Here is a 57,671-nt window from a genome sequence, read left to right on the forward strand (position 1 = left end):
ACCCCCCGCCCCCCCCCCCCGCCCGGCGGGCCCCCCCCCCCCGCTACCGGTGGATCCGTGCTGCCGGGCCATGCCCGGCGAACGCAGTAGAGCCACGCCATGCGTGGATGGGCCATCCCGAAGGCAAAAAAAAGCCCCGCAGTGCGGGGCTTTTCTCTTATCGCTTCATGGAACCGAAGAACTCGTCGTTGGACTTGGTGTTCTTCATCTTGTCCAGCAGGAATTCCATCGCGGCCATTTCATCCATCGGATGCAGCAGCTTGCGCAGGATCCAGATCTTCTGCAGCAGTTCCGGTTCGATCAGCAGGTCTTCGCGGCGGGTGCCGGAACGGTTGATGTCGATGGCCGGGAACACGCGCTTTTCAGCGATGCGACGGCTCAGGTGCACTTCGCTGTTGCCGGTGCCCTTGAACTCTTCGTAGATCACCTCGTCCATCTTCGAGCCGGTGTCGACCAGCGCGGTGGCGATGATGGTCAGGCTGCCGCCTTCTTCCACGTTGCGCGCGGCACCGAAGAAGCGCTTCGGGCGGTGCAGGGCGTTGGCGTCCACACCACCGGTCAGCACCTTGCCCGAGCTCGGCACCACGTTGTTGTAGGCGCGGGCCAGGCGGGTGATGGAGTCCAGCAGGATCACCACGTCCTTCTTGTGCTCGACCAGGCGCTTGGCGCGCTCGATGACCATTTCGGCCACCTGCACGTGGCGCGCGGCCGGCTCGTCGAAGGTCGAGCTGATGACCTCGCCGCGCACGGTGCGCTGCATTTCGGTCACTTCTTCCGGGCGCTCGTCGATCAGCAGCACGATCAGGTGCACGTCCGGATGGTTGGTGGTGATGGCCGTGGCCACCTGCTGCATCATCATCGTCTTGCCGGCCTTCGGCTGGGAAACGATGAGCGAGCGCTGGCCCTTGCCCTGCGGCGCCATCAGGTCGAGGATGCGGCCGGTGATGTCTTCCGACGAACCGTTGCCGCGCTCCAGGGTGAAGCGGCGACGCGGGAACAGCGGGGTCAGGTTCTCGAACAGCACCTTGTTCTTCGACGCTTCGATCGGCTCACCGTTGATGGTGTCGACGATGTTCAGTGCGAAGTAGCGCTCGCCGTCCTTCGGGAAGCGGATGCGGCCGGAGATGTGGTCGCCGGTGCGCAGGTTGAAGCGGCGGATCTGGCTGGGCGAGATGTAGGTGTCGTCCGGGCCGGCCAGGTAGCTGGCCTCGGCCGCGCGCAGGAAGCCGAAGCCGTCGGGCAGGATTTCCAGCACGCCGTCGGCGGCGACGCCGTCACCGTGGCGGGTCAGCACCTTCAGCAGGGCGAAGATGACGTCCTGCTTGCGGGCGCGGGCGACGCCTTCGGAGATCTGCAGCTGCTCGGCGATTTCCAGCAGCTTCTGCGCCGGCATGCGCTTGAGGTCGCTCAGCGAGTAGACCGGGAAGCCTTCCGGCACGTTGGCGTGCGGGCGCGGCACGAAGGGCTGCTGCTCGCCGCCGTCCTGCGGCATGCCGTCATCGCGGCCACGGCCACCACGGTCGCGGTCGCGACGGTTGCGGAAGCGGTCGCGGCGGTTGCCCTGGCCCTGCTGGCCGTTCTGGCCACCCTGGTTGTAGGGGTTGTTGTTCTGGCCCTGGCCCTGGTTCTGGCCACCGCCCTGGTGGTTCTGCTGGCGCTGGCCGGATTCGCGGCCTTCGCCACCTTCACCGCCGCCGGAGGCGGGGGCTTCAGCGGCGGGCGCGCTCGGCGCGGGGGCGGCTGCGGCCGGTGCCGGCGCTTCGGGCGCGGCTGCCAGCGGCAGGGTCGGCTGCGCGGGGGCAGCGCTGGTTTCGGCGGCGGCCGGAGCGGCTGCCTTGCTCACGCGGGGCTTGCGCACGCGCTTTTCGGCGGGCGCATCGGCGCTGCCGGTTTCGGGAGTGTTATCGGACAAGAGCGTTATTCCTCGCTTGAAGGTGCGAGCGCCCGGCTGGGGCGGCGAACGTTGGGAATGGGTCTGGAAGAAACTGCGTCCAGAGGGTGCGGCACGCGAACGCGGCCGGATATGCCGACACTATCATCGGCCAGCGGCGCCGTGCAAGGGTCACCGGGAACTGCATTCATGTGGGCGCGGGGCGCCCAGCGGCAGCCGCGGTCAGCGGCTGCCGTGGAACAGCAGGATCAGGCCAGGGCCTTGTCCAGCAGGCCGGCCAGCTGGGCCTTGCCCACCGCACCGATCTGCTCGCCGACCTTTTCGCCGTCTTTGAACACGACCAGGTACGGGATCGAACGCACGTGGTACTTGGCGGCCAGCGCACGGTTGTTGTCGACGTTGACCTTGGCGATCTTGGCGCGGCCCTGGTAGGCGTCGGCCAGTTCGTCCAGCGCGGGGGCGATCATCTTGCAGGGGCCACACCACTCGGCCCAGAAATCGACCAGCACCGGTTCCTTGGAATTCAGCACGGCGCTATCAAAGTCGGCATCGCCGACGTGTACAACCTTGTCGCTCATCTTGGTTTCTCGTCTTGGATTGCACCCGGCCAGGCCGGAGGTGGGTGAACTGGGCCATGCCCGGTGGCGCGACCCTCGTCGTTGCCTCGCGGCGGTCTGCCGCGGTGCGTTCGGCGGGATGCCTGGACGCTCACGGCCGGCAGTGTACCCCTATCGCGCGGCGGGGACAGTTGCTGGCTGGAACCCAGCGTATCGTGATCGTGTCCCAGCCCGGTATGTGTCGGATTTCACTGTCTTGGAGAACATGGGGGTGTCACCGGGGCGGGGCCAGTGGCCCTGGCGGGGCCGTTCAAGTGGCGTGCGGCTGGGTGAAGGGCGGGTAGGGGGCCGGCGTCTCCCGGGGTGGTGAGACAGGTGGTTCCGGTTTGCCGGCCCGAGTGCGTTAAACTGGGGCATTGTGCGGCGCGCGGACCGGGTGGTCCCAGCCTGCCAACCCGCCGCAGGGGACGCAGTTTGCGACGGTTCCCCTAGACGCTGAAGTGCCAGCCGCCCCGTGGGCCGGCGGCCATACCAAGACGGACACATGAGCGACAAACCGCTGACCGATTTGACCTTTTCCTCCTTCGAGCTGCATCCGGCCCTGCAGGCTGGTCTTGAAGGAGCCGGATTCACCCGCTGCACCCCGATCCAAGCGCTGACCCTGCCGGTCGCGCTGCCCGGCGGTGATGTGGCCGGCCAGGCGCAGACCGGCACCGGCAAGACGCTGGCCTTCCTGGTCGCTGTCGTGAACCGCCTGCTGACGCGTCCGGCGCTGGCCGACCGCAAGCCGGAAGATCCGCGCGCGCTGATCCTGGCCCCGACCCGCGAACTGGCCATCCAGATCCACAAGGATGCGGTGAAGTTCGGTTCTGACCTGGGCCTGCGTTTCGCCCTGGTCTACGGCGGCGTTGATTACGACAAGCAGCGCGAGCTGCTGCAGCAGGGCGTGGACGTCATCATCGCCACCCCGGGCCGCCTGATCGACTACGTGAAGCAGCACAAGGTGGTCTCGCTGCACGCCTGCGAGATCTGCGTGCTGGACGAAGCCGACCGCATGTTCGACCTGGGCTTCATCAAGGACATCCGCTTCCTGCTGCGCCGCATGCCGGAGCGCACCACCCGCCAGACCCTGCTGTTCAGCGCCACCCTCAGCCACCGCGTGCTGGAGCTGGCCTACGAGCACATGAACGAGCCGCAGAAGCTGGTGGTCGAAGCCGAGACCATCACCGCCGCGCGCGTGCGCCAGCGCATCTACTTCCCGGCCGATGACGAGAAGATCCCGCTGCTGCTGGGCCTGCTGTCGCGCAGCGAAGGCGCGCGCACCATGGTCTTCGTCAACACCAAGGTGTTCGTCGAGCGCGTGGCCCGTTCGCTGGAAAAGGCCGGCTACCGCGTCGGCGTGCTGTCCGGCGACGTGCCGCAGAAGAAGCGCGAGAGCCTGCTCAACCGCTTCCAGAAGGGCCAGCTGGAGATCCTGGTGGCCACCGACGTGGCCGCCCGCGGCCTGCACATCGACGGCATCAAGTACGTCTACAACTACGACCTGCCGTTCGACGCCGAAGACTACGTGCACCGCATCGGCCGTACCGCGCGCCTGGGCGAAGAGGGTGATGCGATCAGCTTCGCCTGCGAGCGCTACGCGATGGGCCTGCCGGACATCGAGGCGTACATCGAGCAGAAGATTCCGTCCGAGCCGGTCACCAAGGAACTGATGACCCCGCTGCCGCGCCCGGAACGCCCGGCCCCGGCCGAAGGCGAGGAAGGCGACGACAACGAAAGCGTCGGCCAGATCTTCCGCGAAGCGCGCGAAGCCCGCGCCGCCGAGGAAGAGCGTCGTGGCGGTGGCCGCAGTGGCGGCCGTTCCGGCAGCGGCGGTGGTGGCCGTGGTGGTCGCGACGGTGAGCGCAGCGGCGAACGCCGTTCGCGTGGCCCGCGCAAGCCGCGCGTGGAAGGCGAGCAGGCTGCTGCCGCGCCGGTCGCCGGTGCCGAAGGCGCCGCTGCCCAGGCCCCGCGTCCGCCGCGCCCGCCGCGTGCCGAAGGCGCGCCGGAAGGTGCCGCCGATGGCGAGCACAAGACGCGCAAGCGCCGTCGTCGTCGCCACGGCCGTCCGGTCGAAGGTGCCGAGGGCGCGCAGAACACCGCCGGCAATGGCGCCAGCCCGGTCACCCCGGTGCAGGTGGTCGCCAAGCCGGTGCGTACGGCCGCCGACACCGGTGATTCGTTCCTGACCCGTATCGGCCGCAAGATCCGCCGGATGCTGTCGGGCAGCTGATCGGCGCTGCCGATCAGCGGGTAGCACCCGACCGTTGGTCGGGTGGCTTTAACGGCGTGCCGACCAACGGTCGGCACCCACCACCAACGGTCGGCACCCACCGGACCGGAAGGTTTTCGCCGGGCATGGCCCGGCGCTACCGATCCGTCGCGCGGCTCCTGCATAATCGGGGCATGAGTGTCCTGCGCTTCGACAATGTCAGCAAACAGTACGCCGGTGGCCACGAAGCCCTGACCGATGTCAGCTTCGAAGTAGCCCCCGGCGAAATGCTGTTCGTCACCGGCCATTCCGGGGCGGGCAAAAGCACCCTGCTCAAGTTGATCCACCTCGACGAGCGGCCCAGCCGCGGCGCCGTGGTGTTCGACGAGCGCAACCTGCTGAAGGTGCGCGGCGGTGACATCCCGCGCCACCGGCGCGCGGTCGGTGCGGTCTACCAGGACCACCGCCTGCTGATGGACCGCTCCATCGCCGAGAACGTGGCCCTGCCGCTGATCCTGCGCGGCACCCGCCGCGGCGACATCGCCAAGCGCGTGCGCTCGGTGCTGGAACGCATGGGTTTGGGCCACCGCGAGAAGGCGCTGCCCTCGCAGCTGTCGGCCGGTGAGCAGCAGCGCGTGGGCATCGCCCGCGCGATCGTGGGCGAACCCAAGCTGCTGGTGGCCGATGAGCCGACCGGCAACCTCGACCCGACCCTGGCGGCGGAGATCATGGCCCTGTTCGCCGAGCTGCCCTCGCGCGGCACCAGCGTGCTGGTGGTCAGCCATGACCTGCCGCTGCTGCGCCGCATGCGCAAGCGCGTGCTGATCCTCGACCATGGCCGGCTGGTGGACGACATCTCGCCGCAGGACCTGGCGGAGTAACGCATGGGCAAGAACGAAAACAGCGAAGCCGCCGCACCGTCGCGCCTGGGCGTGTGGTTCCACCATCACGCGCACAGCGTGGTGTTCAGCCTGGGCCGCGCCTGCCGCAAGCCCTGGGCGACCCTGCTGACGGTGATGGTCATGGCGCTGGCGCTGGCCCTGCCGCTGGGCCTGTCCATCGCCCTGGACAACCTCAAGCAGTTCGCCGGCAGCGTGCAGCAGTCGCGCGACATCAATGTGTTCCTGAAGGCCGACGTCGATGGCCCGGGCGCGCTGCGCCTGGCCGGCGAGCTGCGCGACCGCCAGGACGTGGCCAACGTGACCGTGCGCACGCCCGAACAGGGTCTGCAGGAACTGCGCGATGCCGGCCTCGGCGAGGCCATCGATGCACTCAACGACAACCCGCTGCCGTCGCTGCTGGTGGTGACCCCCGGCCAGGGCCAGGATGACGCGCGCCTGGCGCGCGCGCTGGAAAGCCTGCCCGGTGCCGACCTGGTGCAGCACGATGCCCTCTGGCGGCAGCGCCTGGATGCCTGGCTGGCCTTCGGTGCGCGCCTGGTGCAGGTGCTGTCCGCGCTGCTTGGCGCCGGTGCCGCGCTGGTGGTGGGCAATACCGTGCGCCTGGACATCCAGGCCCGCCGCGAGGAAATCGGCGTGCTGCAGCTGCTGGGCGCCAGCGATGGCTTCATCCGCCGCCCGTTCCTGTACCTGGGCGCCTGGTATGGCCTGGGCGCCGGTGCGGTCGCGCTGGCCCTGATCGGCGTGGCCGGCACCGCCCTGCGTGCGCCGCTGGCCGATCTGTCGCGCAGCTACGGCAGCCCGTTCGTGCTGCATGGCCTGGACCTGCTGCACGGCAGCCTGGTGCTGCTGGGCACGCTGCTGCTGGGCTGGCTGGGTGCCTGGCTGGTGACCGGCCACTTCCTCCGCCAGACCCGCCCCACCGACACCTGAGACCGGCATGCGACCGCAAGCGTTGAAGCACCTTGAAGGGCCCGCGACGCGGGTGATGGTGGTCGATGGTTCCAAGCTGGTGCGCAAGCTGATTGCCGACGTGCTGCAGCGTGACCTGCCGGGCGTTGAAGTCATCGGCTGCGACAGCATCGAGGAAGCGCAGCAGGTGCTGGCACAGGGTCCGGTGGATCTGGTGACCACCTCGCTGACCCTGCGCGATGGCGACGGCCTGGCGCTGGCCAAGAGCGTGCGCGAAGCCGCCGGCCAGGCCTACGTGCCGGTCATCGTGGTCTCCGGCGATGCGCAGCAGCACCTGGAACAGCGCCGCTTCACCGAGTACGTCACCGATTATTTCGACAAGGCGCTGGGCCACGAGGCGCTGGCGACCTTCATCCGCGGCTACGTCCAGCCGCAGACCATTCCCGGCGCCACCATCCTGTATGTCGAGGACAGCCGGGTGGTGGCCGAAGCGACCAAGCGGATGCTCGAGCGGCAGCAGCTGAACGTGATGCACGTGGTCAGCGCCGAGGAAGCCTTTACCCTGCTCACCGCCGAATCGCTGGGCCGCAGCCGCCACCGCATCGACCTGGTGCTGACCGACGTCACCCTGAAGGGTGAGCTGAGCGGCCGCGACGTGGTGCAGCGCGTGCGCGTGGATTTCGGCTACGGCAAGCGCCGCCTGCCGGTGCTGGTGATGACCGGCGACGGCAACCCGCACAACCAGACCGGGCTGCTGCAGGCCGGTGCCAACGATCTGGTGCTCAAGCCGATCGAGGAGCGCCTGCTGGTGACCAAGGTGCTGTTCCAGCTGCGGCTGGCACGTTTGAACGATGGACCCCTGTTGCGATAGAAGTGGCGCGATGATTGATGACGTAGTGGATACCCCGACGATCCAGCTGGAACCGAGCTGGAAGCAGCACGTCGGTGATTACCTGTTGCAGCCGCAGATGCGCGAGCTGTCCGCCTTCCTGCGCCAGCGCAAGGCTGCTGGTGCGGCGGTATTTCCGCCGGGCCCGCAGATCTTCGCTGCGTTCGACGCCACGCCGTTCGAGCAGGTGAAGGTGGTGATCCTTGGCCAGGACCCGTACCACGGCCGCGGCCAGGCCCATGGCCTGAGCTTCTCGGTGGCCCCGGGCGTGCCGGTACCGCCGTCGCTGCTGAACATCTACAAGGAAATCGAGGGCGACCTCGGTATTACCCGGCCCGACCACGGCTGCCTGGTGCCCTGGGCCCAGCGCGGCGTGCTGCTGCTCAACGCCGTGCTGACCGTGGAGGAGGGCCAGGCCGGTGCCCACCAGGGGCGCGGCTGGGAAGGATTCACCGATCACGTGGTGGACGTGCTCAACCGCGAGCGCGACGGCCTGGTGTTCATGCTCTGGGGCGCGTACGCGCAGAAGAAGGGCAAGGTGATCGACACCCGTCGCCACCGCGTGCTGAAGTCGCCGCACCCCTCGCCGTTGTCGGCGCACCGGGGCTTCCTCGGCTGCCACCACTTTTCGATGGCCAACGAGTACCTGCGGCGCCAGGGCAAGGCACCGATCGACTGGTCACTGCCGCCGCGCGCTGCACTCTGACGGCACGCGGGCGAGGCGTTACTCGGTCAGCATTTCGATGATGGCGTGGGCGACCTGGCGCTTGCGCGGCGGCAACCGCCGCAGCAGGGTCAGGATCGCGTTTTCCTGCGGGCTGCGCGCCGCTTCCACCACTGCGGTCTCCGGTGGCGCCAGTTCGCCATCGTCGGGACGCCCGGGGCCACGACCGGTGGCCAGCCACTCAAAGTGGACCTGCGTCACAATCGCGAGTTTCGACAGATGTTGCACGCTGGGAACGGTGCCGCCCTCACGTTCCCACTGGGCCACGGCGCTGCGGCGGACCCCGCAATGCAACGCCAACTGTGTTTGAGAAAGGCCAGCCGTTAGTCGGGCTCGCCGGATTCTGTCGCACATCGACTGCATTTTTCACCCCCTCTCCATGTTCGGTAAGCGCTGCTTCCCTGACAGCAATACTTTTTCTGCGTGTACAGAATTGCTGTCCCTGTCTGCATTCCAAGAGGTCTGCGCGTCGTTCCTGCGCGCAAGCAAGCGCCTCTTCCCCCCGATTTCACGCCGTCTTGTTTGACGGCCTTTCGTTGCCTCGCATTAATCGCACCGAACCGGAAATGAACGCAGTCCCACGCAGGGAGCGACACCGGCGGAGCGATTACTCCAGGACGACGCGCTGATCACGTCGCCACGGCGTACCTCTGCCAAAAATCGGCGGAGAACGATGCATGGTTAATGTGAAGGGCGTGAAAGCATCGTCATTGCGCTGGCAGGCGCTGGTGATGCTGGTGGTCCTGGCAGTGCTTTCCTGCCTGGGCCGCGCACAGGCCCAGTCCGCCTGCACCGCCGGGGCCTGCGTCAGCGCCGGGCCGCGCCTGGTCTCGGTCGATTCCACCCAGAGCCCGATCCTCAACCTGCTGTTCAGCGCGCTGCTGCCGGGCACCAGCCTCAATCTCAGCGTCGCCGACTGGAACAGCCTGGCCGGCGCCAACGTCAATCTGAATGCACTGCTGACCCAGCTCAATGGCGGCGTCACCGTCAGCGACCCCAGCCAGGTGCTCAATACCAACATCAGCCTGGGCCAGCTGCGTGCGGCGATGGTGCAGGTGCTGCAGGCCGACGGCCAGACCGCCGCGGCCAACGTGCTGAACGTGCTGCCGCTGGGCGTGGCCGGAACCTCCGGCAGCATCCGCCTGGCCGATATCCTGCAGGTCGCGCTGCCGACCGGTTCGCTGGCCACGGTGCGCCTGAACGTGCTCGACCTGCTGACCGGCGGCGTGCAGCTCTACAACTTCCGCAACGTGCTGACCACGCCGACGCCGATCACGGTGAACACCGCGGCACTCGGCCTGAACGGCGTGGCCAACGTGCGCCTGTGGGCGCAGGTGATCGAACCGCCGAGCTACAACTGCGGCACGGTGGGCGCGGCATTCCACAGCGCGGCCATCCGCATCAAGCTCGACCTGGACCTGGTGCAGGGCCTGAACACCGGCACCCTCACCGCCGCGTTGAACGGGCTCAACCTGCTGGGTGTGTCGCTGTCGAACACCAGCGTCAGCGCCGACGTGCTGCACCTGCAGGTCTACGCCGATGTCGCACGCGCCGAAGGCTCGATCTCGGCGGTGAACCTGGTCGGCAACGCGGTGACCCTGCAGGCGCGCCCGGGCCTGGTGAACCTGTATGTCGGCCAGATCAGCGACGCCACCTTCTTCAACCGCAGCACCGTGCTGACCGACACCGCCCTCACCACCGCCACCCTGACCAACCTCAGCGTGAAGGTGCGGGTGGGCGTGGTCCTGCTGGGCGCCCCGGTGCCGGTGGCCGACATCACCATCCCGATCGCGGTGGGCATCCGCGGCTATGCCACCGCGACACCGGGCCTGCAGAGCGCCAGCTTCACCGGGCCCTATCCACAGACACGCACGCTCACCGCCGGCACGGTCAGTGCGGCCACGCTGGTATCCACCCTGGTCAACTCGCTCAACATCCAGCTCATCAGTGGCAATCCACAGGTGACCCTGCTGGGATCGGTGTCGCTGCCGTTGCCGGTGGCCGACCTGGTCAACGGCATCGTCAACACGCTGCTGACGCCGGTACGCACGCTGGTCAATGCGGTGGTGACGCCGGTGCTGACCGCCGTGCTGGGCGGCGTGGTCGACAACCTGCTCGGCCTGCTCGGCATCCGCGTGGGCCAGGCGGTGTTCACCGTGGAAGGCGTGACCCAGGCCTGCGCCGCCACCCTGCAGCTGGTGAAGGACCTGCAGCCGACCAGCGATACCGGCCGCTTCAACCTGTCCATCACCTACAACGGCAGCACGGTGGGCTCGGCCAGCAACGTCGGCAATAACGGTGCCACGGCGGCGATCATCACCGTGCCCGGCGGCAGCTATGCGTTGGCCGAAGCGGCGGCAGCCGGTACCACGCTGACCCGCTATGCCAGCACCTGGCAGTGCACCGACCAGAACAACACCGTGGTCTCGTCCGGCAGCGGCGGCAGTTTCACCCTGCAGGCACCGGCGATGACCGCCACCGCCACCACCCTGGTGTGCCGCATCACCAACCGGACGCGGCAGGCCGATCTGTCGATCACCAAGAGCGATGGCAGCGGCACCTATACACCGGGTGGCACGGCGACCTACACGCTGCAGGTGGTCAACAACGGGCCCGATGCGGTGACCAATGCGACGGTCACCGACACCCTGCCCAACGGCACCACCCTGCGTGGTGCCTGGACCTGCAGCGCGACCAGCGGCAGCACCTGCGCGGCGGCCAGTGGCGGCGCGGTGGGCGGCAATGCAGTGAACGTGGGCGTGAACCTGGTCAACGGTGGCCAGGCAACGATCAGCGTGCCAGTGAGCTTCAGCAACAACCCGGGCGCCTACTAGCGCGCGGTGCGGTGCAGTGCGCGCGGGGAATGCCCTGCGCGGGGGAAGGACAGGACCACCGATGCCGGATGCCTGCAGCAGGCGACGGCGTGCATTCGAGGACGGACGCATGGCAGCAGTGGGCAGGCAGGGCAGGGCAGGCAGGGCTTCGGCCGGCATCGCGCATGCCATGGCCGTGCTGGCGTTGCTGCTGCCGCCGCCGCTGCTGGCGCAGAGCTACCCGAACCCGTTGAACAACACCGCCACGGTGACCGCGCCGACCGACGTGGCCGACCCGACGCCGGGCAACAACAGCGCTACCGATACCAACGCACTGGCGCTGCAGGCGCAGCTGAGCGTGAGCAAGAGCCTGGTCAGCGCCAGCCCCGTGGCCGCGGGTGGCCCGGTGCAGTACCGCATCCAGGTGAACAACGCAGGGCCGTCGGCGGCCAGTGGCGTGGGCGTGGTCGATACGGTGTCCTCGCTGCTGACCAACGTGACCTGGACCTGCCAGGCGACCACGGCTGCGTCGTCCTGTGCGCAGCCCAGTGGCAGCGGCAATGCGGTGAACGTGCTGGTCAACGTCGGCGTGGGCGACAGCGTGGTGCTGCTGGTGAACGGCACGGCGCCGGCCGCGACCCCGGCCACGGTGCCGGCCAACAGTGTGTCGCTGGTGCTGCCGTCGGGCACGACCGATCCGACCCCGGGCGACAACACCGCCACCACCCCGGCCGTGCCGGTGCAGGCCAATGCGCTGGTTGCGGCCAACGACAGCTTCACCACGCCCATTTCCTCCACCACCGGCGGCAGCACGCCGACGGTGCTGGGCAACGACACCCTGAACGGCCAGCCGGTGGTCGGCGGCAACCTGATCATCTCGCTGCAGAACGCGCCGGCGGGCTTCACCATCAACAGCGCCGGCGTCATCGCGGTGCCGGCCGGTGCTGCGGCGGGCGCGACGTCGATCGGTTACCAGATCTGCGAGAACGCCTCGCCGACCAACTGCGCCACCGCCACGGCGAGCCTGGTCATCGCACCCACGGCCGTGAACGACAGCATCAACGCGCAGGCAGCGGCCACGACGGTCACCGGCAACCTGGCGGCCAACGACAACGCGCCGGCCGGCGCCACCTACAGCGCGTCGGGTACGCCGGTTGCGGGCGCCACCATCAGCAGCACCGGCACGCTGACCTACGCGCCCACGGGCGGCATCACCCAGCCGGCATCGATCCCCTACCAGGTCTGCCTGCCTGCGCCGAATGGCAGCGTCTGCTCGATCGCCACGGCATCGGTGCTGGTCAATGCCAACGTGCTGGTGGCCACCGACGACACCTTCACTACGCCGCTGCCGCCGGGTACGGGCGGTACCACGCCCAGCGTGCTGCTCAACGACACCTTCGCCGGCAACCCGGTGCCGCAGGCCGGCGTGACCCTCAGCCTGGTCGGCGCGCCCAGCGGCTTCTCGATCAACCCCAACGGCACCATCGTCGTGCCGGCGACTGCGGCGGCCGGTCCGCTGTCGGTGATGTACCGCTTCTGCGACAACGCCGCGCCGACCAACTGCGCCACGGCCACGGCCAACCTGGTGGTCAGCCCGAACGCAGAGAACGATGCGGTGAGCACCCCGGGCGGTGGTCGACCGGTAACCGGCACCCTGGCCGGCAACGACAACTTCGCCAGCGGCTCGGTCTTCACTCTGGGCACCCAGGCCACCCGCGGCACGGCCGTGGTCAACGCCGATGGCACCTTCACCTACACCCCGGCCAACGCCAATACCGGGCCGGATACCTTCACCTACCAGCTGTGCCTGCCGGCACCGAACGGCACCGTCTGCGATACCGCAACGGTGACCGTGAGCGTGGCCGCCAACGCGCTGGCGGCGGCCGACGATCTGTTCGCCACGCCGCTGCAGCCGGGCACCACCACCGCCATCAGCCTGCTCGGCAACGACACCCTCAATGGCACGGCAGTGACACCGGCGGGCGTCAGCCTGGCACTGAACAGCGCACCGGCCAGCATCACCGCCAACGCCGCTGGCCAGCTGCAGGTAGCGGCCGGTGCGGCGTCGGGTGCCTTCACCTTCAGCTACGAGATCTGCGAACTGCCGGGCTTAACCAACTGCGCCACCGCCAACGTGCAGCTGGTCATCGCCCCCGATGCGGTGGACGACAGCTTTGCCGCGATCGCGGGCGTCGCTTTGGCCAACACCGTGGCCGGCAATGACAACGTGCCGGCGGGTTCGCAGTTCAGCCTGCTGGCCGGCGCCGCCCACGGTACGGTCAGCGTCAACGCCGACGGCAGCTTCAGCTACACCGCGCAGGGCACGTACGCGGGTGCGGACAGCTTCCGCTACCAGGTCTGCCTGCCGGCGCCCAATGGCGGCATCTGCGATGCGGCCACGGTGACGGTGAACGTGGCCGTCGCCGCCGTCGTGGCCGGCAATGACGACTTCACCGCTGCGCCGGTGCCCGGCACCGGTGGCAGCACGGCCAGCGTGCTGGCCAACGACACCCTCAACGGTGTGGCGATCGACCCGGTGCAGGCTACCCTGTCGCTGATCAATGCCCCGCCGGCCGGCTTCACGCTGGCGCCCACCGGCGAACTGCAGGTGCCGGCCGGTGCTCCCGCCGGCCCGCTGAGCCTGACCTACCAGCTGTGCCAGGCCGGCACCAGCAACTGCGCCACCGCCACCATCGCCGTAGTGATCGCGCCGCAGGCCGTGGCCGACAGCTTCACCACCCAGGTCGGGCGTGCGGTCAGCGGCAACGTGGCGGTGAACGACCGCGTCGCCGCCGGCAGCACCTATGCGACCACCGGCGCCACGCCGCCGGGCCTGGTGTTCAACGCCGATGGCAGCTTCACCTACACCCCGCCGGCGCAGTTCACCGGCACCACGACCTTCACCTACCAGGCCTGCCTGGCGGCGCCATATACCACCGTCTGCAGCACCGCCACGGCAACCCTCAACGTCAATGCCGGCACCCTGGTCGCCAACGACGACGACTTCCGCGGCAGCCTGCTGAATCCCGCCACCGGTGGCACCACCATCAGCGTGCTGGCCAACGACACCATCAACGGTGCGATTCCGCCGGCCCCGGCCGAAGTGATCCTGAGCCTGCTGGGCGCGCCCAGCGGCTACGTGCTCAATCCCAACGGCACCATCTCGGTGCCCGGTGGCGCGGCCGCGGGTGCGGTCAACTTCGATTACCGCATGTGCGAGGCCGCGCTGCCGACCAACTGCGATGACGGTGCGGTGCAGCTGCTGCTGGCGCCGGTGGCGGTGAACGACAACGTCAGCACCGCGGTGGGCGTGCCGGTCAGCGGCAATGTCGCCAGCAATGACAACGTCCCGGCCGGTGCCACCTTCAGCGTCACCGGCACCGCACCGGCGGGCCTGGTGCTGGCTGCCAACGGCGCGTTCACCTATACGCCGCCGGCCGGCACCCAGGGCATCGTCACCTTCGCCTACCAGGCCTGCCTGCCGGCGCCGAACGGCACGGTGTGCGCGGGCGCGACGGTCACCCTCAACGTCAACGCCGGCACCCTGGTCGCCGGTGATGATGACTTCCGTGCCACGCCGATCGGTGCCGGTGGTGGCAGCACGTTGTCGGTGCTGCTCAACGACAGCCTCAACGGTACCCAGCCGCCGGCGTCGGCCGATGTGCTGCTGGGCCTGGTCGGTGCGCCGTCGGGCTTCACCCTGGATGCCAGTGGCGTATTGAACGTCGATGCGGGCGTGCCGTCCGGGGCGCTGACGCTGACCTACCAGCTGTGCGAGACCGCGCTGCCGAGCAACTGCGATTCGGCGCAGATCCGCCTGGTGGTCGCGCCCACGGCCGTGGCCGATGTGTTCTCCACGCCGGCCGGGCAGCTGCTCTCGGGCAGCGTGGCCAGCAATGACAACGCGCCGGTGGGCGCGGTGTTCACCGTGTCCGGCACCGCACCGGATGGCCTGCAGCTGGGCCGCGACGGCACCTTCCAGTACACGCCGCCGGCCGGTTTCACCGGGCCGGTCAGCTTCAGCTACCAGGCCTGCCTGCCGGCGCCGGACAGCGCGCTGTGCAGCACGGCCGGCGCGACCATCAACGTCAACGCCGGCACCCTGATGGCGATGGACGACGACTTCAGTGCGACGCCGCTGGCGCCGGGCGCGATCAGCGGCACCAGCGTGCTGGTCAACGACAGCCTCAACGGCAGCGTGCCGCCGCCGGCCGGCAGCGTCACCCTGACCCTGGTGGGTGCCCCGTCGGGCTATGCGCTCACCACCGCAGGCCTGCTGCAGGTGCCCGCCAGCGCCGCCGCCGGTGCCACGGTGCTGAATTACCAGATCTGCGAAACCGCCGCGCCCAGCAACTGCGCCAGTGCCAGCATCCGCCTGGTGGTGACGCCGTCGGCACAGAACGACAGCTATTCCACCGCCGCCGGCCAGCCGTTGAACGGCAGCGTCGGTGACAACGACAACGTGCCGGCCGGTGCCGTGTTCACCGTCGTCGGCGCCACGCCGGCCGGCCTCAGCTTCGGCGGCGGCGGCAGCTTCACCTACCTGCCGCCGGTCAACGTGGTCAGCCCGGTCACCTTCACCTACCAGGCCTGCCTGCCGGCGCCGGACAACGCGCTGTGCGCCACCGCGACGGCCAGCATCAACATCACCGTCGGCAGCTTGGCCGCCAATGACGACAACTTCAGCGCTGCGCCGATCAATCCGGTCACCGGTGGCAGCACGCCGTCGGTGCTGCTCAACGATGCGTTGAACGGCAGCACGCCGCCGGCCGCCGCTGATGTACTGCTGAGCCTGACCGGTGCACCGGCTGGCATCAGCCTCAACCCGGATGGCACGGTGACGGTTGCCGCGGGCGTGCCGGCGGGTGGCCGAACGCTGACCTACCAGCTGTGCGAAGCGGCGGCGCCGGGCAACTGCGCCAACGCCACGCTGCGCCTGGTGGTGGCCCCGTCGGCCATCGACGATGCCCTGTCCACGCCGGCCGGCGTGGCGCTGACCGGTTCGGTGGCAGGCAACGACAACGTCGGCAGCGGTGCGCAGTTCGGCGTGGTCGGTACCGCACCGGCCGGGTTGTCGTTCAATGCCGATGGCAGCTTCGTCTACACCCCGGCCGCCGGTTTCAGTGGCGCGGTCACCTTCAACTACCAGGTGTGCCTGGCGGCGCCGGACAACACCCTCTGCGCAACGGCCGCGGCCACCCTCAACGTCAACAGCGGCACCCTGGTCGCGGTGGATGACACCATCACCGCACCGGTCGCCGCCGGCAGTGCCACCTCCAGCGTGCTGGGCAACGACACGCTCAACGACACGACGCCGGCCGCGACCGACGTGGTGCTCAGCCTGGTCGGTGCGCCGTCCGGTTTCTCGATCGCCGGCGACGGCACGATCGCCGTGGCCGCCGGCACGGCCGCGGGCGCGGTCTCGCTGACCTACCAGGTCTGCGAAGCCGCTGCCACGACCAACTGCGCCACCGCCAACGTGGCCCTGGTGGTCGCACCGGCACCGGCCGACGATGCGTTTGCCGTGCAGGCGGGCCTGTCGGTCACCGCCAACGTGGCGACCAACGACGGCATGCCGGTGGGCTCGATCTTCAGCCTGCAGGGCACGCCGCCGGCCGGTGTCACCTTCAACGCCGATGGCAGCTTCACCTATGCGCCGCCGGCCGGTACCACCAGCCCGACCAGCTTCGTCTACCAGGCCTGCCTGCCGGCGCCGAACACCACCGTGTGCGGGACCGCCACGGTGACGCTGAACATCAACAACGGTGCACTGCTGGCCAACAACGACAGCTTCGGTGCGATCGCGCCGGGCGGCACCACGGCCAGCGTGCTGGCCAACGACACCCTCAACGGCGTCAGTCCGCCGGCTCCGGCCAACGTGGCGCTGTCGCTGGTGGGCGCACCGGCTGGCTTCAGCATCAACCCCACCGGCACCGTGTCGGTGCCGGCCGATGCGGCCAGTGGCGCCACCACGCTCACCTACCAGGTGTGCGAGACGGCGGCGGCCAACAACTGCGCCACCGCCAGCATCGCCCTGGTGGTGCGGCCGACGCCGGTGAACGACACCATCAGCGTGCAGGCCGGCCAGGCCAACACCGGCAGTGTCGCCGGCAATGACGCGATGCCCGCCGGTTCCACCTGGAACGTGCCGTCGCCGCCGCAGGGCCTGGTGTTCAACGCCAATGGCAGCTTCACCTACACGCCGCCGGCCGGCACCCTCGGCCCGGTCACCTTCAGCTACCAGGCCTGCCTGCCTGCACCGGATGCCGCGGTGTGCGGCACCGCCACCGCCACGCTCACCATCGCGGTCAGTGCCATCGTCGCCAACGACGATGCCTTCGTCGCGCCGCTCACCGCCGGATCGGTCACGCCCAGCGTGCTGGCCAATGACGTCCTCAACGGCGTCACCCCGCCGCCGTCGGCCGCGGTGCAGCTGCTGCTGGTGGCGCCGCCGGCCGGCTTCGTCATCAACAACGATGGCAGCGTGCAGATTCCGGCCAGTGCCGTGGCGGGTGCCACCACGCTGACCTACCAGCTGTGTGAGACCGCGTCGCCGACCAACTGCGCTACTGCGGCCATCACCTTCGTGGTGACCCCGGCACCGCAGGCCGATGCCTTCGCCGTGCAGGCCGGTGCCAGCCTGACCGGTGCCAGCGTGGCAACCAACGACAACCTGCCGGCCGGCTCCAGCTGGGCAGTGCAGGGCACCCCGCCGGCGGGGCTGGCGTTCAACGCCGATGGCAGCTTCAGCTACACGCCGCCGGTGGGCACCACCGGTGCGGTCACCTTCACCTATCAGGCCTGCCTGCCCGCACCGAACACCGCGGTGTGCGGTACCGCCACGGCCACCATCAACGTCAACACCGGCACCCTGGTTGCAGCGGACGACAGCTTCAGCGGCATCGCGGCCGGTGGCACCACCGCCAGCGTGCTGGCCAACGACAGCCTCAACGGCACCACGCCGCCGGCACCGGCCAGCGTGCAGCTCAGCCTGGTCGGCGCCCCGGCCGGCTTTGCCATCAACCCCGACGGCACCATCGTGGTGCCGGGCGGCGTGCTCTCCGGCGCGACCACGCTGACCTACCAGATCTGCGAAACCGCCGTGCCCAGCAACTGCGATACCGCCACCGTGGCCCTGGTCATCGCGCCGTCGCCGCAGGCCGATGCGTATTCGCTGCAGGCCGCAGGCACGATCAGCAACGGCAACGTGGCCGCCAACGACAACCTGCCGACCGGTTCGCAGTTTTCGGTGCAGGGCACCGTGCCCGCCGGCCTGAACTTCAACACCGATGGCAGCTTCACCTACACCGCGCCGGCCAATACGCCCAGCCCGGTGACCTTCACCTACCAGGCCTGCCTGCCCGCGCCGGATGCAGCGCTGTGCGGTACCGCCACGGTGACGCTCAACATCAACAACGGCAACCTGATTGCGGTCGATGACAGCTTCACCATCGCGCCGGGTGGCAGCGCCGCGACCAGCGTGCTGGGCAACGATTCGCTCAACAGCGTCTCGCCGCCTGCCGCCGGCACGGTGCTGGTCAGCCTGGTCGGTGCTCCGGCCGGCTTCGTGCTCGCTGCCGATGGCGTGCTGACCGTGCCTGCCGGCATCGTGTCCGGCCCGCTGACCCTGACCTACCAGGCCTGCGAAGCCGCGGTGAGCGACAACTGCGACACCGCCAGCATCGCGCTGGTGGTCCTGCCGGCACCGCAGGACGATGGGTTCAGCGTGCAGGCCGGGCAGGTGCTGTCGGCCAGCGTGGCCGGCAACGACAACATGCCGGCCGGTTCCAGCTGGACCGTGCAGGGCGCGACCCCGCCGGGCCTGGTGTTCAACACCGATGGCAGCTTCAGCTACACGCCGCCGACCGGCGTCACCGGCGCGGTCACCTTCCTCTACCAGGCCTGCCTGGCTGCACCGAATGCCACGGCCTGCGCCACCGCGCAGGCCACGCTGAACGTCAGCAACGGCACCCTGCTGGCCGGTGACGACACGCTGGTCGGCATCGCCCCGGGCGGTACCTCCGCTGCCAGCGTGCTGGCCAACGATTCGCTCAACGGTGTCAGCCCGCCGGCGCCGGGCGACGTGGTGCTGAGCCTGGTCGGTGCACCGGCCGCGTTCACCCTCAACCCGAACGGCACCATCACCGCCGGCAGCGGCGCGATGTCCGGCCCGACCACGCTGACCTACCAGATCTGCGAAGCGGTGGCGCCGGGCAACTGCGCCAATGCGAGCGTGACCGTGGTGGTCAACCCGGCGCCGCAGGACGATGCCGCCGCCGTGCAGGTGGGGCAGAGCCTCAGCGCCACCGTGGCCGACAACGACAACATGCCGGCCGGTTCCAGCTGGAGCCTGCCGGGCACGCCGCCGGCCGGTTTCAGCTTCAACACCGATGGCAGCTACACCTATGCGCCGCCGGCCGGAACCAGCGGTCCGGCGGTGGTGGCCTACCAGGTCTGCCTGCCGGCGCCCAATGCCAACCTGTGTGGCACCGCCACGCTCACCCTCAACATCAACAATGGCGCGCTGGTCGCTGCCGATGACACCCTGACCGGTGTCGCCGCCGGCACCACCTCCAGCGCCAGCGTGCTGGCCAATGACTCGCTCAATGGCAACTCGCCGCCGGCCGGTTCCTCGGTGGTGCTGAGCCTGGTCGGCGCGCCGGCCGGTTACGCGATCACCGCGCAGGGCACGATCAGCGTGCCGTCCACCGCGGTCTCCGGTCCGGTCACCCTGACCTACCAGATCTGCGAAGCCGCAGCGGCCAACAACTGCGATACCGCCAGCGTCACCGTGGTGGTCAGCCCGTCGCCGCAGCCGGATGCCTTCGCCGTGCAGGTCGGGCAGACGCTGTCGGCCAGCGTGGCCGGCAACGACAACGTGCCGCCGGGCGCGCTGTACAGCGTGCAGGGCACCGCGCCGGATGGCCTGGTGATGACCGCTACCGGTGCCTTCACCTACACGCCGCCGCCGGGCCGCCTGGGCGTGGTCACTTTTGACTACCAGGTCTGCCTGCCTGCGCCGGATGCCGCGGTCTGTGGCGTCACCACCGCCACGATCACCATCAACAACGGCACCCTGGTCGCCGGCGACGACAGCTTCAGCAACATCGCGCCGGGCAGCACCGTGGGCACCAGCGTGCTGGCCAACGATTCGCTCAACGGCGTGTCGCCGCCGGCGGCCGGTACGGTGACGCTGGCCCTGGTCGGTGCACCGGCCGGCTTCTCGATCAGCGCCGATGGCCTGATCACCGTGGGTACCGGCGTACAGTCCGGTGCGATCACGCTGACCTACCGCATCTGCGAGGTGGCCTCGCCGGCCAACTGCGACACCGCCAGCGTGCTGGTGGTGGTCAGCCCGGCACCGCAGCCGGATGCCTTCGCCGTGCAGGCCGGGCAGACGCTGGCCAGCAGCGTGGCCGGCAACGACAACATGCCGGTGGGTTCGAGCTGGAGCGTGCAGGGCACGGCACCGGCCGGCCTGACCTTCAACACCGATGGCAGCTTCACCTATGCACCGCCGGCCGGCACCGCCGGTCCGATCACGGTGACCTACCAGGCCTGCCTGCCGGCACCGGATGCGGCGCTGTGCGGCACCACCACGTTCACCCTCAACATCAACAACGGCGACCTGGTAGCTGGCGATGACGTCATCACCGGCGTGGTTGCCGGCGGCACGTCGGCGGCCAGCGTGCTGGCCAATGACCGCCTCAACGGCGCCAGCCCGGCCCCGGCGGCCGGGGTGCGGCTGTCGCTGGTGGGCGCGCCGGCCGGCTTCACCCTGAACCCGGATGGCACGATCACCGTCGGCAGCGGCGTGCTGGCCGGTTCCACCACGCTGACCTACCAGCTGTGTGAAGCGGCGGCGGCCAACAACTGCGACACCGCCAGCGTGACCCTCGTGGTGACCCCGACGCCGCAGGCCGATGCCTTCTCGGTGCAGGCCGGGCAGCAGCTGGCCAACAACGTGGCCGGCAACGACAGCATGCCGGCCGGTTCGAGCTGGAGCGTGCAGGGCACCGCGCCCACGGGCCTGGTGTTCAACGCCGATGGCAGCTTCACCTACACGCCGCCGGTCGGCACCCTCGGTGCGGTCAGCTTCACCTACCAGGCCTGCCTGCCGGCGCCGAACGGCAGCGTCTGCGGCACCGCCACGGTCACCCTCAACGTCAACACCGGCACCCTGGTGGCCGGCGATGACAGCTTCAGCAATATCGCCCCCGGCACGGCCACGCCCAGCGTGCTGGCCAATGATTCGCTCAACGGCGTGACGCCGCCGCCGGCCGCCTCGGTATCGCTGAGCCTGGTGGGTGCGCCCACCGGCTTCGGCATCAACCCGGATGGCACGATCAGCGTCGGCAGCGGCGTGGTGTCGGGCAGCACCACGCTGACCTACCAGATCTGCGAAGTGGCGGCCTCCAGCAACTGCGCCACCGCCAGCGTCAACGTGGTGGTGAGCCCGGCGCCGCAGGCCGATGCCTTCAGCGTGCAGGCGGGGCAGTCGGTGAACAACAACGTGGCCGGCAACGACAACATGCCGGCCGGTTCGACCTTCAGCGTGCAGGGCGCGACGCCGGCGGGCCTGCTGTTCAACAGCGATGGCAGCTTCAGCTACACGCCGCCGGCGGGCACCACCGGCCCGGTGACCTTCACCTACCAGACCTGCCTGCCGGCACCGAACGCGGCGCTGTGTGGCACCGCCACGGTCAACCTCAACGTCAACAGCGGCACCCTGGTGGCCGGCAACGACAGCTTCACCGGCATCGCGCCGGGCGGTACCACGCCCAGCGTGCTGGCCAACGATTCGCTCAATGGCGTGTCGCCGCCGGCTGCTGGCAGCGTCACCGTCAGCCTGGTCGGCGCGCCGGCCGGCTTCACCATCGCTGCCGACGGCACGATCAGCGTCGGCACCGGCGTCACCTCCGGCAGCACTACGCTGACCTACCAGGTCTGCGAAGCGGCAGCCTCGAGCAACTGCGCCACCGCAACGGTCAACGTGGTGGTCAGCCCGGCGCCGCAGGCCGATGCCTTCAGCGTGCAGGCCGGCCAGGTGCTGTCCAACACGGTGGCGGGCAACGACAACCTGCCTGCCGGCGCCAGCTTCAGCGTGCAGGGCGCGACTCCGCCGGGCCTGGTGTTCAACACCGATGGCAGCTTCACCTACACGCCGCCGGCCGGTACCACCGGCGTGGTCGACTTCACCTACCAGGCTTGCCTGCCCGCACCGAACGCGGCGCTGTGCAACACCGCCACGGTCAGCTTCAACATCGGCACCGGCACCCTGCTGGCGGGCAACGACAGCTTCAGCGGCATCGCCCCGGGCGGTACCACGCCCAGCGTGCTGGCCAATGATTCGCTCAATGGCGTGTCGCCGCCGACTGCCGGCACGGTCACCCTGGGCCTGGTCGGCGCACCGGCTGGTTTCGCGATCAATGCCGACGGCACGATCAGCATCGGCGGCGGTGTCACCTCGGGTGCCACCACGCTGACCTACCGCGTCTGCGAAGCGGCCGCGCCCAGCAACTGCGCCACCGCCACGGTGGCCGTGGTGGTCAGCCCGGTGCCGCAGGCCGATGCCTTCAGCGTGGCGGCCGGGCAGACGCTGTCGAACACGGTGGCCGGCAACGACAACCTGCCGGCCGGCTCCAGCTGGAGCGTGCAGGGCACCACGCCGGCGGGCCTGGTGTTCAACACCGATGGCAGCTTCACCTACACGCCGCCGCTGGGCACCACCGGAGCGGTCACCTTCACCTATCAGGCCTGCCTGCCGGCACCGGATGCGGCGCTGTGCGGCACCGCCACGGTCACCCTCAACGTCAACACCGGCACCCTGGTGGCCGGCGATGACAGCTTCACCGGCATCGCCCCGGGCGGCACCACGCCCAGCGTGCTCGGCAATGATTCGCTCAATGGCGTCACTCCGCCGCCGGCGAACACGGTGACCCTGGGCCTGGTCGGCGCACCGGCCGGCATCAGCATCAACCCCGATGGCACGATCAGCATCGGCAGCGGCGTGCCGTCCGGCCCGACCAGCATCACCTACCAGGTGTGTGAAGTGGCCGCGCCCAGCAACTGCGCCAACGCGACGGTAAGCGTGGTGGTCAGCCCGGCGCCGCAGCCGGATGCCTTCAGCGTGCGTGCGGGCCAGGTGCTGTCGAACACGGTGGCCGGCAACGACAACATGCCGGCCGGTTCGACCTGGAGCGTGCAGGGTGCAACGCCGCCGGGCCTGGTGTTCAACGCCGATGGCAGCTTCACCTACACGCCGCCGGCCGGCACCCTCGGCGCCGTCACCTTCACCTACCAGGCGTGCCTGCCGGCGCCCAATGCCGCGCAGTGCGGTACCGCGCCGGTCACCCTCAACGTCAACACCGGCACCCTGGTGGCGGGCGATGACAGCTTCGTCGATGTCGCGCCGGGCACGTCCACGGACAGCGTGCTGGACAATGACTCGCTCAATGGCGTCTCGCCGCCGGCGGCCGGTACCGTCACCCTGACCCTGGTCGGCGCACCGGCCGGTTTCGGCATCAACCCGGATGGCACGATCAGCATCGGTACCGGCGTCATCTCCGGGCCGACCACGGTCACCTACCAGGTCTGCGAAGTGGCCGCGCCCGGCAACTGCGCTACCGCCAGCGTGAGCGTGGTGGTCAGCCCCGCGCCGCAGCCGGATGCCTTCAGCGTGCAGGCCGGGCAGACCCTGGCCAACAGCGTGGCGGGCAACGACAACATGCCGGCGGGTTCGGTGTGGAGCGTGCAGGGCGCGACCCCGGCCGGCCTGCTGTTCAACGCCGATGGCAGCTTCACCTACACCCCGCCGGTGGGCACCAGCGGGCCGGTCAGCTTCACCTACCAGGTCTGCCTGCCGGCGCCGAACGCGGCCCTGTGCAGCACGGCCACCGTCACCTTCAACGTGGGCGGCGCGGCCAACGTGGTGCTGGCGGTCAACGATGATTTCAGCAGCACGCCGGTCGATCCGTCGGTGGGCGGCACCATCGCCCGCTCGGTGCTGGACAACGACAGCTTCAACAACGTCTCGCCGCCGCCGGTGGGCAGCGTGGTGGCCAGCCTGACCGGCAGCACGCCGGGCTACACCATGAACAACCAGGGCCAGATCATGGTGGCCCCGGGCGTGCAGGCCGGGCAGGTGCAGCTGGCCTACCAGCTGTGCGAGAACGGCGTGCCGACCAACTGCACCACCGCCATCGCCACCGTGCTGGTGCAGGGCCCGGTGGGTGCGCTGCTGGCGGTGGACGACACGGGTGGCCCGGTCGGTCCGGAAGGCCGCACCCGCCTGCTCAACGTGCTGGCCAACGACACCTTCAACAGCGCCACGCTGGATCCGGCCCAGGTCACCTTCACGCCGGTGGCCACCAACGCACTGACCTTCAGCGCCGATGGCTGGGTGGACGTGGCCGCGGGCCTGGCCCCGGGCAGCTACAGCACCACCTACACGCTGTGCCTGGTCAGCCAGCCGACCGTCTGCGATGTCGGCACCGTCACCGTGACCGTCATCGCCGCCGAGCCGGGCGTGGTGGCCGAGGATGACCGGATCGACATGCCGCAGAACGGCGTGGTGGACATCGACGTGCTCGGCAACGACCGCGTGGATGGCACGCCGGTGGATCCGGCCACGGTCACTGTCACCATCACCGCGCCGCCGCCGTATGGCGATGCCACGGTGCTGCCGAACAAGCGCATCCGCTTCGCGGTGCTGGCCAACTTCGCGGGCATCCAGAGCCTGGATTACCAGGTCTGCGATGTCGCCGATCCATCGATGTGTGCCAGCGCATCGGTGACCATCGCCGTCGAGCCGAACGTGCTGACCCTGGCCGACGATGCGGTGACTGCCGAGACCAGCGGCCCGCTGCTAATCAACGTGCTGGCCAACGACAGCACCCGCACCGCGCCGCTGGACCCGGCCTCGCTGCAGGTGGCTGCCGCGCCGGCCCACGGCACCGTGCAGTGCGCCAACGGGGTGTGCACCTACACGCCGGCCGCGGACTTCAGCGGCACCGACAGCTTCCGCTACCGCGTCTGCGACCTGAGCGTGCCGACCCCGCTGTGCGCCGAAGCCAACGTGGCGGTGACGGTGGCCGGCCAGCAGGCCGTGCTGCGCCTGACCAAGGTGGCTGCCAAGCGCACGGCGCAGATCGGTGACCTGGTGCGCTACACGGTCACCATCGACAACGTGGGCGAGGTCGATGCCAACGGTGCCACGCTGCTGGATACGCTGCCGCCGGGCTTCACCTTCGTCAGCGGTGGCTTCGCGGTGCAGGATGCCGACAACGATGCGCGCACCAGCGGCGTGCAGCCGCTGCGCATCGACGGCATCGACGTGCCGGTCGGCGAGCGCGCCACGGTGGTCTACTACCTGCGCGTCGGCGCGGGTACCGGCACCGGCGTGCACACCAACCGCATCACCGCCATCGACGGGCAGAACCGCAGCATCGGCAACGTGGCCACGGCCGATGTCGACGTCAGCGTCGATCCGCTGCTGGATGAAAGCCTGATCGTCGGCAGCGTGTTCGACGACCGCAACGGCAACGGCATCCAGGACGATGGCGAGCGCGGCATCCCCGGCGTGCGCGTGGCGGCGGTGGAAGGCCTGGTGATGGAAACCGATGCCTTCGGTCGCTACCACCTGGTCGGCATTCCGGGCGGCGAAGCACGCGGCCGCAACTTCATCCTCAAGGTCGATCCGTCGACGCTGCCGGCCGGTGCGCGCTTCACCACGCCCAACCCGCTGGTACGGCGCATCACCCCCGGCCTGCCGGTCCGCTTCGACTTCGGCGTGCGCATGCCGGACGGTGCCCTGAGCAGCGAAAGCGCACCCGCCGCCGTCGTGCCGCGTCCGGCGCGGGTGGAACTCGGCCAGGCACTGTTCGCCAGCGGCAGCGCCACGCTGGCAGCCGACCGCGCGGGCGTGCTGGACAAGGCCGCCCAGGCACTGGTGGCGCGCGGCGGGGGCCGCGTGCTGCTGGTCGCTGCGGCGGGCGAGGAAGCCCTGGCCGGGCAGCGTGCGCAGACGGTGCGCGATGCACTGGCCAGCCGCCTGCCGGCCGAGGTCGCCGCCGCCACACGCATCGAAGTGCACGGCAGCGATGGCCGCGTGCTGCAGCAGCTGGCGATCGAGCCGCTCGGCGGACTGTCACCGCCGGCCGGTTCCCGCAGCGGGGAGGGGCGCTGAGATGAAGACCAACCACCGGAGTCCTGCCCTGATCGTGCGCGCCCTGCTTCCCCATGCGATGTCCTGCAGCGTGATCGCCCTGCTGCTGGCCACTCCCCCGGTGCTGGCCCAGCAGAGCGTGCCGGTACCGGCCAACGATGTGCGCTGCGAGGGTGATACCTGCCGCAGCAATGACGGTGAGCTGCTGCGGATCGGTGATGACGCCGACGCGCCGCTGCTGCCCCTGCCAGGCCACAGTGATCCATCGGCCACCGGCAGCGTGCCGCTGGCACCGGCGGTCACCCCCGACGTGTCCGCGCGTGGCGGCCAGTTCATGGCCGAGCTGCCCAACGGCGGCGTGGTCTGGGCCACCGAAGATCCCAGCATGGTGCCGCCCAGCCTGAGCGTGCAGGCCGCGGCCACCGTGCCGTTCGAGAACGGCCGGGTGATCCGCCCGCTGCGCTTCCACAGCTACAACAACTACGCCTCCTTCATCGACAAGCTGGAAGTCACCCTGTACCGCGGCACCGACACCGACCTGGTGACCCCGCTGGCACGCATCGAGCTGCCGTCCGACTACGTGGGCGATGCCGAATGGGATGGCAGCGTGCCGGAGCAGTTCAAGCTGCGCACCGGCGATGAACTGATCTACGTGGCGCGTGCGTACGGCGCCGGCGGTGCGTTCGATGAAACGCAGATCCAGCGCATCCAGCTGGTGACCCCGGCCGACTTCGACCGTGGCCTGCAGGTGACCCGCGACAACGTGCAGAAGACCCTGGGCCAGGCGCTGGACGGGGCCAACGCGCAGGACCTGCAGGTCAGCAACAGCATCTACGGGCAGAGCATGCTGCGCCTGCAGAACATTCCCATCCACGGCTCGCGCGTGCGCCTGTACGGCCGCAACCTGGAACCGAACAGCCGCGTGCGCATCAACGGCCAGGATTTCCCGGTCGACCTGGAACAGAAGTTCGCCGCCGAGTTCCTCGAGCCGGTCGGCCAGCACCGCTATGACGTGCGGGTGGAATCGCGCGATGCACCGTCCGCGCAGCGCCAGCTGGACGTGGACGTGACCGGCCGCTACCTGTTCCTGGTCGCCATCGCCGATGTCACCCTGTCCAGGAACAGTGCCAGTGGCAACGTGCAGCCGCTGGCTGCCGATGACCGCGACACCGATGGCTTCCTCAGCGAAGGCCGGCTGGCGTTCTACCTGAAGGGCAAGATGCGCGGCAAATACCTGGTGACCGCGCAGGCCGACACCCAGGACCGCGAGCTCAAGTACCTGTTCCGTGATTTCAGCCGTGCCGATGCGCAGGACGTGTTCCGCCGCCTCGACCCGGACCTGTACTACCCGGTGTACGGCGACGATTCCACCACTTACCGCGATGTGGATACCCAGGGCCGTCTGTACCTGCGCGTGGACTGGGACCAGAGCCAGGCCCTGTGGGGCAACTTCGCCACCGGCATCACCGGCACCGAATACGGCCAGTACGTGCGTTCGCTGTACGGCGGCGCGTTGAACTGGCGCTCGCTGTCGGCCACGCCGCTGGGTGAAGCGCGTTCACAGCTGAAGGTGTTCGGTTCGGAGGCGCAGTCGGCGCCGGGCCACAGCGAATTCCTCGGCACCGGCGGCAGCCTGTACTACCTGCGCCATACCGACCTGCTGCCGGGCTCGGAACAGGTGGTGTTGGAAGTGCGCGACCGCACCACCGGCCGCACCGAAACCCGCGCCACCCTGCAGGAAGGCGTGGACTACGAGATCGACGACCTGCAGGGCCGGCTGATCCTGACCCGGCCGCTGGCGCAGCTGACCCGCGAGAACGTGCGCAGCATCACCCGCGACATGCCGCTGGACGGCTACGACCAGCTGCTGCTGGTGGACTACGAATACGTGCCGCTGGGCTTCAGCAGCAACGACGTGACCTACGGTGCGCGCGGCCGCCAGTGGATTGGTGACCACGTGGCGGTGGGCGGCACCTGGGTGGAAGAAAACCGCAGCGGCGAGAACTACAGCCTGAAGGGCGCCGACCTGACCCTGCAGGCCGGCCGCGGCACCTACCTGAAGATGGAACAGACCCGCACCGATGCCACCGCAGCGCCGGTGTTCTATTCGGACAACGGCGGCCTCAGCTTCATCCGCCGCAATCCGTATGAAGGCCGCCGTTCGGGCAAGGCCTCGGCGGTGGAAGCGCGCGCCAACCTGCGCGAGCTCGGCTGGACCACCCAGGACTGGAGCCTGGGCGCGTGGTGGCGCGACGTCGATGCCGGCTTCTCGGTGGCACGCCAGGACACCGGCCTGCCGATCCAGGAATATGGCGCCGAGTTCCTCGGCTACCTCACCGATGATTTCAGCCTGTACGGCCGCCACACCCGCACCGAGCAGGGCGAACTGGCGCTGGAGCAGAGCCAGCTGACCGCCGAATGGCGGCTGGGCAACGACGGCCAGCTGACCGGCGAACTGCGCCGGGTGCGCGAGGAGCAGGAGCTGCAGGATGTCTCCGCGCTGCTGGCGGCGATCGGTTACCGCCAGCGCTTCGGCTCCTCGTGGGAGCTGTACGGCACCGGCCAGGTGACCCTGGACGATGACGGCGGTGCCTACGAGAAGAACGACCTGCTGACCCTGGGCGCGCGCTACCTGTTCGGCGACCGCAGCAGCGTGGGTGCCGAACTGAGTGGCGGCAGCCGCGGCCACGGCGGCAAGGTCGATGCCGAGTACCGCATGGCGCCCGACCACAGCCTCTACGGCAGCTACAGCTACAGCACCGACCGCACCGGCACCGATCCGCTGTTCGACAGCGGCCTGCAGAGCGGCTGGACGGTCGGCCAGCGCTGGCGCCTGAGCAACCAGGTGAACGTCTACAACGAGAGCCAGTACCTGAAGGACCGCCGCCAGGACAGCGCGGGACTGGTGCACACCTTCGGCATGGACTTCTACCCGGCCCAGGGCTGGAACCTGGGCTTCACCCTGATGGATGGCGAGCTGGAATCCACCGTGGGCCGCATCAACCGCCGTGCGTACAGCGTCAGCGGCGGCCGCACCGATGCGGTGGCGCAGTGGAGCAGCAAGCTGGAGTACCGCCGCGACAGCGGTGCCGAGCAGCGCGAACAGTGGGTGACCACCAACCGCCTGCTGTACAAGCTCAACGAAGACTGGCGCTTCGCCCTGCGCGCGAACTACGCCGACACCCAGGACCGGATCAACCCGGTGGCCGATGCCAAGCTGGTGGAAACCAATGTCGGCTTCGCCTGGCGCCCGCACGACAACACGCGCTGGGCCGGCTTCGGCAAGTTCACCTATCTCTATGACGTGGCGTCGCTGGGCCAGGAGGGCGGCAATCTGTACGACCAGCGCTCGCAGGTGCTGTCGCTGGAGGGCATCCGCCAGATCGGCGAGCGCTGGGAAATGGCCGCCAAGCTGGCTTCGCGCTGGGGCGACTACCGCACCGGCCGCGGCGAGGGCGCCTGGCTGGACAGCCGCGCTGACTTCGCCGCCCTGCAGCTGCGCTACCGCCTGTTCGCGGAGTGGGAAGGGCTGGCCGAGCACCGTTGGCTGAAGGTGCGCGATGGCGGCGTCCGCAAAGGCTGGCTGCTGGGCGTGGACCGGCGGGTGGGCGAGAACTTCAAGGTCGGCGTGGGCTACAACTTCACCGAGTTCAGCGACGATATGACCGAGCTGAAGTACGACCAGAAGGGCTTCTTCCTGAACATGGCCGGGTACTATTGAGGCCGCCCGAGGGCGGTCCTGCGGCCCTGGGCTGAACGACCGGCAACATCGCCGGGCTGAATGGGGTGGCGCCGTGGGATTTTGCGGCCCAAAACGACCATTCATGCACCTGGTTCGCTACAAGTTATTGATTTTAAAAGTATTCGACCATGGTCGAGCCTGCTCGCCATTGTCATCAATTCGCGATAGGGTAGGGATGTTGAATCGCCCAGTGTTCTGTTCACGGAACACTGGAACTTCCTCCCGCTTTAGCAGTCCAAAAGCCGGACTGCTAAGATGAGCCCTATGAGCCAGAACACCTCTACTGCCCTTGTGGCAAACAATCTCCCGATTCCCAGTGCGCTCGGTTCGCTGGACGCCTACATCGGTGCCGTGCACCAGATTCCGGTGCTGTCGGTCGATGACGAACAGGACCTGGCCCGTCGTTTCCGCGACGGTGACGATCTGGACGCCGCACGTGAGCTGGTGCATTCGCACCTGCGCTTCGTGGTGCACGTGGCCCGCGGTTACAACGGCTACGGCCTTGCGCTGGGCGACCTGATCCAGGAAGGCAACATCGGCCTGATGAAGGCGGTCAAGCGCTTCGACCCCGACATGGGCGTGCGCCTGGTGTCCTTCGCCGTGCATTGGATCCGTGCCGAAATGCACGAGTTCATCCTCAAGAACTGGCGCATCGTCAAGGTCGCCACGACCAAGGCGCAGCGCAAGCTGTTCTTCAACCTGCGCAAGTCGAAGACGCGCCTGGGCTGGATGAACGCGGCCGAAGTCAGCGCCGTCGCCAAGGACCTGAACGTGTCCGAGCGCGAGGTCATGGAAATGGAATCGCGCCTGTCCGGCCGCGATATCGGTTTCGATGCGCCGACCGACGAAGACAACGATCATGCGCCGCCGTCGCCGGCTGCGTTCCTGGTGTCCAACGACGAAGATCCGTCGATGGCCTACGAGCGCGAGGACAGCGAAGACAACCAGATGCAGCTGCTGCGCGAAGGCCTGGCCGAGCTGGATGCACGCTCGCGCGACATCATCCGCCGCCGCTGGCTGGATGCCGACAGCAAGGTGACGCTGCAGGAACTGGCCGATGAGTACGGCGTGTCCGCCGAGCGCATCCGCCAGGTCGAGGCGAACGCGCTGAAGAAGATGAAGGCGCTGTTCACCGCGTAAGCGGGAAGACGTTGGAATGAAGAAGGGCCCGGCAATGCCGGGCCTTTTTTGTTTGTGGGGCGCGCGCATCCACGCATGGCGTGGATCTACCCCGGCGGTACGGCATCCGTGGACTCACACCAGACGTGGCGATACGGCGTCCAGTAGAGCCACGCCACGCGTGGCTGCTCTGCGACCGTGCCGTGACGCGATCGGCTTCAGAAGCGCGACTGGATTGCCTCGATCAGATCGCCGATCGACAGCGACGGGCATTGCCTGAAGTCCACGGAATCGAATGTCGCAAGACGTGCCATGACCTGCAGTTCATCGCGCAGTGCGGAGTACTGGATGGCTGTGGCGGGGGTGGCAACGCGCGTGTAGCCATGGCCGGTCCAGTCGTAGACGTGGACGCCGCGCGAGGCCATCGCCAGATAGTCGTCAGGCCGGGGAAGCGTCACGTGCATCACGGCGTCCCCAACCACGGGAAGGTCCATCAGCATCGTTTCAACCTGGAGGATGTCGACGGCGGCGTCTGCCAGAAGCACGGTCGGGATCTCGCCTTTGCCCGCAGTGACGAAGGCGGCAACCGCACCCGTGCGGTCCACGCCCAGCCAGGTGCAATCGATGTCTTCGGGATAGTCCTGCAGATGCGGCATGTCGCCAACTCCTGATGCCGGGGCTTCATCCACGCATGGCGTGGATCTACCCCGGCGGTACGGCATCCGTGGAGCCACGCCAGGCGTGGGTCCACCGCACCCAGTAGAGCCACGCCAGGCGTGGCTGCCCTGATATCGCGCGGACCTCAGCCCTCGCGTGCGATCGCGCGCCAGCCGATGTCGGTGCGGTGGAACTCGTTGGCCCAGGTCACCTTGGCCACGCCGGCATAGGCATTGGCCTGCGCGTCGCGCACGCTGTCGCCCAGCGCGGCCACGCACAGCACGCGGCCGCCGGCGCTGAGCACCTGGCCCTGTGCATCCAGCGTGGTGCCGGCATGGAACACCTTGGCATTGGCGGGCACGTCGTCCAGGCCGGAGATCACGTCACCGGTGATCGGCGCTTCCGGGTAAGGCTTTGCGGCCAGCACCACGCCCAGCGACGGACGTGGATCCCACTGCGCGTCCACCTGGTCCAGGCGGCCATCGATGGCCGCTTCCACCAGGTCCACCAGGTCCGACTGCAGGCGCAGCATCACCGGCTGGGTTTCCGGATCGCCGAAGCGCACGTTGAACTCGATCACCTTCGGCGCGCCGCTGGCATCGATCATCAGGCCGGCATAGAGGAAGCCGGTGAACGGGATGCCGTCGGCGATCATGCCCTGCACGGTCGGGTTCACGACTTCGCGCATCACCCGCGCATGCACCTCGGGCGTCACCACCGGCGCGGGCGAGTAGGCGCCCATGCCACCGGTGTTCGGGCCGGTGTCGCCATCGCCGACGCGCTTGTGGTCCTGCGAGGTGGCCATCGGCAGCGCGTGCACGCCGTCGACCATCGAAATGAAGCTGGCTTCCTCGCCATCAAGGAACTCCTCGATGACCACGCGCGCGCCGGCATCGCCGAAGGCGTTGCCCGAGAGCATGTCACGCACCGCGTCCTCGGCCTCGGCCTGGGTCATCGCCACGATCACGCCCTTGCCGGCAGCCAGGCCATCGGCCTTGACCACGATCGGGGCACCCTTCTCGCGGATGTAGGCCAGCGCCGCGTCCACCTCGGTGTGCACGGCGTAGAACGCGGTGGGGATGTTGTGGCGGGCCAGGAAATCCTTGGCGTAGGCCTTGCTGCCTTCCAGCTGCGCGGCGGCGGCGGTCGGCCCGAAGATGCGCAGCCCGGCGGCGCGGAAGCGGTCGACCACGCCGGCCACCAGCGGCACTTCCGGGCCGACCACGGTCAGCGCCACGCCTTCGGACTGGGCCAGCGCGAGCAGGCCGTCGATGTCGGTCACCTTCACCGCCACGTTGCGGCACTTGTCTTCGTTGGCGGTGCCGGCATTGCCGGGCGCCACGATCACTTCGGTGACACGGGAGGACTGGGCCAGCTTCCATGCCAGGGCGTGTTCGCGGCCGCCAGAGCCGATGACAAGTACGTTCATCACGAGATTCCAGATTGCGTGGGAAGGGAGGGGCGATGTCCCCGGCGGCGCGCGTGGTTCACTCGCAGCCCTCGCGTTGCAGCGCGTCGGGGAAGGAATAGGTCCAGGACTTCGGGTCCAGGGTGAAGCGGTGCGTGCGGCGCACGTTGTTGCCGCCACAGCTGCTGCCGGTTTCCTCGATCAGCAGCGGCCAGATGCGCGCGCTGCGGTTGCTGTCGTCCATGCGCAGTGCGAAGTCGAAGTCGAACATGCGGGTGCGGCAGTCTTCGGCCTGTTCGGCGTCGTCGCAGTCGTAGGCGGCGGTGTTGTCGATGTGGCTGCGCACGCTGCCGGCATCCACCAGACCATTCGGGCCGGGCAGGATGAAGCTCTGCGTCTGCAGCGAATAGCCCTGGCCGTACCAGCCGCTGACGTTGCGGAAGCCGTAGAAATCGCTGCCGAAACGCAGGATCTCGACGCTGCCCGGGCGGCCGCTGCTGCCATAGGTGCCGCCGGTCAGCTCGCCCGCTACCTCGAAGCCATCGCCAGACGGGCGCAGCACGTAGTAGTCGATGGTGCCCGGATCGGCATGGCCGGCGTCGACCACTTCGCCGCACACCGCCAGCAGCTGCTGCCAGCTGTCACCGCTGACCACCGGCTGTTCGGCGCAGACCGCCCAGTCGACCGGGCGGGTGTCGCCGTCCTGAGTCCAGTTGCCGCGCCAGCCGTCGGACAGCTGCGCGTCCTTGCCGTATCGCGCGGTCAGGAAGGCCTGCAGGCGCGCGGTGCGGCTGACATGCCCGGCCGCTGCGGTGCTGGCCGCGGCCGGTGCCTCTGCCTCTGCCGGGGGGGCGGGTGCCGGCTCGGCGGCCGGCTTGCAGCCGGCCAGCAGGGCCGCGCCCATCAGGGCGGGCAGAACCAGGGGCTTGATCGAGACTGCGGACATCCGTGTCGCTCCAGGATCAGTGGCGGAAGTGGCGAACGCCGGTGAACACCATGGCCAGGCCATGTTCGTCGGCGGCGGCGATCACTTCGGCATCGCGCATCGAACCGCCCGGCTGGATGACGGCCTTGATGCCGGCGGCCGCTGCGGCGTCGATGCCATCGCGGAACGGGAAGAACGCATCGGAGGCCATCACCGAACCTTCCACTACCAGGTTCGCGTCGGCCGCCTTGATGCCGGCGATGCGCGCGGAGTAGACGCGGCTCATCTGGCCGGCGCCGACGCCGATCGTGCGGTTGTCCTTGGCGTAGACGATCGCGTTGGACTTCACGAACTTGGCCACGTTCCAGGCGAACAGCAGGTCGGTGAACTGCTTGTCGGTCGGCGCGACCTTGCTGACCACCTTCAGTTCGTCACGGGTCATGCCGCGGTTGTCCGAGGACTGCAGCAGCAGGCCCGAGCCCACGCGCTTGCTGTCGAAGTTGTTCAGGCCATCACCGTGCGGGATGCGCAGCACGCGCACGTTGGCCTTCTTCTGCGCGTATTCCAGCGCGGCCGGCTCGTAGTCCGGGGCGATCAGCACTTCGACGAACTGGCGGTCGAGGATGACCTTCGCGGTAGCGGCGTCCAGCGGCTTGTTGAAGGCGATGATGCCGCCGAAGGCGCTGGTCGGGTCGGTGGCGTAGGCCAGCTCGTAGGCATCGCCGTTGCCGGCACCGACGGCCACGCCGCACGGGTTGGCGTGCTTGACGATGACGCAGGCCGGCGCATCGAACTGGCGCACGCATTCCCACGCCGCATCGGCATCGGCCAGGTTGTTGTAGCTCAGTTCCTTGCCCTGCAGCTGCTGGAACGTGGCCAGTGTGCCCGGCACCGGGTACAGGTCGCGGTAGAACGCGCCGCTCTGGTGCGGGTTCTCGCCGTAGCGCAGGTCCATCACCTTCACGAAGGTGGAATTCATCTGCGCCGGGTACTCGGCACGCGCCGGCACGGCGGCATCGGTGGCGGTGACCGCCGACAGGTAGTTGCTGATGGCCGCGTCGTACTGGGCGACGCGGTTGAACGCCGCCACCGAGAACGCGAAGCGGGTGCTGGCCGACAGCTGGCCGTTGTTGGCCTCCAGCGAGGCCAGCAGTTCGGCGTACTGCGACGGTTCGGTGGCCACCGCCACGCGGGCGAAGTTCTTGGCTGCCGAGCGCAGCATCGCCGGGCCGCCGATGTCGATGTTCTCCACCGCGTCGGCCAGGGTGCAGTCGGCCTTGGCGGTGACCGCCTCGAACGGGTACAGGTTCAGCACCAGCAGGTCGATGGCACCGATGCCGTGCTCGGCCATCACCGCATCATCCAGGCCTGAACGGCCGAGCAGGCCGCCGTGCACCATCGGGTGCAGGGTCTTGACCCGGCCGTCCATCATTTCCGGGAAACCGGTGACGTCGGCCACGTCCTTTACGGCCAGGCCCATGTCGCGAATGGCCTTGGCGGTACCGCCCGTGGACAGCAGCTCGACGCCGCGGGCAGCCAGCGCGGTGGCCAGCTCGGCCAGGCCGGTCTTGTCGGAAACGGAAAGGAGGGCCCGACGGACGGGCAACAGATCAGCAGTCATGGGGACAGGGCAATCGGCAGCGGAGCGGGGCCGATATTGTAGTTCGTGGGGGGCGGTGGCGGGCGCTGCCGGCGCGCTTTGCTGGCCCCGGCAGGGGAAAACGGCCTGCATCGGCATGCCGGGCTGAACACGCCATGGGGTAGGCTATGCCGGAACTGCCAGGGATCAGCGGGTTCAGATCGTGTCGATCTATGCTTTGAAAGGACGTTTCCAGGACCTCTTGCGTCCGGCCGTGCGCGGGCTCTACCGCCTCGGCATCACCGCCAACACGGTGACCGTGGCTGCCGCCGTGGTCTCGCTGCTGGTGGCCGCCGCCGTAGGGTGCTGCGCGCCCACGCAGCCGCTGCTGTACCTGCTGCTGCCGCTGTGGATGCTGCTGCGCATGGCCCTCAACGCCGTGGACGGCATGCTGGCCCGCGAGTTCGGCCAGCAGTCGAAGCTGGGTGCCTACCTGAACGAGTTGTGCGATGTGATCGCCGACGCCGCGCTGTACCTGGCCCTGCTCAGCGTGCCGGACGTGCGGCCGGAGGCGCTGTGGCTGCTGGCCTGGACCGCGGCGCTGAGCGAATACGCCGGCGTACTGGGGCTGATGGTCGGTGCCAGCCGCCGCTACGACGGCCCGATGGGCAAGAGCGACCGCGCCTTCGTGATCGGGGCGCTGGGCCTGCTGCTGGCGTTCGGGTGGGTTGGCGCGATGACGGTCACTGGCGTGGCTGCGGCCATGGCCGCACTGTGCGTGCTGACGATGATCAACCGCGTCGGCCGCGGGCTGCAGGAAGCGGCGCTTCCGCCGCAGTAATCAAGTACATACCAAAAGACAATCTGGACATTGCATGCGTCAGGCGCAGGAACGGGAATTCCACAGCTTCGATCAGGTACCGCTGTTCTACCGGTACTGGGCGAGCACCACCACCACCACGCCGGCCAAGGCCATCGTGCTGCTGCATCGCGGCCACGAACATTCCGGCCGGGTCACCCACCTGGTCGATGAGCTGGACCTGCCCGATACCGCGTTCTTCGCCTGGGATGCGCGCGGCAACGGTCGTTCGCCGGGCGCGCGCGGCGATGCGCCGGGCTTCCCGGCGCTGGTGCGCGACCTGGACAGCTTCATCGCCCACATCGGTGCCGAGCACGGCATCGCGGTGGAGGACATCGTGGTGATCGCGCAGAGCGTGGGCGCCGTGGTTGCCGCCACCTGGGTGCACGATTACGCACCGCGCCTGCGCGCACTGGTGATGGCTTCGCCGGCGTTCAAGGTGAAGCTGTACGTGCCGTTCGCGCGCGCCGGCCTGACCCTGATGCAGAAGCTGCGCGGCAACTTCTTCGTCAACAGCTACGTCAAGCCGCAGTGGCTGACCCACGATCCGGCGCGGGTGGAAAGCTATCGCACCGATCCGCTGATCACCCGACCGATTTCGGTGCGCGTGCTGCTGGGCCTGTACGAAGCGGCCGACCGCATCGTTGCCGACGCGCAGGCGATCAGCGTGCCGGTGCAGCTGCTGGTATCCGGTTCGGATTTCGTCGTGCACCGTGGCCCGCAGGACCGCTTCTACGAGCGCCTGTCCAGCCCGATCAAGGAACGCGTGCACCTGCCGGGCTTCTTCCACGACACCCTCGGCGAACGTGACCGCGCACCGGCGCTGGCGCGCATCCGCAGCTTCATCCAGGCGCGCTTCGCCGAGCCGCTGCGCGAACTGTCGCGGCGCGATGCGCACCGCCACGGGCCGACCTTCGAAGAGTCGGAAATCCTGGCCTGGCCGCCGGAGCGCAACAGCCTGGCCGACCTGCGCTGGCGCGTGGTGCGTGGCGGCTTGCGCGTTGGCGGCACGCTCTCTGAAGGCATCGCGCTGGGCCTGCAGACCGGTTTCGATTCGGGCAGCACGCTGGACTACATCTACCGCGACGAAGCGCGCGGCAAGGGCCCGCTGGGCCGCATGGTCGACCGCAACTATCTCGATGCGATCGGCTGGCGCGGCATCCGCATCCGTGGCCAGCACCTGCAGGAACTGCTGCGCGACGCCGCCCAGCGCCTGCGCGGGCAGGGCACGCCGGTGCGCGTGCTGGACGTGGCCGCCGGCCACGGCCGCTACGTGCTGGAAGCACTGGGCCAGGGCGAACAGCGCGCCGAGCGCATCGTGCTGCGTGATTTCAGCGATCTGAACGTGACCCAAGGCCAGGCGTTGATCGAGCGTCTCGGCGCGTCCGACATCGCCCGCTTCGAGCAGGGTGATGCGTTCGATCCGGTGCAGCTGGCGCAGGTCGACCCGGCGCCGACGCTGGCGGTGGTGTCGGGCCTGTACGAACTGTTCCCCGACAACGATGCGGTGCTGCGCTCGCTGCAGGGCATCGCCGCGACCGTGCCGGTGGGCGGCTACCTGGCCTATACCGGCCAGCCCTGGCATCCCCAGCTGGAATTCATCGCCCGCGCGCTGACCAGCCACCGCGGTGGTGCGGCGTGGGTGATGCGCCGGCGTACCCAGCAGGAAATGGATGAGCTGGTGCGCCTGGCCGGTTTCGAGAAGGTGGCCCAGCGCATCGACGAGTTCGGCATCTTCACCGTGTCGCTGGCGCGCCGGACCGCCTGATGGCGACGCTGGCTGCCACCCCGCTGGCCGCGGCAGGGCGCCCCTGGCGGCGCGCCCTGCTGTGGCTGGTGCTGCTGGGTCCGTTCTTCTTCGCCAGCTATGGCTTCGCCAACTGGATGGCCGGGCGCCACGCCGTGCTGCCGGTGATGGCATTCGCCTGGGAATCGCGCATTCCGTTCGTGCCGTGGACGATCGTGCCGTACTGGTCGATCGATCTGTTCTACGCGATCTCGTTCTTCCTGTGCCGGCAGCGCCTCGAGCTGGACCGGCACGCGCTGCGGCTGTTCAGTGCGCAGCTGATCGCGGTGGCCTGCTTCCTGCTGTGGCCGCTGCGCTTCAGCTTTGAACGTCCGGAGATCGGCGGCGTGTTCGGCTGGCTGTTCGATGTGCTGCTGGGTTTCGACAAGCCGTTCAACCAGGCGCCGTCGCTGCACATCGTGCTGCTGATCGTGCTGTGGGTGAAGTACGCGCAGTACCTGCAGGGCGCGTGGCGCTGGCTGCTGCATGGCTGGGCGCTGCTGATCGGCGTTTCGGTGCTGACCACCTTCCAGCACCACTTCATCGATGTGCCCACCGGGCTGCTGGCCGGCTGGCTGTGCGTGTGGCTGTGGCCGGAGCAGGGCACGCCGCCGCTGCGGGCGTGGCGCACGGCGCGTGATCCAAAGCGCTGGCGCCTGGCCTCGTTCTATCTGCTGGGCGCCGCGGTGCTGCTGGTGCCGGTGGTGCTGATTGGGGGCGCGGCGCTGTGGCTGCTGTGGCCGGTGGTGTCGCTGCTGCTGGTGGCGCTGGCCTATGCCGGGCTGGGCACGGCGGTGTTCCAGAAGCGTGCCGATGGGCGACTGACCATGGCCGCGCGCTGGCTGCTGGCGCCGTACCTGGCCGCGGCCTGGATCAATTCGCGGTTGTGGACGCGTAGTGCGCCGCAGCCGGTGGAAGTGGCCGGTGGCGTGTGGCTGGGCCGCATTCCCTGCGCCGCGCTGCCAGTGCCGTTGCGCGGCGTGGTCGATGCCTGCGCCGAGCTGTCCTGCACGGCGCCGGGCGCAGCCTATGCCAGCGTGCCGATGCTGGATCTGGTGGTGCCCACGCCGGCGCAGCTGGCCGAGGCCGCCGATGCCATCGAAGCCCTGCGTGCGCAGGGGCCGCTGCTGGTGTGCTGCGCGCTGGGCTACTCGCGCAGTGCGGCCAGCGTCGCCACCTGGCTGCTGCGTACCGGCCGGGTGTGCAGCGCCGCCGAGGCGGTGGCGCGGGTGCGTGCCGCACGGCCGTCCATCGTCCTGCATGACGTTCACCTACAGGCCATCGCGGCCGCCGCCACACGGGAGAGCAACGCATGAGTACCGCTGCCGATCTGCCGATGATGCACCTGCTGCTGCGCCAGGGCCGGCTGCCTGCCGCGCTGTCACTGGGCCTGCTGCTGGTGGCGCTGTTGCTGCTGGGCATCGAGCCCGGTCTGGCGATGTTCGCCGCCGGCCTGCTGCTGCTGAGCGTGGCCGTGGGCGTGGTGCAGGCGTACTACGCCGTGCGCGTGCAGCTGGATGCCAGCCTGCTGCAGCTGCTGCTGCGCGAACACCTGCAGGGCGATGCCGCGGCCGAGCGCGTGGACGCGGCCCTGCACACCGCCGGCCTGCGTCGCCGCGATGCGCAGGCGCCGGTGCGCGGCTGGGACGTACGCTGGATCGGCATGCGCCGCCTGCTGGTGCGCCAGTACGTGGCCACGCTGCTGCAGTTTTCGGTGCTGCTGCTGGCCGTGCTGTGGCCGCAGACCTGAGCGGAGATAACGATGTTTGCTGAGCTGATCGCCCGCGCCTGCAGTGGCGCGATCCATGTGGTGACCGGTGCGCGCGCGCTGTGGATCGGCTGTGCGCCGTCCAGCGAACACCGCGTGTACTACGGCAACCACGCCAGCCATGGCGATTTCGTGCTGATCTGGTCGTCGATGCCGCCGGCACTGCGTCGCCAGGTGCGGCCCGTCGCCGCCGCCGAATACTGGCAGGGCGATGCGCTGCGCCGTTACCTGATCGATGCGGTGTTCAACGGCGTGCTGGTCGAGCGCGACGCCGCGCGGCGCCAGCAGGATCCGCTGCAGGGGCTGCGCGATGCGGTGGACGAAGGATGTTCGCTGATCCTGTTCCCGGAAGGCACGCGCAACATCGGCGATGAACCGCTGCTGCCGTTCAAGAGTGGCATCTATCATCTGGCGCGGCAGCGCCCGGAACTGGAGTTCGTACCGGTGTGGATCGACAACCTGAAGCGGGTGATGCCCAAGGGGCGTTTCCTGCCACTGCCGCTGCTGTGCACGGCGACCTTCGGCACGCCGCTGCGGCTGCAGGCCGATGAGGACAAGGCCGCGTTCCTCGCGCGCAGCCGCCAGGCGCTGCTCGACCTGGCACCGAACGGAGGCCGCGCATGAGCTTCCTGCTGGATGTATCCGGCGACCTGGCCACGCAGAGCGTTGGCCAGCAGACCGGCCTGCTGTTTGCCGGTGTCGGCGCGGTGCTGGTGCTGGCCACGCTGGTATCGGAGACGCTGCGCTGGCGCCAGCGCGAGAACCCCAGCGCGGTCATCGCCAACCTGGTCTCGCGCATCCGCGCGTGGTGGGTGATGGCGATTGTCGTCGGCGGTGCGCTGCTGTTCGGCCGCGCCGGGGTGATCGTGCTGTTCGCGATCATCTCGCTGTTCGCGCTGCGCGAATTCATCACCCTGGCGCCCACGCGCTCGGGTGATTACTACGCGCTGCTGGCCGCGTTCTACATCGTGCTGCCGTGGCAGTACTACCTGGTGTGGATCGACTGGTACGGCATGTACACCCTGCTGATTCCGGTCTATGCGTTCCTGTTCCTGCCGATCCTGTCGACCATCGGCGGCGACACCACCCACTACCTGGAACGCACGGCCAAGGTGCAGTGGGGGCTGATGATCTGCGTGTTCTGCATTTCGCACGTGCCGCTGCTGCTGAACCTGCACGTGCCCGGCCACGATCCCTCACGCAACGTGCTGCTGTTCGCCTTCCTGGTGATCGTGGTGCAGTCCTCGGACGTGCTGCAGTACATCTGGGGCAAGCTGCTGGGCAAGCGCCTGATCGCCCCGAAGCTGTCGCCGTCGAAGACGGTGGAAGGCTTCGTCGGCGGCGTGCTCAGTGCCAGCGCGCTGGGTGCGGCGCTGTGGTGGATCACCCCGTTCACACCGCTGCAGGCGTTCGGCCTGTCGCTGTTGATCAACCTGATGGGATTCTGGGGTGGCCTGGTGATGTCGGCGATCAAGCGCGACCGCGGCATCAAGGACTGGGGCCACATGATCGAGGGCCATGGCGGCATGCTCGACCGGCTGGATTCAGTGTGCTTCGCCGCGCCGGTGTTCTTCCATGTGGTGCGGTATTACTGGAAGGCCGGCGGCGCGGGGTGATTCCGCCGGGCGTTCATCCACGCATGGCGTGGATCTACTGGCGGGCGATGACGATTGACCTGCTTCTGTAGAGTCGAGCCATGCTCGACTGCTCTTCGCCGATTGCCTGGTACAGAAGCAGTCGAGCATGGCTCGACTCTACACATCGGCGCGCTTACGCGCTGATGCCGTATTCCTTCAGCTTCTTGCGCAGCGTGGCGCGGTGGATGCCCAGCATCGCCGCGGCGCGGCTCTGGTTGCCTTCGCAGTGGTTGAGCACTTCCACGAACAGCGGAATCTCCATCTCGCGCAGCACGATCTCGTAGACATCGTCCGCGTCGCAGCCATCGAGGTCACGCAGGTAGCGGCGCACGGACTGGGCGACGTGTTCACGCAGCGGTGGCCGGGCAGCGCCACGACTGTTGTCAGGACGAGAAAGGACAGCGTTCAAGGGGGGTTCCCGATTCGGTGGCCCGTGCGCGCGGAGCGCGCGGCCGGACGAGGTGGTGGCGGCCAGTCTAGCGCGAGCGTGCCCGACCTGCCACGGCTGGACGCCTTCGTCCCGCTCAGAGGAACTCGAAGGTGAATGCGACCGTGGAGGCCGCAGGCTCCTGTACGCGGAAGGCGATGCGTGCGCTCTGCCCCGGTTCCAGCAGGGCCGCACCGGGGTTCTCGCCCAGGTACTGCGCGGGCGGGAACACACCGGTGCCGATCACCCGGCCATCGGCATCGGCCAGTGACAGGCGCAGGTCGGGCCATGCCTGCGCCCAGCGCGCATCGTTGCGGATGCTGGCCTGGACCTGCAGTACACCGGCCTGCCCGGGCAGCGGGCGGATCTCGCGGCTGGTCATGGTCAATGCGGTCGGTTCGCGCCACGCCGGCAGGCTGCAGCGCAGGACACCGCACAGCGCACTGACCCACGGGCGGTGGCCGGCATCGGCGGCCAATCGCGTTCTGTCGGCCAGCACGCTCTGCAGCACCAGCAGCAATGCCAGCACGGCTACCAGGGCCCAATGCCAGCGCGGCGTCGGCAGGGCACGCGGGCGGGCGCCGAGGAAACTGGGCGCATCGCTGGCCGGTGCGGCCGACGCGGGCGCGTCGATGCGGGAGGACGTTTCGATGACAGTGTCATCGGACTGTCGCGTCTGCGGCGGTGGCGCTGTGTCGACCACCGGTTCGGCCGGCCGTTGCAACGGCGCCGTCTGATCGACAGCGGCATCCGTCGTGTCGTCAGCGGGTTGCTGCGCCTGCCCGATGTCGGGCGGCGCATCGGTTCCCGGCGCGGAACGCAGGAAGGTGGCAAGCGGACGACGCGGCGGGTTCGGCTCGGACATGCTCAGGGCGCGGGCTCGGATCCAGCGGTCATTCAACCACGATCAGGCGCGGCGTACGCCGGTGATGCGCATCCAGTCGCCGTCCTGGGTGGCCTGCAGGTCGTCGAACCATGCCGCGTAACGCTGCAGCAGTTCGCCTTCCTGGCCATGCAGGATGCCCGACAGGGCGATGCGGCCACCGGCAGCGACGCGTGCGGCCAGCAGTTCGGCCAGTGCATCGAGTGCCGAGGCGAGGATGTTGGCGACCACGATCGGGTAGGTGGCCACCGGTTCGTCCTGCGGCAGGTACACGTGCATGCGGGCCTGCTCGCCATTGCGCTCGGCGTTGTCGGCGGTGGCGATCAGGGCCTGCGGATCGTTGTCCACGCCGATCGCTTCGCCGGCACCCAGCTTCAGCGCCGCCAGGGCGAGGATGCCCGAGCCACAGCCGAAGTCGAGCACGCGCTGACCCTGCAGCAGGCCATCCACGGCCAGCTGGTCCAGCCAGCGCAGGCACAGCGCGGTGGTCGGGTGGGTGCCCGAGCCGAATGCCAGGCCCGGGTCCAGGCGGACCACGGCGGCGTCGGCGGCCTGCGCCGCCTCCGGCAGTTCATGGTTCCACGGCACGATCCAGGTGCGGCTGCCGAAATCCATCGGCTGGAACTGGTCCAGCCAGGCGCGTTCCCAGTCTTCGTCCTCGACCGCGCGGAAGCTGCCGCCGGTCCAGTCCAGCTCCGGGTCGAACGCTTCCAGCGCCGCCAGCAGCAACAGCGCGTTGCTGTCGGCCGGGAACAGCGCGCTCAGCACCAGGGTGTCCCACAGCGGGGTTTCGCCCACGCCCGGCTCGAGGATGGCCTGTTCGTTGCTGGTGTCGGCCTCGGCATCGAGCAGGGTGACTGCCAGCGCGCCCACGTCCTCCAGCGCGTTCTCATAGCGGGGCTGGGTGGCTTCGGTGCAGCGCAGGGTCAGTTCCAGGAACGGCATGGCGGTGGGGGGCAATCGCGGGAAAGGGGGCCATGCTAGACCATCCGGCCGTCTCCGTATCCCCTGAGATGCCGGCCGGGGCTGAACGAGGCTGATTCAGACAGGCCTCCCGGGCCTTGCTAAACTTGGCGCTTTCCTGCCCGACGTGCCGTAACCGACCGCCGATGGCTCTCGCCCCGACCCTGAAAACCTGGTTGCTCGTGCTGCCGGCCGTGGCCGTGCTGGGCGTGGCCGGTTATCGGGCCAGTGGCCATGGCCACGCTGCGCAGGTCGATGTGGGCGCGCCGGTGGCGGTGTCCGCCGCCAGCGTGCAGGACGCGCTGGAACCGGTGATGCCTGAAGCGCTGGCCCGCCGCCTGGCTGGCTTCGAGCGCGGCAGCGCGCTGCCTTCGGGCCTGCCGCTGGACATCCGCGCCGACATCGAAGGCGAGACCGATCTGTTCGCCTACGCGCAGCGCCTGAAGGCGCAGGCCGAGCAGGGCAATCATGAAGCGCGGTGGATGCTCAGCCGGGTCTACGACTACTGCGCGCAGTACGCGGTCGATCCCGGTGGCTACCGCCTGGACAACAACGTGCTGGCCGGCCTCGGCCTGAGCGCGGCGCCGGCGATGGTGCAGGCGCGCGAGCGCGTGGCGCAGCGCTGCGGTGGCTTCGTGCCGGGCGACAAGCTGGGCCCTTCGCTGGTGTTCAACGAACGCCGGCGTGCCGCCCTGCAGGGCAACCTGGCCGCCGAAGCCGCGCTGTTCGCCGAGGGCGAGCCGCTGCACAGCAATGACCAGTACCGCCGCGATCTGGTGGAGCGCGTACGTACCTCGCGCGACCCGGAGGCCTACATGGCCCTGGCGCCGGGCATGGGCGTGCGCGCTGCTGGCGACAAGGCGCTGGCCAACATGGTGGCCGGCGAGCAGCTCAGTGAGATGGCGTGGCGGGTGGCTGCCTGCCAGCTCGGTCTACCGTGTGGGGCCGACAGCGTGCTGATGAACAGTTACTGCGCGAATGGAGGGATCTGTTCGCAGGATGGTACGCAGGATTTCCAGGATTTCGTGTATGACGCTGCTGTATCGCGGCAAGGTGCGGGGAAGATGAACGAATGGATCAAGCAATTGATTGGAAAGAGGAACGGGCAATGAATTACCGTCGACTCCTGCACGGGGCCAAGTTCTGGTTCTGGGTGGCGTTGTTTGTCGCGTATTCGGCCGGCGCGGTTGGCCTGCTGATGATCGACACCTACGAGGATCGCTACCGGCACCTTTCCAAGGTTGAACTGACCTCGGTGAAGGCGCAGGAAGACGTGCGCCGCGCCGGTGCCAGCCAGGTGGCTGCGGTGTACCGCGCGCAGAGTGGCGCGCCGTTTGCCTCGCTGCCGGCCGGCAGCACCTTCCAGGTGGTCTGGCCCGATGGCTCGACCGAAACCATGGTGATCGTCGATCCGACCTCGCCCAACGGCGTGCGCCCGCTGGCCGAAACGCAGATTCCGGCCGAAGTCGCTGACAAGCGCTGACGCGTGCCCGGTAGCGCCGGGCCATGCCCGGCGGTGTTGCGTGCCGATGCCACATTGCAGGTCCGCCGGGTATGACCCGGCGCTACCGAAAACGCTACAGGAAACAGGCAACAGAAAAGGGCGGGGAAATCCCCGCCCTTTTCGTGTCCAGCCGCTGGCGCTGATCAGGTCAGTGCGATCGGCTTGTTCTTGCGTTCGGCCAGGCGCTTTTCCAGGTAGTGGATGTTCTGCCCACCGGCCTGGAAGCCCTTGTCGCGCATGATGCGCTGCTGCAGGGCCACGTTGGTCTTGATGCCGTCCACCACCATCTCGCTCAGCGCCACGCGCATGCGGGCGATGGCGGTCTCGCGGTCCGGGCCGTGCACGATCAGCTTGCCGATCATCGAGTCGTAGTTCGACGGCACGCGGTAGCCACTGTAGATGTGGGTGTCCACGCGCACGCCGGGGCCGCCCGGCGGATGGAAGCCGGTGATGGTGCCCGGGCTCGGCACGAAGGTTTCAGCATCTTCGGCGTTGATGCGGCACTCGATGGCATGGCCGCTGAGCACCACGTCGCTCTGCTTGATCGACAGCTTCTGGCCGGCGGCGATCTTCAGCTGCTCGGCCACCAGGTCGATGCCGGTGACCATTTCGGTGACCGGATGCTCCACCTGGATGCGGGTGTTCATTTCGATGAAGTAGAAGCGGCCGTCTTCGTACAGGAACTCGAAGGTGCCGGCGCCGCGGTAGCCGATGCGCACGCAGGCTTCGGTGCAGACCTTGCCGATCTCATCGCGCTGTTCGGCGCTGATGCCCGGTGCCGGTGCTTCTTCCACCACCTTCTGGTGGCGGCGCTGCATCGAGCAGTCGCGCTCACCCAGGTGGATGGCGTTGCCCTGGCCGTCGGCCAGCACCTGGATCTCCACGTGGCGCGGGTTCTCCAGGAACTTCTCCATGTAGACCTCGCCATTGCCGAACGCAGCCTTGGCCTCGCTCTTGGTGGTTTCGATCGAGGTCTTCAGCGAGGCTTCGGCGTGCACCACGCGCATGCCGCGGCCACCGCCGCCGCCCGCCGCCTTGATGATGACCGGGTAGCCGATCTCACGGGCGATCTTGGTGTTGGCAACGATGTCCTCGCCCAGCGGGCCGCCCGAGCCGGGCACGCACGGCACGCCGGCGGACTTCATCGCGCGGATGGCTTCGACCTTGTCACCCATCATGCGGATGGTGTCGGCCTTGGGGCCGATGAAGATGAAGCCGGACTCCTCCACGCGCTCGGCGAAGTCGGCGTTCTCCGACAGGAAGCCGTAGCCCGGGTGGATGGCCTGGGCGTCGGTGACTTCGGCCGCGGCGATCAGCGCCGGGATGTTGAGGTAGCTCTGCGGCGACGGTGCCGGGCCGATGCAGACCGACTCGTCGGCCATGGCCACGTGCTTGAGGTTGCGGTCGACCGTGGAGTGCACGGCCACCGTGCGGATGCCCAGGGTGTGGCACGCGCGCAGGATGCGCAGCGCGATCTCCCCTCGGTTGGCAATGACGACTTTGTCGAGCATGGCGTGCCCCTCAGCCGATCACGAACAGCGGCTGGTCGAACTCCACCGGCTGGCCGTTCTCGCCCAGGATGGCGACGATGGTGCCGGACTTGTCGGCTTCGATCGGGTTGAACATCTTCATCGCTTCGATGATGGCCAGGGTCTCGCCTTCCTTGACCTGCTGGCCAACGGCGACGAAGGCCGGCTTGTCCGGAGCGGCCGAGGCGTAGAAGGTGCCGACCATCGGCGAACGCAGCACGTGGCCTTCCGGCAGGGCCGGGCCCGGCTTGGCGGTGCCGCCGGTGGAGGCTTCGGTCGGCGACTGCATCGGCATGGCCTGCGCAGCCGGGGCAGCCGGAGCGGCGTACACCGGGGCCGGCATCGGTGCGGCATAGCCGGCCACCGGGGCGCGCGACAGGCGCACGGACTCTTCGCCTTCCTTGATTTCGATTTCAGCCAGGTTCGACTCTTCCAGCAGGTCGATCAGCTTCTTGATTTTGCGCAGATCCATGAGGGCCTCTTTGGTTTCTATCTAGGTGAGGTAGAGCGCCGGCTGGCGCCCGGGTCGACAATCAGGTGGCGGACACCCGCAGCAGCGCCGCGTCCATCGCGTAGCGGTAGCTGTCGGCGCCGAAGCCACACACCACGCCCACCGCCTTGTCGCTGAAATAGCTGTGCTGGCGGAACGGTTCGCGGGTGTGCGGGTTGGACAGGTGGATCTCGATGAACGGCACGGCCACCGCCGCCAGCGCATCGCGCAGGGCGACCGAGGTGTGGGTGAAGGCGGCCGGGTTGATCAGGATGAACGTGGTACCGTCGGAGCGCGCGGCCTGCACGCGGTCCACCAGCACGTGTTCGGCGTTGGACTGCAGGCTTTCCAGCGCATGCCCGGCCGCAGCGGCCTGGGCGGCCAGCGCCTGGTCGATGTCGGCCAGCGTGGTGTGCCCATAGACCTCCGGCTCGCGGGTGCCGAGCAGGTTGAGGTTGGGGCCATGCAGGACCAGCAGCTTCGCCATGGAATCCGATCAACAGGAAAGGGCGGCAGTCTGGCGGAACCTGTGGATGCTGTCCAGTTCGGCGAAATTGCAGGTGTTTAAAGCAATCGTTTGAAAATCGTGGAAGCGCTTGCGGCCGTATGGGTGGCGCCGGATCAAGGCCCGCTGAACGCCATGGCGGCGGGGATGCCCGCACAAAGGCCGACGATGGCGTAGATCCACGCTCGCCCGTGCCCGGTAGTTCCACACCATGCGTGGATGACCACGTCCGCGCCCGGTAGATCCACGCCATGCGTGGATGGCCGCCGCCGGACTCAGGTCTCCAGCGGCACCGTCGGCACCACGTTCGGGAACACCTCTTCCAGCGCCTCGGTCTCGCCGGGTTTCGGCGCCGGCCAGTTGTAGGCGTTCACCGGCTGCGCGCGGTTCACCCACAGCGCGTAATACAGATGGTCGGCACGGCCATCGCCGGTATTGGGGTGGATGAGGATGGTCAGGCCCAGGCTGTTGAGCTGCAGCCACGGCACCAGCACCGGCAGCAGGTCGTTGCTGAAGCCGAAATAGAACGAGGGCGTGACATGCGGGCCGCGCGGTTCCAGGTTCCAGTTGCCCAGTTCCACCGGGAAGCGCTCGGCCGCCCAGCGCCGCAGCAGGGCGGCCTTCTGGTAGCTGTCTTCGTCGAAATAGATGTGTGCGTGGTAGCTCTTGATATCGGTATAGGCACGCGGCCGGCTGGGCAGCGGCGACTCGCCCGGACGCACGCTGGCCGGGCGCGGTGTCGCTTCGGCGGCCGTGTCCTGGCCCCAGGGGCTGTGGCCCTGCGCCGGCGGCGGCACGATCGGGCGGAAGCCGGGGCGGCCGGGTTCGGTGGTGTTGGGCGCGGCGCTGGCCGTGCTCGCAGCGGCCAGCCCGCCCATCGCCACGCCCGCCGAGGCGATCAGGCGCCGGCGTACGGGTGAAAGCAGGTCGGCCCATCCGGCGTCTTCGGCCGCGTCAAAGGGTGGGGCAGGGGTATGCGGCGGCATGGCCAGCGTCCTGGTGGCGGAGCCGCCACGCTCGGCGATGGTGGCCGCGCCGTCCAATAAGCAGCAGGCATCAGGTGATGCCGCGCATCTTCCGGGCGTCGCCGCGATGCGCTACAACGTGCGACTGCACAACGGACGTGGCCCATCAATGAAGTGGCGTGAACCCTGGCTGCTGGGACTGCGGCACCAACCGCGATTCAACCCTTTCCAGTGGCAGGTACTGAAAAGCGCGCTGGTGTGCAGCGGAATTTTCGCTGTCCTCGGGGTGCTGACGGTGCTCACCCGGGAACGCAGTGCGAGTGATATCGCCCTGTCGCTGGCGATCTGCGTCGGCATGGGGCCCGCAATCGCGTTGCTGACCTACATCTTTTACTGGCTCAGTCCGCGCAAGGTCGATCACGGACCAAATGGCATCGTCATCATCAAGGGCGAGAGCATTCTGCTCCTGCCATGGCAGGCCATTGCCAGCTACGGTTTCGTCACGGTGGAGGGCGAAGGCGCACTGAGCCTGCGCGATCATGCCGGCGTCGATCATCGGGTGTTCCTGTCCGACCGGATAAACCGCACGGTGATCGAGCGGACGCTGCGCGAGCACACCGGCCTGGCCCCGGGTCTCCCACGTTGAGTCGTGCCCGCGGCCGGGCTAGGGTGGCCGGGCCATGCACCGGACCTTCGCCATGACCGCTGTTGACACCGAGACCGCCCGCCGCCGCGCTGCCTTCCGCCAACTGCACGCCCAGGGCTGCTTCGTGCTGCCCAACCCGTGGGACGTGGGCAGTGCGCGCTACCTGCAGCGGCAGGGCTTCCAGGCGCTGGCCACCACCAGTGCCGGCTGCGCGTGGAGCGAGGGCCGGCCCGATGGTGCCGTTTCGCTGGAAGCCACGCTGGAACACCTGCGGCTGATGGCGGGTGCGACGTCGCTGCCGTTGAACGCGGACTTCGGTGATGGTTTCGGCGCGACGCCAGACGAGGTCGGCGCAGCGGTCACCGCCGCCTTGGAAACCGGCATCGCCGCGCTGTCCATCGAAGATGCCAGCGGCGTGGCGGGGGCGCCGCTGCGGCCGCTGGAGGAGGCCGTGCAGCGCCTGGCGGCTGCGCGTGCGGCCATCGACCGTGCCGGTGCCGACGTCCTGCTGGTGGGGCGTGCGGAGAACTTCTTCGTCGGCGTGCCCGATCTGGAAGACACCCTGCAGCGGCTGCACGCCTATGCCGCCGCCGGCGCCGACGTGCTGTACGCACCGGGCATCACCACGCGCGAGCAGATCGCGGCGGTGGTTGCGGCCGCAGGACCGAAGCCGGTGAACCTGCTGGTCGGTGGGCCCACGCCGCTCACCTTGCAGGAGATCGCCGCGCTGGGCGTGCGCCGGGTCAGCCTGGGCGGGGCCCTGGCGCGCGCGGCATGGGGCGGGCTGATGCACGCCACGGATCCGATCCTGCGCGACGGCCGTTTCGATGGCCTGCAGCAGGCCGCCGCGGGCGCGGCACTGAACGACCTGTTCCGCTGAGGCCATGGACAACGTCACCGCCTACGCGGCGCTGGTGAGGGAGATGGAGGCGCTGCGCCAGGCGCCGGGGCTGCTGGCCCGCGTCGACGGTCCGGCGCTTGTACGCGTGCTGGAGCGCGACGAGGGACCGCTGGAGCTGGAGATCCTCGTGCGCTGGCAGGATGCCGGACACACGGCGCTGCGGCTGGAGGGCCACGCGCGGGGCGCCAGCACGTGGAGCCACCAGCACCTGCAGGAAACCCTGGTCGTGCGACTGCAGGACCTGGAATAGATCCACGCCATGCGTGGATGGGGTCGGAGCCGTTCGTTGCACGAAGGGATCCGACCCCGTTACTTCCTCAGAACCGCGCGGTCAGGCCGACGAAGAACGTACGCGCGCCGCCGTCGTAGTTGTTGCCTTCCTCGATCGTGGACACGTCGCCCAGGTTCTGCACGCCCGCGCGCAGGGTCAGGTTTTCGTTCACGTCATAGCCGGTCACCAGATCCACCGTGGTGTAGGCCTTGGCGAACGTCGCGCTGGTGGAGGACACCAGCTGCTTGCCGATGTGCTGTGCGCTCAGGTTCAGCGACCAGGCATCGGTCACGTCCCAGTTCAACGAGGTGTTGCCGGTGATCTTCGGCACCACCAGCAGGCTGGCGCCGGTGGTGCGGTTCTTCGATTCCAGCATGCGCGTGGCGTTGGTGGTCCAGCTGACACGCTCGTGCAGCGGCACGGTCACGCTGGCTTCGATGCCACGCGTGCGGGCCTTCTGCACGTTCTGCGCCACGGTCCACCAGAAGCCGTTGACGAAGCTGGTGGTCTGGCCGGAGATCTCGCGCAGCGGAACCTGCTGGATCTTGTCGTCGAAGTCGGTCAGGAAGTAGGTCGCCGATGCGGACCAGCCGTTCTTGTCGTAGCCCAGTCCCAGCTCGTAGTTGGTGCTGGTTTCCGGTTTCAGGTTCGGGTTGCCGGCCATGTAGCAGCCGGTGGTGCCATCGGCGCTCACCGAGCGGCTGGTCCAGCCTTCGGCGGTCAGTGCCGTGCAGCCGTTGCCGCCGGACTGGGTCGCCGCACCGGCCGTACCCTGCTTCAGGTTCGGCGCCTTGAAGCCCTGCGACACGCCACCGCGCACGGTCCATGCATCGCCCGGATGCCACACGCCGTAGATGCGCGGGCTGATGTTGTCATCGTAGTTGTCGGTGTTGTCCCAGCGCAGGCCCACGGTCAGCACGAAGCGCTCGTGCAGGGTGATGTGGTCCTCGGCGAACAGCGCCCACGAATCGGCTTCGCTCACCGGACTGATGCGGCCGCTGCCGGTCCAGGTCACCGGCACGGTGCCGATCGTGTCCGGGTTCTCCAGCTCCTCGCGCTTCCATTGCGCACCCACGTTGAGGGTCTGCTCGAAGCCCCAGTGGAAGCCGTGGGTAAAGGCGGTGTCGAACACCGTCTCCTTGGAGTGGGTGCCCAGCACGCTGCCCTTGTCCTTGTAGTCGTTCTGCACCAGCGTGCTCTTGGACGTGGTGCTGTCGCCGTAGCGGCCGTCGTGGCTGACGACATATCCGGTCTGCACCAGCTTGGACAGGCCCCAGGCATACACATCACCGGCACCGGTGTTGCGCTGTTCGCCGCGCGAACCTTCCAGGGTCAGCGCGTGATCGTCGTTGAGGCGCCAGTGGAACTGCAGGTTGGCGTTCTGCGCCTTGTTGCCGGGCGTCTGCCGCGCACCGGTATCGGACTTGTGGTCGGTGACGTTGGCACCGATGCGCACGCCCAGGTTCTCGGTCAGCGGGCCACTGAACAGCGCGCCCATCTGCGTGGTGTCACCGCGCGTGTCCGAGTCGGGCATGCTGTGGTTGAGGGTGACCGAGCCGCCCCAGTGGTCGCTGATCTTGCGGGTGATGATGTTGATCACGCCACCCATCGCATCCGAGCCGTACAGCGAGGACATCGGGCCGCGCACCACTTCGATGCGCTCGATCATGTCCGGCGACAGCCAGTTCAGATCCTGCGGACCGAGGTCGTCGCGGTAGTTCACGCCGGAGGAATTGCCCTGGCGGCGGCCGTCGATGAGGATCAGCGTGTACTGCTCGGGCAGGCCGCGCAGGCGGATCTTCGACTGCGCGCCGGACAGTGCATAGCCGCCGGTCACGCCCGGCACGGTGCTCAGCAGCTGGCCGATGCTGGTGACCGGCTTGCGCTCGATCTCCTCGCGGGTGATGACGCTGATGCTGGCCGGCGCATCCTTGATCCACTGCTGGGCGCCGGTGGCGGTGACCACCACGGTGTCCATCTGCTTGGCCGACGAAGCGTCGGCAGCGGCATCAGCGTGGGCGGTGCTGGCCAGCGCAAAACCAATTGCGGCGGTCAGGGCGGCAACGGAACGACGGGATTTCAGAACGGCATGCGACATCGCGCAGTACTCCTGTTGAGGGTCCACTGGCGATGGCTGGGACGTCCGTGTGTGGGGGTTTCAGAATTCCTTAACAATCGTATCACGAATCATTCGCATTTGACGTTTGGTGACATATCGATGTCCGCTTGGGCGGCAGCCCAGGGAGAGCCAGCGCGCCGAAATCAGCGTCCTGCGGGGTGTACTGGTGGAATTTCTGCCGCTAGTTACCATTGGTAACTAATCAATCCGCGGGTCTTTCCCCATGCACAGCCTCATCGTCGTCGCCCATCCCGATTCCGCTTCGCTTACCCATGCCGTTGCCGCGCGCATCGGACAGTCCATCACCGATGCCGATGCGCGCAATAGCGTGACCCTCGCCGACCTCGCCGCCGAGGGTTTTGATCCCCGCTTCAACGCCGCCGATATCGGCCTGTTCAAGCAGGGCGCGGCGGTGCCGGCCGACGTGGCCGCCGAACATGCGCGGCTGGATGCCGCCGACACGCTGGTGCTGGTGTATCCGCTGTACTGGTGGTCGTTCCCCGCGCTGCTGAAGGGCTGGATCGACCGGGTGTTCACCCAGGGCTGGGCCTACGCCGACGGTGCCGACGGCAAGGTGGAAAAGAAACTGCAGCGGCTGCAGGTGCACCTGGTCGGCATTGGCGGTGCGGGCGCGGAGATGATCGAACGCCGCGGTTACGGTGCGGCAATGAAGACACAGATCGACATGGGCATCTTCGATTACTGCGGTGCCACCGTGCACTCGTCCACGCTGCTGCTGGATGCCGACAGCGGCCAGGCCGCGGCGCATCTGCAGACCGCCACGGGCATCGGCCGTACCATAGGCACACCTGCCTGATGATGTAGAGCCGCTGCATGTCCACCGCCGCCACGCCCACCCGTCGCCGGATGTCACGCGAACAGCGTGGCCGCCAGCTGCTGGACGTGGCCTGGACACTGGTGGGCGGCGAGGGCACCGATGCCCTCAGCCTGGGACGCCTGGCCGAGGCGGCCGGCGTGACCAAGCCGGTGGCCTACGATCACTTCATCACCCGCAATGGCCTGCTGGCCGCGTTGTATGCGGACTACGACCAGCGCCAGACCGCCGTGTTCGATGCGCGCATCGGCGCGGCACCGGCGCGCCTGCACGAGCGTGCGCAGGCCATCGCGTCGGGCTACATCGACTGCGTGCTGTCGCAGGGCAGCGACATCCAGGCGATCCTCGCCGCGTTGGCCGGTTCGCCCGAGCTGCGCGACGTGCGCCACCGGTACCAGCAGGACTTCGTCGAGCAGTGTGCGCAGTGGCTGGGCCCGTTTGCCGCTGGCGGCGATGTGCCCGTGGCCGGGCGCTGGGCGATCCTTGGCGCCGCCGAAGCACTGTCCGAGGCGGTGGCTGCCGGCGCACTGCTGCAGCCGGATGCGGAAGCGGAACTGCAACGGCTGATCGTCGAAACCGTCAGCCGCGCGCGCTGATCGCCGCGTCGCGCTGCAGCTGCGCGAAACCGTCCTGCAGGCATTGCTGCACCCACGCGTTGCGCGCTTCCCGCGTGGGCGCGCCGAGGGTGACGTTGATCAGCCGGTGCGTTGCCTCTTCGCTGTCGCGGCACGCGGTCGCCGCCAGGCAGAAGCCCGCCGCGCGGGTATAGCCGGTCTTCAGCCCATCGATGCCATCCGAGCCCAGCAGCGTGTTCTGGTTGTCCTTGCAGAACGTGCCGTGGCTGAAGTGGCGCTGCGCGGTGATGGCCAGCACCTGCGGATGATCGGCCAGCAGTCGCGCGGCAAGCATCGCCATGTCATGCGCGGTCGATACATGGCCCGGCGTGGTGATGCCCGAGACCGAGACGAAGTGCGTATCGCGCAGGCCCATGCGCGCGGCGGTGTCATTCATGCGCTGCACGTAGGCAGCCTCCGAACCTTCCAGGTGGCGGGCCAGCGCCAACGCGGCATCGTTGCCGGAGACGATCATCAGGCCTTCCAGCAGGTGGCCCAGGGTGACGGTCTCGCCCGGCACCAGGCCCATCCGCGTTTCATCGGCGGCCACCGTGTGCACGTCATGCGCATCGATCACGGTGCTGTCCGTCCACGCATGACCCTCGCGCGCGATGGCCTCATAGGCCACATGCGCGGTCATCAGCTTGGTCAGCGAGGCGGGCGCGCGCGGCAGCCTGGCCTCGTGCTGCTGCAGGGTGTGCAGCGTGGCCGCATCCACGGTGATCGAAGAAAGTGCCGGTATCGGCGAAGCAGGCAGTGACATCATCAACACGATAACGCGCAGCACGCAGGGCGAAAAGCCGCACGAATCTGCAACATTGCAATGATATAACGTGCCGCTGTTGGCGGTGTCGCCGCCTTTCGTACTGCAGGAATCTCCATGACCCGACCCCTCGCGCGACGCTGGCTGTGCCCGTCGATCCTGGCGGCGCTTGCCGCGCTCACTGCCTGTCAGCCGACGACGCGCCCCGATGCGCAGGCGGCCACCGCAACGACCGCCGAAGCGCGCCCGCACAACGTCATCGTGATGATCAACGACGGCGCCGGTTGGGGGACCTGGGATGCGGCGGCCTACTGGCAGTACGGCAGCCGCGAAGGCGCACCGTATGCGGATTTCCCGCAGCGCCTGGCCGTCACCACGTTCCCGCTCAACGCCAGTGGCCAGCCCACCCGCGATGATTCGCAGCGCATCGGCTACGACCCCATGCAGGCCTGGGACACCACCGAGGTGCCGGCGCCCGATCTGCCGTTCGTCGCTTACCAGTACCTGGCTGCAGTCGCCACCGACAGCGCCGCCGCGGGCACTGCGTTGGCGTCCGGCGTAAAGACCTACAACAACGCCATCAACTACAACAACGATGGCCAGCCGGTGGAGTTCAACACCCTGCGCGCCAAGGCGCTGGGCATGGCCACCGGCGTGGTCACCTCGGTGCCGTTCCCGCACGCCACGCCGGCGGCGTTCGCGGCGCAGAGCGAATCGCGCAACAGCTACCACCAGATCGCCCACCAGATGCTGGCCCAGGGCCACATGGATCTGGTGATGGGCACCGGCGGCCCCGGCTACAGCGTCGACGGCACGCCCTGCGTGGACGGCATGGACAAGGTCGCCGCCGAAGGCTGCCAGAGCCCGTGGGAATGGGTGTCGCAGCAGGATTGGCAGCAGCTGGAAGCGGGCACGCCGATTGCCGGCAACCCGTCCGGTGCGTGGCGCCTGATCCGCAGCAAGGATGAATTCGCCGCACTGGCCGATGGCCGCCTTCCGTCCGACCGCCCGCTGATCGGCGTGCCGCGCGTGGCCAACACCCTGCAGCAGGCGCGCCAGCTGCCGGTGGTCGGGCGCGATGCCGCGACGCCGTCGGGGGTGAAGAAGATCGACAGCGTGCCGGACTTGGCCACGATGACCCGCGGCGCGCTGCGCTTCCTGCAGCAGCGCTCGCCCAAGGGCCTGTTCCTGATGGTTGAAGGTGGCGCCACCGACTGGGCCGCGCACACCAGCGCCTGCGGTACCGAGTGGCACTACGGTGCCTGCACCGACCAGCCGCAGTATGGCCGCCTGATCGAAGAGACCGCCGAGTTCAACGATGCGGTGTCGGCAGTGGTGGCGTGGATCGAGCAGAACGGTGGCTGGGAACGCAACCTGCTGATCGTCACCACCGACCACGACAACAGCATGCCGATGGGCCCGGACGCGCAGAAGGTGGCCTTCGAGCCGGTGCGCAACAACGGCCGCGGGCAGATGCCGGGCATGAGCTTCCGCCCCACCGGCAACCACTCCAACGGCCTGGTGCCGCTGTGGGCCAAGGGTAACGGTGCCGAACTGCTGGGCCAGCGCGTGCGCGGCGTCGATGCCGGCTACCGCCAGCACGTGCGCTGGAACGACGGCAGCTACATCGACAACACCGACGTGGCCAAGGCCGTGCAGGACGCCCTGCAGCGCTGACCGCCCCCTGTAGAGCCGAGCCCACGCTCGGCTGCTTCTCTACCGATCCACCACGCAGGCCAGGAACCGCGGCAGCACTGGATTGCGGTTGTCCGCCTTCCAGAACACCACCTGCTGCACGCGCGGCGCGTCCTTCAGGCGAACGAAGGACACGCCGGGCATGCCCATGCGCTGCAGCGAGGCTGGCACCAGCGCGATGCCCAGCCCTTCGCCCACCAGGCTGACGATGCTCTGCTGAAGCTGCACTTCCAGCCGCACATCGGCCTGCAGGCCGGCGGCATGGAAGCTGGCTTCGATGGCCTCGCGCAGGGTCGGCACCACGTCGGCCGGCGCGGTGATCAGCGCCTCGCCGGCCAGAGCGGTGATATCGACGCTGCGGCGGCGCGCCAGGCGATGGTCGGCCGGCACCACCACGCACAGCGGTTCTTCCTGCAGCGGCAGCAGTTCCAGCCCGCGCAGCGACGCCGGCGCAAAGCCGATACCTGCATCCAGCGCACCCGAACGCACCCCGTCCAGCAGGGCCATCGGCAGCGCCTCGCGCAGGCGCAGCTGCACCTGTGGATGCGCGGCAATGAAGCGACGGGCCAGCGGCGGTACCGAGCTGTGCGCGGCATGCATCATGAAGCCCACCTGCAGCTCACCCAGCTCGCCCGCACCGACCTGGCGGGCAGCGTGGCAGGCCTGTTGCAGGGCGTTCATCACCCCGCGGGCGTCCTCCTGGAAGCGCTGGCCGGCCGCGGTCAGGCGCACGTGCCGCGAGTCGCGCTCCAGCAGCGCCACGCCCAGAGAGTCCTCCAGCGCGGCGATCTGCCGGCTCAGCGGCGGCTGGGTGACATTGAGGCGTTCGGCGGCCCGACCGAAGTGCAGGGTGTCAGCGACGGCCAGGAAGTAACGCAGCGGGCGGATGTCGATCATGCGCGAATGGTATCGCTGGTGCCCGTTAAAAGCATTGGAAGGTATTGATGATGGCGCGTAGCCTGCGCGGCATTCCCTCCCT

Annotated in this window: 40 protein-coding genes; 23 read left to right on the forward strand and 17 right to left on the reverse strand. The window is 68.7% G+C overall.

Features of this window, described 5'->3' with window-relative positions; translation table 11 throughout:
- Positions 1–157: 157 nt before the first annotated feature.
- Positions 158–1,912 (reverse strand): transcription termination factor Rho, encoded by a 1,755-nt coding sequence (gene rho, locus IAE56_RS03915; protein WP_200751545.1) that lies wholly within the window; start codon positions 1,910–1,912, stop codon positions 158–160.
- Between the two features lie 227 nt (positions 1,913–2,139).
- Positions 2,140–2,469: a thioredoxin gene (gene trxA / locus IAE56_RS03920; RefSeq protein ID WP_025878607.1), complete on the reverse strand. Its 330-nt coding sequence runs from the start codon at positions 2,467–2,469 to the stop codon at positions 2,140–2,142.
- Between the two features lie 523 nt (positions 2,470–2,992).
- Between trxA and rhlB the strand changes: the two genes are divergently transcribed.
- The 5 genes from rhlB to ung all read left to right on the forward strand — a co-directional run bounded on the left by rhlB (position 2,993) and on the right by ung (position 8,105).
- A complete protein-coding gene (gene rhlB / locus IAE56_RS03925; RefSeq protein WP_200751546.1) occupies positions 2,993–4,720 on the forward strand; it encodes an ATP-dependent RNA helicase RhlB in 1,728 nt (575 codons plus the stop codon).
- Between the two features lie 173 nt (positions 4,721–4,893).
- Positions 4,894–5,580 carry a cell division ATP-binding protein FtsE gene (gene ftsE, locus IAE56_RS03930; RefSeq protein WP_200751547.1) on the forward strand — a complete coding sequence of 229 codons (687 nt, stop codon included), beginning with the start codon at positions 4,894–4,896 and terminating at the stop codon, positions 5,578–5,580.
- A gap of 3 nt (positions 5,581–5,583) precedes the next feature.
- On the forward strand, positions 5,584–6,531 hold the full coding sequence (ftsX, locus tag IAE56_RS03935) for a permease-like cell division protein FtsX (RefSeq protein ID WP_108770204.1): 948 nt from the start codon (positions 5,584–5,586) through the stop codon (positions 6,529–6,531).
- A 7-nt stretch (positions 6,532–6,538) separates the two neighbouring features.
- Positions 6,539–7,381 (forward strand): response regulator, encoded by an 843-nt coding sequence (locus tag IAE56_RS03940; protein WP_200751548.1) that lies wholly within the window; start codon positions 6,539–6,541, stop codon positions 7,379–7,381.
- Positions 7,382–7,391: 10 nt separating this feature from the next.
- Complete coding sequence (gene ung / locus IAE56_RS03945) at positions 7,392–8,105, forward strand: uracil-DNA glycosylase (RefSeq protein WP_200751549.1); 714 nt, start codon at positions 7,392–7,394, stop codon at positions 8,103–8,105.
- Positions 8,106–8,123: 18 nt separating this feature from the next.
- Here ung and IAE56_RS03950 read toward each other — a convergent pair whose 3' ends face one another.
- Positions 8,124–8,486: a helix-turn-helix transcriptional regulator gene (locus IAE56_RS03950; RefSeq protein ID WP_200751550.1), complete on the reverse strand. Its 363-nt coding sequence runs from the start codon at positions 8,484–8,486 to the stop codon at positions 8,124–8,126.
- Positions 8,487–8,800: 314 nt separating this feature from the next.
- Here IAE56_RS03950 and IAE56_RS03955 point away from each other — a divergent pair, with 314 nt between their 5' ends.
- From IAE56_RS03955 to rpoH, 4 genes are all read left to right on the forward strand, one after another.
- Positions 8,801–10,957 (forward strand): DUF11 domain-containing protein, encoded by a 2,157-nt coding sequence (locus IAE56_RS03955; RefSeq protein ID WP_200751551.1) that lies wholly within the window; start codon positions 8,801–8,803, stop codon positions 10,955–10,957.
- Between the two features lie 109 nt (positions 10,958–11,066).
- Positions 11,067–26,123, forward strand: a complete 15,057-nt coding sequence (locus IAE56_RS03960) for an Ig-like domain-containing protein (RefSeq protein ID WP_200751552.1) — start codon at positions 11,067–11,069, stop codon at positions 26,121–26,123.
- A gap of 1 nt (position 26,124) precedes the next feature.
- A complete protein-coding gene (locus IAE56_RS03965) occupies positions 26,125–29,823 on the forward strand; it encodes a TonB-dependent receptor (RefSeq protein ID WP_234455868.1) in 3,699 nt (1,232 codons plus the stop codon).
- Between the two features lie 285 nt (positions 29,824–30,108).
- Entirely contained in the window at positions 30,109–30,984 is an 876-nt protein-coding gene (rpoH, locus tag IAE56_RS03970; protein ID WP_079223786.1) for an RNA polymerase sigma factor RpoH, read from the forward strand.
- Between the two features lie 197 nt (positions 30,985–31,181).
- On the opposite strand, the gene IAE56_RS03975 is transcribed toward rpoH, so the two are convergent.
- The 4 genes from IAE56_RS03975 to purH all read right to left on the reverse strand — a co-directional run bounded on the left by IAE56_RS03975 (position 31,182) and on the right by purH (position 35,574).
- Positions 31,182–31,619 (reverse strand): hypothetical protein, encoded by a 438-nt coding sequence (locus IAE56_RS03975; RefSeq protein ID WP_200751553.1) that lies wholly within the window; start codon positions 31,617–31,619, stop codon positions 31,182–31,184.
- Between the two features lie 146 nt (positions 31,620–31,765).
- A complete protein-coding gene (gene purD, locus IAE56_RS03980; protein WP_200751554.1) occupies positions 31,766–33,049 on the reverse strand; it encodes a phosphoribosylamine--glycine ligase in 1,284 nt (427 codons plus the stop codon).
- 58 nt (positions 33,050–33,107) lie between these two features.
- The gene (locus tag IAE56_RS03985) at positions 33,108–33,974 is read right to left on the reverse strand and encodes a hypothetical protein (RefSeq protein ID WP_200751555.1); all 867 of its coding nucleotides are present in this window, start codon (positions 33,972–33,974) and stop codon (positions 33,108–33,110) included.
- Positions 33,975–33,990: 16 nt separating this feature from the next.
- Positions 33,991–35,574 carry a bifunctional phosphoribosylaminoimidazolecarboxamide formyltransferase/IMP cyclohydrolase gene (gene purH, locus IAE56_RS03990; RefSeq protein WP_200751556.1) on the reverse strand — a complete coding sequence of 528 codons (1,584 nt, stop codon included), beginning with the start codon at positions 35,572–35,574 and terminating at the stop codon, positions 33,991–33,993.
- 181 nt (positions 35,575–35,755) lie between these two features.
- Between purH and IAE56_RS03995 the strand changes: the two genes are divergently transcribed.
- The 6 genes from IAE56_RS03995 to IAE56_RS04020 are packed head-to-tail and all read left to right on the forward strand — an operon-like array spanning position 35,756 to position 41,561.
- On the forward strand, positions 35,756–36,373 hold the full coding sequence (locus IAE56_RS03995) for a CDP-alcohol phosphatidyltransferase family protein (protein ID WP_200751557.1): 618 nt from the start codon (positions 35,756–35,758) through the stop codon (positions 36,371–36,373).
- A gap of 34 nt (positions 36,374–36,407) precedes the next feature.
- Positions 36,408–38,159 (forward strand): bifunctional alpha/beta hydrolase/class I SAM-dependent methyltransferase, encoded by a 1,752-nt coding sequence (locus IAE56_RS04000; protein WP_200751558.1) that lies wholly within the window; start codon positions 36,408–36,410, stop codon positions 38,157–38,159.
- Entirely contained in the window at positions 38,159–39,493 is a 1,335-nt protein-coding gene (locus IAE56_RS04005; RefSeq protein WP_200751559.1) for a phosphatase PAP2/dual specificity phosphatase family protein, read from the forward strand. The genes IAE56_RS04000 and IAE56_RS04005 overlap by 1 nt, the downstream gene beginning before the upstream one ends.
- The gene (locus IAE56_RS04010; protein ID WP_200751560.1) at positions 39,490–39,927 is read left to right on the forward strand and encodes a hypothetical protein; all 438 of its coding nucleotides are present in this window, start codon (positions 39,490–39,492) and stop codon (positions 39,925–39,927) included. The genes IAE56_RS04005 and IAE56_RS04010 overlap by 4 nt, the downstream gene beginning before the upstream one ends.
- A gap of 12 nt (positions 39,928–39,939) precedes the next feature.
- Positions 39,940–40,569: a lysophospholipid acyltransferase family protein gene (locus IAE56_RS04015; RefSeq protein WP_079223777.1), complete on the forward strand. Its 630-nt coding sequence runs from the start codon at positions 39,940–39,942 to the stop codon at positions 40,567–40,569.
- Positions 40,566–41,561: a phosphatidate cytidylyltransferase gene (locus IAE56_RS04020; RefSeq protein WP_200751561.1), complete on the forward strand. Its 996-nt coding sequence runs from the start codon at positions 40,566–40,568 to the stop codon at positions 41,559–41,561. Before IAE56_RS04015 ends, IAE56_RS04020 begins: the two co-directional genes overlap by 4 nt.
- 154 nt (positions 41,562–41,715) lie before the next feature.
- On the opposite strand, the gene fis is transcribed toward IAE56_RS04020, so the two are convergent.
- From fis to prmA, 3 genes are all read right to left on the reverse strand, one after another.
- Complete coding sequence (fis, locus tag IAE56_RS04025; protein ID WP_006397198.1) at positions 41,716–41,991, reverse strand: DNA-binding transcriptional regulator Fis; 276 nt, start codon at positions 41,989–41,991, stop codon at positions 41,716–41,718.
- Between the two features lie 115 nt (positions 41,992–42,106).
- A complete protein-coding gene (locus tag IAE56_RS04030; RefSeq protein ID WP_200751562.1) occupies positions 42,107–42,874 on the reverse strand; it encodes a DUF3426 domain-containing protein in 768 nt (255 codons plus the stop codon).
- 42 nt (positions 42,875–42,916) lie between these two features.
- On the reverse strand, positions 42,917–43,837 hold the full coding sequence (prmA, locus tag IAE56_RS04035; protein ID WP_108770187.1) for a 50S ribosomal protein L11 methyltransferase: 921 nt from the start codon (positions 43,835–43,837) through the stop codon (positions 42,917–42,919).
- Positions 43,838–44,001: 164 nt separating this feature from the next.
- Between prmA and IAE56_RS04040 the strand changes: the two genes are divergently transcribed.
- Both IAE56_RS04040 and IAE56_RS04045 read left to right on the forward strand, forming a co-directional pair.
- Positions 44,002–44,967 (forward strand): hypothetical protein, encoded by a 966-nt coding sequence (locus IAE56_RS04040; RefSeq protein WP_200751563.1) that lies wholly within the window; start codon positions 44,002–44,004, stop codon positions 44,965–44,967.
- Positions 44,964–45,338: a hypothetical protein gene (locus IAE56_RS04045; RefSeq protein ID WP_150452989.1), complete on the forward strand. Its 375-nt coding sequence runs from the start codon at positions 44,964–44,966 to the stop codon at positions 45,336–45,338. The genes IAE56_RS04040 and IAE56_RS04045 overlap by 4 nt, the downstream gene beginning before the upstream one ends.
- A 164-nt stretch (positions 45,339–45,502) precedes the next feature.
- On the opposite strand, the gene accC is transcribed toward IAE56_RS04045, so the two are convergent.
- The 4 genes from accC to IAE56_RS04065 form a co-directional block, all read right to left on the reverse strand.
- Positions 45,503–46,870 (reverse strand): acetyl-CoA carboxylase biotin carboxylase subunit, encoded by a 1,368-nt coding sequence (accC, locus tag IAE56_RS04050; protein WP_108770184.1) that lies wholly within the window; start codon positions 46,868–46,870, stop codon positions 45,503–45,505.
- 10 nt (positions 46,871–46,880) lie between these two features.
- Complete coding sequence (gene accB / locus IAE56_RS04055) at positions 46,881–47,360, reverse strand: acetyl-CoA carboxylase biotin carboxyl carrier protein (protein WP_200751564.1); 480 nt, start codon at positions 47,358–47,360, stop codon at positions 46,881–46,883.
- A gap of 61 nt (positions 47,361–47,421) precedes the next feature.
- The gene (gene aroQ / locus IAE56_RS04060; protein WP_108770182.1) at positions 47,422–47,865 is read right to left on the reverse strand and encodes a type II 3-dehydroquinate dehydratase; all 444 of its coding nucleotides are present in this window, start codon (positions 47,863–47,865) and stop codon (positions 47,422–47,424) included.
- A 293-nt stretch (positions 47,866–48,158) separates the two neighbouring features.
- Entirely contained in the window at positions 48,159–48,869 is a 711-nt protein-coding gene (locus IAE56_RS04065; protein ID WP_108770766.1) for a DOPA 4,5-dioxygenase family protein, read from the reverse strand.
- On the opposite strand from IAE56_RS04065, the gene IAE56_RS04070 reads away from it, so the two are divergent.
- Genes IAE56_RS04070 through IAE56_RS04080 form a run of 3 tightly spaced genes read left to right on the forward strand, consistent with a single transcriptional unit; the run spans position 48,868 to position 50,645 of the window.
- A complete protein-coding gene (locus IAE56_RS04070; RefSeq protein WP_200751565.1) occupies positions 48,868–49,494 on the forward strand; it encodes a hypothetical protein in 627 nt (208 codons plus the stop codon). The two genes, IAE56_RS04065 and IAE56_RS04070, sit on opposite strands and share 2 nt — an antisense overlap.
- A 52-nt stretch (positions 49,495–49,546) precedes the next feature.
- Positions 49,547–50,374, forward strand: a complete 828-nt coding sequence (locus tag IAE56_RS04075) for an isocitrate lyase/phosphoenolpyruvate mutase family protein (RefSeq protein WP_200751566.1) — start codon at positions 49,547–49,549, stop codon at positions 50,372–50,374.
- Positions 50,375–50,378: 4 nt separating this feature from the next.
- The gene (locus IAE56_RS04080; RefSeq protein WP_200751567.1) at positions 50,379–50,645 is read left to right on the forward strand and encodes a hypothetical protein; all 267 of its coding nucleotides are present in this window, start codon (positions 50,379–50,381) and stop codon (positions 50,643–50,645) included.
- A gap of 67 nt (positions 50,646–50,712) precedes the next feature.
- On the opposite strand, the gene IAE56_RS04085 is transcribed toward IAE56_RS04080, so the two are convergent.
- A complete protein-coding gene (locus tag IAE56_RS04085; protein WP_200751568.1) occupies positions 50,713–52,764 on the reverse strand; it encodes a TonB-dependent receptor in 2,052 nt (683 codons plus the stop codon).
- A gap of 244 nt (positions 52,765–53,008) precedes the next feature.
- Between IAE56_RS04085 and IAE56_RS04090 the strand changes: the two genes are divergently transcribed.
- Both IAE56_RS04090 and IAE56_RS04095 read left to right on the forward strand, forming a co-directional pair.
- The gene (locus IAE56_RS04090) at positions 53,009–53,602 is read left to right on the forward strand and encodes an NAD(P)H-dependent oxidoreductase (RefSeq protein WP_200751569.1); all 594 of its coding nucleotides are present in this window, start codon (positions 53,009–53,011) and stop codon (positions 53,600–53,602) included.
- A gap of 50 nt (positions 53,603–53,652) precedes the next feature.
- Positions 53,653–54,216, forward strand: coding sequence for a TetR/AcrR family transcriptional regulator (locus tag IAE56_RS04095; RefSeq protein ID WP_200751582.1), 564 nt, complete (start codon positions 53,653–53,655; stop codon positions 54,214–54,216).
- Here IAE56_RS04095 and IAE56_RS04100 read toward each other — a convergent pair.
- Positions 54,200–54,997, reverse strand: a complete 798-nt coding sequence (locus IAE56_RS04100; protein ID WP_200751570.1) for a D-alanyl-D-alanine carboxypeptidase family protein — start codon at positions 54,995–54,997, stop codon at positions 54,200–54,202. The two genes, IAE56_RS04095 and IAE56_RS04100, sit on opposite strands and share 17 nt — an antisense overlap.
- A gap of 117 nt (positions 54,998–55,114) precedes the next feature.
- On the opposite strand from IAE56_RS04100, the gene IAE56_RS04105 reads away from it, so the two are divergent.
- The gene (locus tag IAE56_RS04105) at positions 55,115–56,674 is read left to right on the forward strand and encodes an alkaline phosphatase (RefSeq protein WP_200751571.1); all 1,560 of its coding nucleotides are present in this window, start codon (positions 55,115–55,117) and stop codon (positions 56,672–56,674) included.
- A gap of 39 nt (positions 56,675–56,713) precedes the next feature.
- On the opposite strand, the gene IAE56_RS04110 is transcribed toward IAE56_RS04105, so the two are convergent.
- Positions 56,714–57,589: a LysR substrate-binding domain-containing protein gene (locus tag IAE56_RS04110; RefSeq protein WP_164074821.1), complete on the reverse strand. Its 876-nt coding sequence runs from the start codon at positions 57,587–57,589 to the stop codon at positions 56,714–56,716.
- Positions 57,590–57,671 lie beyond the last annotated feature (82 nt).

The sequence above is a fragment of the Stenotrophomonas sp. S41 genome (assembly GCF_016624625.1).
GTDB lineage: Bacteria > Pseudomonadota > Gammaproteobacteria > Xanthomonadales > Xanthomonadaceae > Stenotrophomonas.

Bases quoted from the DNA above. Each gene is read 5' to 3' on its own strand.
- trxA (WP_025878607.1), bottom strand. From the start codon at position 2,469: ATGAGCGACAAGGTTGTACACGTCGGCGATGCCGACTTTGATAGCGCC.
- rhlB (WP_200751546.1), top strand. From the start codon at position 2,993: ATGAGCGACAAACCGCTGACCGATTTGACCTTTTCCTCCTTCGAGCTG.
- ftsE (WP_200751547.1), top strand. From the start codon at position 4,894: ATGAGTGTCCTGCGCTTCGACAATGTCAGCAAACAGTACGCCGGTGGC.
- ftsX (WP_108770204.1), top strand. From the start codon at position 5,584: ATGGGCAAGAACGAAAACAGCGAAGCCGCCGCACCGTCGCGCCTGGGC.
- IAE56_RS03940 (WP_200751548.1), top strand. From the start codon at position 6,539: ATGCGACCGCAAGCGTTGAAGCACCTTGAAGGGCCCGCGACGCGGGTG.
- ung (WP_200751549.1), top strand. From the start codon at position 7,392: ATGATTGATGACGTAGTGGATACCCCGACGATCCAGCTGGAACCGAGC.
- IAE56_RS03950 (WP_200751550.1), bottom strand. From the start codon at position 8,486: ATGCAGTCGATGTGCGACAGAATCCGGCGAGCCCGACTAACGGCTGGC.
- IAE56_RS03955 (WP_200751551.1), top strand. From the start codon at position 8,801: ATGGTTAATGTGAAGGGCGTGAAAGCATCGTCATTGCGCTGGCAGGCG.
- IAE56_RS03960 (WP_200751552.1), top strand. From the start codon at position 11,067: ATGGCAGCAGTGGGCAGGCAGGGCAGGGCAGGCAGGGCTTCGGCCGGC.
- IAE56_RS03965 (WP_234455868.1), top strand. From the start codon at position 26,125: ATGAAGACCAACCACCGGAGTCCTGCCCTGATCGTGCGCGCCCTGCTT.
- rpoH (WP_079223786.1), top strand. From the start codon at position 30,109: ATGAGCCAGAACACCTCTACTGCCCTTGTGGCAAACAATCTCCCGATT.
- IAE56_RS03975 (WP_200751553.1), bottom strand. From the start codon at position 31,619: ATGCCGCATCTGCAGGACTATCCCGAAGACATCGATTGCACCTGGCTG.
- purD (WP_200751554.1), bottom strand. From the start codon at position 33,049: ATGAACGTACTTGTCATCGGCTCTGGCGGCCGCGAACACGCCCTGGCA.
- IAE56_RS03985 (WP_200751555.1), bottom strand. From the start codon at position 33,974: ATGTCCGCAGTCTCGATCAAGCCCCTGGTTCTGCCCGCCCTGATGGGC.
- purH (WP_200751556.1), bottom strand. From the start codon at position 35,574: ATGACTGCTGATCTGTTGCCCGTCCGTCGGGCCCTCCTTTCCGTTTCC.
- IAE56_RS04000 (WP_200751558.1), top strand. From the start codon at position 36,408: ATGCGTCAGGCGCAGGAACGGGAATTCCACAGCTTCGATCAGGTACCG.
- IAE56_RS04005 (WP_200751559.1), top strand. From the start codon at position 38,159: ATGGCGACGCTGGCTGCCACCCCGCTGGCCGCGGCAGGGCGCCCCTGG.
- IAE56_RS04010 (WP_200751560.1), top strand. From the start codon at position 39,490: ATGAGTACCGCTGCCGATCTGCCGATGATGCACCTGCTGCTGCGCCAG.
- IAE56_RS04015 (WP_079223777.1), top strand. From the start codon at position 39,940: ATGTTTGCTGAGCTGATCGCCCGCGCCTGCAGTGGCGCGATCCATGTG.
- IAE56_RS04020 (WP_200751561.1), top strand. From the start codon at position 40,566: ATGAGCTTCCTGCTGGATGTATCCGGCGACCTGGCCACGCAGAGCGTT.
- IAE56_RS04030 (WP_200751562.1), bottom strand. From the start codon at position 42,874: ATGTCCGAGCCGAACCCGCCGCGTCGTCCGCTTGCCACCTTCCTGCGT.
- prmA (WP_108770187.1), bottom strand. From the start codon at position 43,837: ATGCCGTTCCTGGAACTGACCCTGCGCTGCACCGAAGCCACCCAGCCC.
- IAE56_RS04040 (WP_200751563.1), top strand. From the start codon at position 44,002: ATGGCTCTCGCCCCGACCCTGAAAACCTGGTTGCTCGTGCTGCCGGCC.
- IAE56_RS04045 (WP_150452989.1), top strand. From the start codon at position 44,964: ATGAATTACCGTCGACTCCTGCACGGGGCCAAGTTCTGGTTCTGGGTG.
- accC (WP_108770184.1), bottom strand. From the start codon at position 46,870: ATGCTCGACAAAGTCGTCATTGCCAACCGAGGGGAGATCGCGCTGCGC.
- accB (WP_200751564.1), bottom strand. From the start codon at position 47,360: ATGGATCTGCGCAAAATCAAGAAGCTGATCGACCTGCTGGAAGAGTCG.
- aroQ (WP_108770182.1), bottom strand. From the start codon at position 47,865: ATGGCGAAGCTGCTGGTCCTGCATGGCCCCAACCTCAACCTGCTCGGC.
- IAE56_RS04070 (WP_200751565.1), top strand. From the start codon at position 48,868: ATGGCCAGCGTCCTGGTGGCGGAGCCGCCACGCTCGGCGATGGTGGCC.
- IAE56_RS04065 (WP_108770766.1), bottom strand. From the start codon at position 48,869: ATGCCGCCGCATACCCCTGCCCCACCCTTTGACGCGGCCGAAGACGCC.
- IAE56_RS04075 (WP_200751566.1), top strand. From the start codon at position 49,547: ATGACCGCTGTTGACACCGAGACCGCCCGCCGCCGCGCTGCCTTCCGC.
- IAE56_RS04080 (WP_200751567.1), top strand. From the start codon at position 50,379: ATGGACAACGTCACCGCCTACGCGGCGCTGGTGAGGGAGATGGAGGCG.
- IAE56_RS04085 (WP_200751568.1), bottom strand. From the start codon at position 52,764: ATGTCGCATGCCGTTCTGAAATCCCGTCGTTCCGTTGCCGCCCTGACC.
- IAE56_RS04090 (WP_200751569.1), top strand. From the start codon at position 53,009: ATGCACAGCCTCATCGTCGTCGCCCATCCCGATTCCGCTTCGCTTACC.
- IAE56_RS04095 (WP_200751582.1), top strand. From the start codon at position 53,653: ATGTCACGCGAACAGCGTGGCCGCCAGCTGCTGGACGTGGCCTGGACA.
- IAE56_RS04100 (WP_200751570.1), bottom strand. From the start codon at position 54,997: ATGTCACTGCCTGCTTCGCCGATACCGGCACTTTCTTCGATCACCGTG.
- IAE56_RS04105 (WP_200751571.1), top strand. From the start codon at position 55,115: ATGACCCGACCCCTCGCGCGACGCTGGCTGTGCCCGTCGATCCTGGCG.
- IAE56_RS04110 (WP_164074821.1), bottom strand. From the start codon at position 57,589: ATGATCGACATCCGCCCGCTGCGTTACTTCCTGGCCGTCGCTGACACC.